Source organism: Acidovorax sp. CF316, from assembly GCF_000276605.1.
Lineage (GTDB): Bacteria > Pseudomonadota > Gammaproteobacteria > Burkholderiales > Burkholderiaceae_C > Acidovorax.
Map to the genome: position 1 here is coordinate 1 of NZ_AKJX01000026.1, position 54,469 is coordinate 54,469.

At 69.1% G+C, this 54,469-nt stretch carries 57 protein-coding genes (1 of these 57 cut by a window edge); 31 read left to right on the forward strand and 26 right to left on the reverse strand.

Going from position 1 to position 54,469, the window contains the following annotated elements:
* Positions 1–674, forward strand: a 674-nt coding sequence (locus PMI14_RS03590; RefSeq protein WP_007849754.1) for a hypothetical protein, incomplete at its 5' end; no start/stop codon positions are given.
* 6 nt (positions 675–680) lie between these two features.
* Here PMI14_RS03590 and PMI14_RS03595 read toward each other — a convergent pair.
* Entirely contained in the window at positions 681–1,760 is a 1,080-nt protein-coding gene (locus PMI14_RS03595) for a PepSY domain-containing protein (protein WP_007849757.1), read from the reverse strand.
* Between the two features lie 27 nt (positions 1,761–1,787).
* Positions 1,788–3,908, reverse strand: coding sequence for a TonB-dependent siderophore receptor (locus PMI14_RS03600; RefSeq protein WP_007849760.1), 2,121 nt, complete (start codon positions 3,906–3,908; stop codon positions 1,788–1,790).
* Between the two features lie 379 nt (positions 3,909–4,287).
* Between PMI14_RS03600 and PMI14_RS03605 the strand changes: the two genes are divergently transcribed.
* The 7 genes from PMI14_RS03605 (at position 4,288) to PMI14_RS03635 (ending at position 9,010) form a co-directional block, all read left to right on the forward strand.
* A complete protein-coding gene (locus PMI14_RS03605) occupies positions 4,288–5,040 on the forward strand; it encodes a tyrosine-protein phosphatase (RefSeq protein ID WP_035202234.1) in 753 nt (250 codons plus the stop codon).
* A 145-nt stretch (positions 5,041–5,185) separates the two neighbouring features.
* Positions 5,186–5,761 (forward strand): hypothetical protein, encoded by a 576-nt coding sequence (locus PMI14_RS03610; RefSeq protein ID WP_007849767.1) that lies wholly within the window; start codon positions 5,186–5,188, stop codon positions 5,759–5,761.
* A gap of 81 nt (positions 5,762–5,842) precedes the next feature.
* Positions 5,843–6,478, forward strand: a complete 636-nt coding sequence (locus PMI14_RS03615; protein WP_007849770.1) for a trans-aconitate 2-methyltransferase — start codon at positions 5,843–5,845, stop codon at positions 6,476–6,478.
* A 26-nt stretch (positions 6,479–6,504) separates the two neighbouring features.
* Entirely contained in the window at positions 6,505–7,224 is a 720-nt protein-coding gene (locus PMI14_RS03620) for a tRNA-uridine aminocarboxypropyltransferase (RefSeq protein WP_052024321.1), read from the forward strand.
* A 27-nt stretch (positions 7,225–7,251) separates the two neighbouring features.
* On the forward strand, positions 7,252–8,130 hold the full coding sequence (locus tag PMI14_RS03625) for a PA4780 family RIO1-like protein kinase (protein ID WP_007849775.1): 879 nt from the start codon (positions 7,252–7,254) through the stop codon (positions 8,128–8,130).
* 54 nt (positions 8,131–8,184) lie between these two features.
* Positions 8,185–8,691 (forward strand): GNAT family N-acetyltransferase, encoded by a 507-nt coding sequence (locus tag PMI14_RS03630; protein WP_007849791.1) that lies wholly within the window; start codon positions 8,185–8,187, stop codon positions 8,689–8,691.
* A gap of 67 nt (positions 8,692–8,758) precedes the next feature.
* Positions 8,759–9,010: a hypothetical protein gene (locus PMI14_RS03635; RefSeq protein WP_007849794.1), complete on the forward strand. Its 252-nt coding sequence runs from the start codon at positions 8,759–8,761 to the stop codon at positions 9,008–9,010.
* Positions 9,011–9,020: 10 nt separating this feature from the next.
* On the opposite strand, the gene PMI14_RS03640 is transcribed toward PMI14_RS03635, so the two are convergent.
* Together PMI14_RS03640 and PMI14_RS03645 are read right to left on the reverse strand one after the other, a co-directional pair.
* Positions 9,021–9,923 (reverse strand): DMT family transporter, encoded by a 903-nt coding sequence (locus PMI14_RS03640; RefSeq protein WP_035202237.1) that lies wholly within the window; start codon positions 9,921–9,923, stop codon positions 9,021–9,023.
* 76 nt (positions 9,924–9,999) lie between these two features.
* Positions 10,000–10,884, reverse strand: a complete 885-nt coding sequence (locus tag PMI14_RS03645; RefSeq protein ID WP_007849801.1) for an AraC family transcriptional regulator — start codon at positions 10,882–10,884, stop codon at positions 10,000–10,002.
* Between the two features lie 47 nt (positions 10,885–10,931).
* On the opposite strand from PMI14_RS03645, the gene PMI14_RS03650 reads away from it, so the two are divergent.
* Positions 10,932–11,504, forward strand: coding sequence for a hypothetical protein (locus tag PMI14_RS03650; protein ID WP_007849805.1), 573 nt, complete (start codon positions 10,932–10,934; stop codon positions 11,502–11,504).
* Between the two features lie 55 nt (positions 11,505–11,559).
* On the opposite strand, the gene PMI14_RS03655 is transcribed toward PMI14_RS03650, so the two are convergent.
* The gene (locus tag PMI14_RS03655; RefSeq protein WP_007849808.1) at positions 11,560–12,483 is read right to left on the reverse strand and encodes a LysR family transcriptional regulator; all 924 of its coding nucleotides are present in this window, start codon (positions 12,481–12,483) and stop codon (positions 11,560–11,562) included.
* Between the two features lie 124 nt (positions 12,484–12,607).
* On the opposite strand from PMI14_RS03655, the gene PMI14_RS03660 reads away from it, so the two are divergent.
* The gene (locus tag PMI14_RS03660) at positions 12,608–13,399 is read left to right on the forward strand and encodes an SDR family oxidoreductase (RefSeq protein ID WP_007849811.1); all 792 of its coding nucleotides are present in this window, start codon (positions 12,608–12,610) and stop codon (positions 13,397–13,399) included.
* Positions 13,400–13,546: 147 nt separating this feature from the next.
* On the opposite strand, the gene PMI14_RS03665 is transcribed toward PMI14_RS03660, so the two are convergent.
* Complete coding sequence (locus PMI14_RS03665) at positions 13,547–14,248, reverse strand: glutathione S-transferase family protein (protein WP_007849813.1); 702 nt, start codon at positions 14,246–14,248, stop codon at positions 13,547–13,549.
* Between the two features lie 134 nt (positions 14,249–14,382).
* Here PMI14_RS03665 and PMI14_RS03670 point away from each other — a divergent pair, with 134 nt between their 5' ends.
* Together PMI14_RS03670 and PMI14_RS03675 are read left to right on the forward strand one after the other, a co-directional pair.
* Entirely contained in the window at positions 14,383–15,309 is a 927-nt protein-coding gene (locus tag PMI14_RS03670) for a LysR substrate-binding domain-containing protein (RefSeq protein WP_007849820.1), read from the forward strand.
* 29 nt (positions 15,310–15,338) lie between these two features.
* The gene (locus tag PMI14_RS03675; RefSeq protein ID WP_007849822.1) at positions 15,339–16,211 is read left to right on the forward strand and encodes a hypothetical protein; all 873 of its coding nucleotides are present in this window, start codon (positions 15,339–15,341) and stop codon (positions 16,209–16,211) included.
* Between the two features lie 148 nt (positions 16,212–16,359).
* Here the strand turns inward: PMI14_RS03675 and PMI14_RS03680 are convergent, their stop codons facing one another.
* Positions 16,360–16,869 (reverse strand): SRPBCC family protein, encoded by a 510-nt coding sequence (locus PMI14_RS03680; RefSeq protein ID WP_007849825.1) that lies wholly within the window; start codon positions 16,867–16,869, stop codon positions 16,360–16,362.
* Between the two features lie 151 nt (positions 16,870–17,020).
* Positions 17,021–17,995 (reverse strand): LysR family transcriptional regulator, encoded by a 975-nt coding sequence (locus tag PMI14_RS03685; RefSeq protein ID WP_007849828.1) that lies wholly within the window; start codon positions 17,993–17,995, stop codon positions 17,021–17,023.
* A gap of 153 nt (positions 17,996–18,148) precedes the next feature.
* Between PMI14_RS03685 and PMI14_RS03690 the strand changes: the two genes are divergently transcribed.
* The gene (locus tag PMI14_RS03690; RefSeq protein WP_007849831.1) at positions 18,149–19,021 is read left to right on the forward strand and encodes an oxidoreductase; all 873 of its coding nucleotides are present in this window, start codon (positions 18,149–18,151) and stop codon (positions 19,019–19,021) included.
* A gap of 18 nt (positions 19,022–19,039) precedes the next feature.
* Here PMI14_RS03690 and PMI14_RS03695 read toward each other — a convergent pair whose 3' ends face one another.
* A complete protein-coding gene (locus PMI14_RS03695; RefSeq protein ID WP_007849835.1) occupies positions 19,040–19,798 on the reverse strand; it encodes an SDR family oxidoreductase in 759 nt (252 codons plus the stop codon).
* A 115-nt stretch (positions 19,799–19,913) separates the two neighbouring features.
* Between PMI14_RS03695 and PMI14_RS03700 the strand changes: the two genes are divergently transcribed.
* Complete coding sequence (locus PMI14_RS03700; protein WP_007849838.1) at positions 19,914–20,810, forward strand: LysR family transcriptional regulator; 897 nt, start codon at positions 19,914–19,916, stop codon at positions 20,808–20,810.
* Here the strand turns inward: PMI14_RS03700 and PMI14_RS03705 are convergent.
* Positions 20,807–21,328, reverse strand: coding sequence for a hypothetical protein (locus PMI14_RS03705; protein WP_007849841.1), 522 nt, complete (start codon positions 21,326–21,328; stop codon positions 20,807–20,809). The genes PMI14_RS03700 and PMI14_RS03705 overlap by 4 nt on opposite strands.
* Positions 21,329–21,353: 25 nt before the next feature.
* Positions 21,354–22,091, reverse strand: a complete 738-nt coding sequence (locus PMI14_RS03710) for an NIPSNAP family protein (RefSeq protein ID WP_007849844.1) — start codon at positions 22,089–22,091, stop codon at positions 21,354–21,356.
* A 121-nt stretch (positions 22,092–22,212) separates the two neighbouring features.
* Between PMI14_RS03710 and PMI14_RS03715 the strand changes: the two genes are divergently transcribed.
* On the forward strand, positions 22,213–23,199 hold the full coding sequence (locus PMI14_RS03715) for a YafY family protein (RefSeq protein WP_007849847.1): 987 nt from the start codon (positions 22,213–22,215) through the stop codon (positions 23,197–23,199).
* Here PMI14_RS03715 and PMI14_RS03720 read toward each other — a convergent pair.
* A complete protein-coding gene (locus tag PMI14_RS03720; RefSeq protein WP_035202251.1) occupies positions 23,196–23,858 on the reverse strand; it encodes a TetR/AcrR family transcriptional regulator in 663 nt (220 codons plus the stop codon). The genes PMI14_RS03715 and PMI14_RS03720 overlap by 4 nt on opposite strands.
* Before the next feature lie 108 nt (positions 23,859–23,966).
* Between PMI14_RS03720 and PMI14_RS03725 the strand changes: the two genes are divergently transcribed.
* From PMI14_RS03725 to PMI14_RS03745, 5 genes are all read left to right on the forward strand, one after another.
* Complete coding sequence (locus PMI14_RS03725) at positions 23,967–24,401, forward strand: VOC family protein (protein ID WP_007849851.1); 435 nt, start codon at positions 23,967–23,969, stop codon at positions 24,399–24,401.
* Positions 24,402–24,430: 29 nt separating this feature from the next.
* Positions 24,431–24,778: a GFA family protein gene (locus PMI14_RS03730; protein ID WP_035202253.1), complete on the forward strand. Its 348-nt coding sequence runs from the start codon at positions 24,431–24,433 to the stop codon at positions 24,776–24,778.
* A gap of 27 nt (positions 24,779–24,805) precedes the next feature.
* Positions 24,806–25,294, forward strand: coding sequence for a DUF1579 domain-containing protein (locus PMI14_RS03735; RefSeq protein WP_007849855.1), 489 nt, complete (start codon positions 24,806–24,808; stop codon positions 25,292–25,294).
* Positions 25,295–25,506: 212 nt separating this feature from the next.
* Positions 25,507–26,553, forward strand: coding sequence for a pirin family protein (locus PMI14_RS03740; protein WP_007849857.1), 1,047 nt, complete (start codon positions 25,507–25,509; stop codon positions 26,551–26,553).
* A 118-nt stretch (positions 26,554–26,671) separates the two neighbouring features.
* On the forward strand, positions 26,672–27,142 hold the full coding sequence (locus PMI14_RS03745) for a peptidylprolyl isomerase (RefSeq protein ID WP_035202240.1): 471 nt from the start codon (positions 26,672–26,674) through the stop codon (positions 27,140–27,142).
* 17 nt (positions 27,143–27,159) lie between these two features.
* Here the strand turns inward: PMI14_RS03745 and PMI14_RS03750 are convergent, their stop codons facing one another.
* Positions 27,160–27,657 (reverse strand): GNAT family N-acetyltransferase, encoded by a 498-nt coding sequence (locus tag PMI14_RS03750; protein ID WP_007849861.1) that lies wholly within the window; start codon positions 27,655–27,657, stop codon positions 27,160–27,162.
* On the reverse strand, positions 27,650–28,066 hold the full coding sequence (locus PMI14_RS03755) for a rhodanese-like domain-containing protein (protein ID WP_007849862.1): 417 nt from the start codon (positions 28,064–28,066) through the stop codon (positions 27,650–27,652). Before PMI14_RS03755 ends, PMI14_RS03750 begins: the two co-directional genes overlap by 8 nt.
* Positions 28,067–28,167: 101 nt before the next feature.
* Between PMI14_RS03755 and ftrA the strand changes: the two genes are divergently transcribed.
* The gene (ftrA, locus tag PMI14_RS03760) at positions 28,168–29,157 is read left to right on the forward strand and encodes a transcriptional regulator FtrA (protein WP_007849863.1); all 990 of its coding nucleotides are present in this window, start codon (positions 28,168–28,170) and stop codon (positions 29,155–29,157) included.
* On the opposite strand, the gene PMI14_RS03765 is transcribed toward ftrA, so the two are convergent.
* On the reverse strand, positions 29,110–30,027 hold the full coding sequence (locus tag PMI14_RS03765; protein WP_007849870.1) for a LysR substrate-binding domain-containing protein: 918 nt from the start codon (positions 30,025–30,027) through the stop codon (positions 29,110–29,112). The two genes, ftrA and PMI14_RS03765, sit on opposite strands and share 48 nt — an antisense overlap.
* A gap of 111 nt (positions 30,028–30,138) precedes the next feature.
* Here PMI14_RS03765 and PMI14_RS03770 point away from each other — a divergent pair, with 111 nt between their 5' ends.
* Both PMI14_RS03770 and PMI14_RS03775 read left to right on the forward strand, forming a co-directional pair.
* Positions 30,139–30,783, forward strand: coding sequence for a glutathione S-transferase family protein (locus tag PMI14_RS03770; protein ID WP_007849873.1), 645 nt, complete (start codon positions 30,139–30,141; stop codon positions 30,781–30,783).
* Positions 30,780–31,751 (forward strand): pyridoxamine 5'-phosphate oxidase family protein, encoded by a 972-nt coding sequence (locus tag PMI14_RS03775; protein WP_007849875.1) that lies wholly within the window; start codon positions 30,780–30,782, stop codon positions 31,749–31,751. Before PMI14_RS03770 ends, PMI14_RS03775 begins: the two co-directional genes overlap by 4 nt.
* Here the strand turns inward: PMI14_RS03775 and PMI14_RS03780 are convergent.
* The 9 genes from PMI14_RS03780 to PMI14_RS03820 form a co-directional block, all read right to left on the reverse strand.
* On the reverse strand, positions 31,720–32,589 hold the full coding sequence (locus PMI14_RS03780; RefSeq protein ID WP_007849877.1) for a TIGR03915 family putative DNA repair protein: 870 nt from the start codon (positions 32,587–32,589) through the stop codon (positions 31,720–31,722). The two genes, PMI14_RS03775 and PMI14_RS03780, sit on opposite strands and share 32 nt — an antisense overlap.
* Before the next feature lie 11 nt (positions 32,590–32,600).
* On the reverse strand, positions 32,601–33,878 hold the full coding sequence (locus tag PMI14_RS03785; RefSeq protein ID WP_007849879.1) for a putative DNA modification/repair radical SAM protein: 1,278 nt from the start codon (positions 33,876–33,878) through the stop codon (positions 32,601–32,603).
* Positions 33,879–33,955: 77 nt separating this feature from the next.
* Positions 33,956–34,927, reverse strand: coding sequence for a spore coat U domain-containing protein (locus tag PMI14_RS03790; RefSeq protein ID WP_007849881.1), 972 nt, complete (start codon positions 34,925–34,927; stop codon positions 33,956–33,958).
* Positions 34,924–37,293, reverse strand: a complete 2,370-nt coding sequence (locus PMI14_RS03795) for a fimbria/pilus outer membrane usher protein (protein WP_007849884.1) — start codon at positions 37,291–37,293, stop codon at positions 34,924–34,926. Before PMI14_RS03795 ends, PMI14_RS03790 begins: the two co-directional genes overlap by 4 nt.
* Positions 37,280–38,107: a molecular chaperone gene (locus PMI14_RS03800; RefSeq protein ID WP_007849886.1), complete on the reverse strand. Its 828-nt coding sequence runs from the start codon at positions 38,105–38,107 to the stop codon at positions 37,280–37,282. The genes PMI14_RS03795 and PMI14_RS03800 overlap by 14 nt, the downstream gene beginning before the upstream one ends.
* Positions 38,101–38,670 carry a spore coat protein U domain-containing protein gene (locus tag PMI14_RS03805; protein WP_157405878.1) on the reverse strand — a complete coding sequence of 190 codons (570 nt, stop codon included), beginning with the start codon at positions 38,668–38,670 and terminating at the stop codon, positions 38,101–38,103. The genes PMI14_RS03800 and PMI14_RS03805 overlap by 7 nt, the downstream gene beginning before the upstream one ends.
* Before the next feature lie 135 nt (positions 38,671–38,805).
* Complete coding sequence (locus tag PMI14_RS03810; RefSeq protein ID WP_193353608.1) at positions 38,806–39,333, reverse strand: spore coat U domain-containing protein; 528 nt, start codon at positions 39,331–39,333, stop codon at positions 38,806–38,808.
* 404 nt (positions 39,334–39,737) lie between these two features.
* Positions 39,738–40,265, reverse strand: coding sequence for a PleD family two-component system response regulator (locus PMI14_RS03815; protein WP_052024319.1), 528 nt, complete (start codon positions 40,263–40,265; stop codon positions 39,738–39,740).
* 243 nt (positions 40,266–40,508) lie between these two features.
* Positions 40,509–41,393, reverse strand: a complete 885-nt coding sequence (locus PMI14_RS03820; protein WP_007849894.1) for a gamma-glutamyl-gamma-aminobutyrate hydrolase family protein — start codon at positions 41,391–41,393, stop codon at positions 40,509–40,511.
* Between the two features lie 272 nt (positions 41,394–41,665).
* On the opposite strand from PMI14_RS03820, the gene PMI14_RS03825 reads away from it, so the two are divergent.
* The 3 genes from PMI14_RS03825 to PMI14_RS03835 all read left to right on the forward strand — a co-directional run bounded on the left by PMI14_RS03825 (position 41,666) and on the right by PMI14_RS03835 (position 47,732).
* Positions 41,666–45,280: a TonB-dependent receptor domain-containing protein gene (locus PMI14_RS03825; RefSeq protein WP_007849895.1), complete on the forward strand. Its 3,615-nt coding sequence runs from the start codon at positions 41,666–41,668 to the stop codon at positions 45,278–45,280.
* Positions 45,281–45,287: 7 nt separating this feature from the next.
* Complete coding sequence (locus tag PMI14_RS03830) at positions 45,288–47,240, forward strand: adenylate/guanylate cyclase domain-containing protein (RefSeq protein ID WP_007849897.1); 1,953 nt, start codon at positions 45,288–45,290, stop codon at positions 47,238–47,240.
* 141 nt (positions 47,241–47,381) lie between these two features.
* Positions 47,382–47,732 carry an HPF/RaiA family ribosome-associated protein gene (locus tag PMI14_RS03835; protein WP_007849898.1) on the forward strand — a complete coding sequence of 117 codons (351 nt, stop codon included), beginning with the start codon at positions 47,382–47,384 and terminating at the stop codon, positions 47,730–47,732.
* 5 nt (positions 47,733–47,737) lie between these two features.
* Here the strand turns inward: PMI14_RS03835 and PMI14_RS03840 are convergent, their stop codons facing one another.
* Positions 47,738–48,715, reverse strand: a complete 978-nt coding sequence (locus PMI14_RS03840; RefSeq protein ID WP_007849901.1) for a PDR/VanB family oxidoreductase — start codon at positions 48,713–48,715, stop codon at positions 47,738–47,740.
* Positions 48,712–49,743 (reverse strand): aromatic ring-hydroxylating dioxygenase subunit alpha, encoded by a 1,032-nt coding sequence (locus PMI14_RS03845; RefSeq protein WP_007849903.1) that lies wholly within the window; start codon positions 49,741–49,743, stop codon positions 48,712–48,714. Before PMI14_RS03845 ends, PMI14_RS03840 begins: the two co-directional genes overlap by 4 nt.
* Positions 49,744–50,005: 262 nt before the next feature.
* On the opposite strand from PMI14_RS03845, the gene PMI14_RS03850 reads away from it, so the two are divergent.
* The 5 genes from PMI14_RS03850 to PMI14_RS03870 all read left to right on the forward strand — a co-directional run.
* Positions 50,006–50,782 carry a GntR family transcriptional regulator gene (locus tag PMI14_RS03850; protein ID WP_007849906.1) on the forward strand — a complete coding sequence of 259 codons (777 nt, stop codon included), beginning with the start codon at positions 50,006–50,008 and terminating at the stop codon, positions 50,780–50,782.
* Between the two features lie 136 nt (positions 50,783–50,918).
* Complete coding sequence (locus tag PMI14_RS03855; protein ID WP_007849907.1) at positions 50,919–52,097, forward strand: ABC transporter substrate-binding protein; 1,179 nt, start codon at positions 50,919–50,921, stop codon at positions 52,095–52,097.
* 210 nt (positions 52,098–52,307) lie between these two features.
* Positions 52,308–53,180 carry a branched-chain amino acid ABC transporter permease gene (locus tag PMI14_RS03860; RefSeq protein WP_007849923.1) on the forward strand — a complete coding sequence of 291 codons (873 nt, stop codon included), beginning with the start codon at positions 52,308–52,310 and terminating at the stop codon, positions 53,178–53,180.
* Positions 53,180–54,148: a branched-chain amino acid ABC transporter permease gene (locus tag PMI14_RS03865; RefSeq protein WP_007849926.1), complete on the forward strand. Its 969-nt coding sequence runs from the start codon at positions 53,180–53,182 to the stop codon at positions 54,146–54,148. The genes PMI14_RS03860 and PMI14_RS03865 overlap by 1 nt, the downstream gene beginning before the upstream one ends.
* Positions 54,145–54,469 carry the beginning of an ABC transporter ATP-binding protein gene (locus PMI14_RS03870; protein ID WP_007849929.1) on the forward strand. It continues 461 nt past the right edge of the window, so the window shows 325 of its 786 coding nt (coding positions 1–325); its start codon is at positions 54,145–54,147; its stop codon lies off the right edge, out of view. The genes PMI14_RS03865 and PMI14_RS03870 overlap by 4 nt, the downstream gene beginning before the upstream one ends.

Here is a 54,469-nt window from a genome sequence, read left to right on the forward strand (position 1 = left end):
CCCGCCAGTGGCTCGACGAGCGCATGGACGCGGGCGACACCAGCGAGCGCCGCCGTGCCGCGGCCCTGCGGCCCTTCGTGGCCCAGGCGGACTGGCTGCTGGACATCCACTCCATGCACGAGCCCTCGGCGCCACTGCTGCTCACCGGCATCCAGCCGCGCAACCTGCAGCTGGCGCGTGCCATGCGCTCGCCCGAGCACATCGTGGTCGACGCCGGCCACAAGGATGGCGTGCGCATGCGCGATTACGGGCGCTTCGGTCTGGGCGATGCACAGGGGGAGGACACCCGCTCCCTGCTCATCGAGTGCGGCTTCCATGGCGACCCGGCGAGCCGCGCCGTGGCGCAGGACCAGTGCGTGCGCTTCCTCGAACAAGCGGGCGTGCTCGGTGCCCACGCACTCGCGCAGCAACTGCCCGGCTGGCGCCTGCCCGACGCGCCGCGCCAGTGGGCGCTCGAAGTCACCGGGCCGGTGGTGGCCACCAGCAGCGCCTTCCGCTTCGTGGAGCCGTACACCGGCCTCGAAGTGATCGAGAAGGCCGGCACCGTGATCGGCGACAACGACGGGGTGCCCGTCACCACGCCGTACGACGACTGTGTGCTCGTCATGCCCTCGGTGCGCCAGGCGCGCGCGGGCGTGACGGTGGTGCGCTACGCCACGCGCAGGCCCCTGTAGCCGGGGTCAGCGCGGACGCCGGCGCTTCCACCAGAGCCAGACCCCGGTGATGCCCATGCCTGCCAGCACCAGGCCGCCCACGGCGATGAGCGCTTCCAGCAGCACACCGCCGAGCACGCCGGTGTGCAGGGGGTAGATGACTGCCGTTGCGCGCGCCCCGGGGTCCAGTTCGTTCCAGCGGTGGGTGGCCAGCACCTCGCCGGTAGCGGGGTGCAGCCACACCGAGCTCAGCCCATTCGGGTGCGGGTCGTCCGCGAGCCGAAGGCGCACGCGCAGCGGCCGGTCGGCCTGTGCCGGCACCTGCACATAGCCGATGGGCGCACCTGGAAACTGCGCCTGCGCCCGGGCCACCAGGCTGTCGAGCGGCAGCGCGCGGGCCGATGCGGAGCCCTTGGGCAGCGTCGGCGCCTTGGTCGGCTCGGCGCCGCTGAGCGTGGTGACGAATCCGCCGAGGGGCCGCCAGGCCATCCAGGCCCCGCTGGCCACCGACACCGCGATGAGCAGCCCCAGGGCCGCACCGCCCACCCGGTGCAGGTCGAAGAAGGCGCGCAGCAGGCCCTTGTCCAGCACGATGCGCCAGGACGGCGGCCAGCGCCGAGGCCACCAGAGGACCAGGCCGGTGACGAGCAGGAACAGATAGCCGAGCGCCACCCAGGCCAGGATGGCCTTGCCCGTGTCCTGCCACCACAGCGAGCTGTGCAGCTTGAACAGGGCGTTGACGAAGCCCTCGGTCTCACCCCGGCGGCCCTGCTCCAGGCCGGTGGCCGGGTCGAAATAGACCGTGCCGCGCCAGGGGCCGTTGACCAGCACCCACAGGCTCTCTCCCGACTCGCGTGCGGGCCGCATTGTGAAGCTGCCCTTGGGCCACTCGGCTTGGAGCTTTTGCAGCACATCCTGCAGGGCGGCATCGGGCGAGCCGACGCCAGCCTGCGCTCCGGCACGGAACAGTTCAGGGTGCAGCCAACGGTCGAGCGGCTGCGCCACCACGAGCACGGCCCCGGTCAGCCCCGACAGGATCAGCACCCAGCCCAGACTGAGCGCGGTCCAGCGGTGTACCCGCAGCCAGAGTTGGCGCAGCCGCTGCATGTCAGCGCGCGCCCTTGGTCACCGGCATCAGAATGCGAGGCGACCTTGCACGTACAGCATGCGCGGCGCGCCGACCATGCGGCCGGGGTTGCCGTCCACATTGCGCGTGTAGTAGCGCTTGTCGGCCAGGTTGTTCATGCCCACGGCAATGCTGCTGCCCTTGTAGCCGGGCACCTTCCAGTCGGCCTGGATGTTCCACAGGCGAAAGCCCGGGATGCGGCCCAGGCGGGCGTCGGCGGGTTCGGCGAAGGTGTTGGCCGCATCGGCGTACTGCGCGCTCTGGTGCGTGCTGGCCAGGTTGAAGGCCCAGTCGCCGAGCTGGTAGCGTGCGCCCAGCGTGTCGGTGTTGCGCGAGTAGAAGGGCACGTCCAGGCCGGCCGTGGTGCCCGACTTCTGGATCGCCTTGGTGTAGCTGTAGTTGGCGTACACGTTCAGGCCCGCCAGTGCGCTGGCCTTGTCGAAGCTGTAGTCGATGGCGGCCTCGATGCCCTCATGGCTGGTGGCGCCGATGTTCTGGAAGGTGGCTGGCGTGATGCCGGGCACCTGCAGGATCTGGTTGTCGAAGCGGATCTTGAAGGCCGTGAGTTCGGCGCGGATCTGCGGGGTCTGCCAGCGCGCACCCACTTCGGCGGTCTTGGCCAACTCGGGCTTGAGCGGGTTGGTGGCCGTCTGCGAATTGAGCTGGATGTTCTGCACCGGGCCGAACGAGGTGCCGTAGTTGGCGAACAGCGTGAGCGCCGGGTTCACCAGGTAGGCCACGTTGAGCGAAGGCAGCGCCTTGTTGTTGGTGGTGTCGAAGCGCTGGGTGGAGGCACGGTCCTCGCGGTTCGTCTCGATGTGCTCGAAGCGCACGCCCGGCGTCACGCGCCAGGCACCGAAGGCGATGCGGTCATCGATGTAGACGGCGTGCGCGTCGGTGGCATTGTCGAAGCGGGTGGTGACGCTGTTCGCGCCCGTGGCGATGGTCTGGTTGTAGGCCCGGTCGTTGCCGCGCTCGCGCAGGAAGCGGTAGCCGGCCGTCACGTCGTGCGTGGTGGCGCCCAGTTGCACGCGCTGGGTGTAGCGCGGCTCGATGCCCAGCACCTCGTAGTCGCGTGGCTGGTGCGCCAGCTGTGTGCTGGTGGCGTTGATCAGCGTGCTCTTGCGCGTGCTGTCGTTGTAGTAGGCGCGCACCTCGAACTCCTGGTTGTCGGAGATCGTGTTGATGTAGCCCAGGTCGAGGCCCTTGCGCTCGCCATTCCAGTAGTCGGTGGGGCGCGTGTTCTGGAAGGGGTTGGCGTTGAACTGCGCCACCGTCAGGCCGCCGGGCGTGCGCGAGTTGACGTCGTAGTAGGAGACCTTGCCGTAGACCTCGGAGCTGCCGGTCAGTTCGTAGCGGAACTTGAAGGCCAGGTCGTTGACCTTCTCGTCGCTGCCCTGGCGCCAGCTGCTGCCGGTCATGCCCGAATACAGAAGTGCCAGGCCCAGGCCGTTGTCCAGCTGCGAGCCCAGGAAGGTGCTGTACTGTGTGTTGTCCTGGCCGCCTTCGCTGTAGTGGTTGTGGCGCACGGTCACGTCACCCGTGAGGCCGGGCTTGGAGGGGATGGCGCGGCTCGTGAAGTTGATGATGCCACCCACGTTCTGCGGGCCATAGCGCACGGCACCACCACCGCGCACCACGTCGATGGACTCGATGTTGTTCAGGCTCACCGGCGCGAACGAGAGCTGGGGTTGGCCGTAGGGCGCCACCGCCAGCGGCACGCCGTCGAGCAGGATGGTGGAGCGCGGGCTGTAGCGCCCGGTCAGGCCGCGCACGCCGATGTTCAGCGAGATCGCGCTGCCCGCGGTGCCCGAGTTCTCGGTGGCCTGCACGCCAGGGATGCGGCGCAGGACTTCGCCGATGTTGGCCGCGCCCGTGCCGTCGATCTTTTCCTTGTCCACCACGGTGCGGGCGCCCGCGAAATTCTTCACGCTGTTCTGCAGGCCTGTGCCGAGCCAGCTGCCCGTGATCTGGATGGTTTCCAGCGCCGGCGAGGCGCTGTCGCCCGCAGGCGACGCATCTTGCGCATGCAGTGCCAGCGGCGCGCCCAGCCAGGCCAGTGCGACGGCTGCGGCGCAGCGGGTGAGCTTCGGTGTCAAAGCGGGTGCCTTGGTGTGTCGTGTCGTCATGTGAATTTCCCCGGTGCGGTGTGGTTCTGTGCCGGTCACGGGCGGGTGCTTTGCATGCACCGCGCGAGACCGGCTGGAAACCTGTTCTTACAATGTCAATGATAGTAATTATCATTCATGCATCCAAAATATGCGCCCCGCCCAGGGCGCTCGCTGCGCTGCAGGGCGGGATCGGCCAGGGCTTGCGTGCTGACTGTTGCGTGTGCGCATCAGGTCCGCGCGGCCCGGCTGGGTGCGGCATGCGCAAGCGGCCGCTCTGTTCGCCCCGCTCGCCGCGGGGCCACCGCGTGGGCGACAGGTGGTGGACACCGGGCTCGGCTAAGCTGGGTGCTCTGCTGAACCAATCACCCGGTCCCTCCTGGGGGATCGCCGCTTCTCCATGCACCAAGATCCCACCCGTTCCCTGCCCATGGCCGGCGCCACCAATTTCCGCGACCTGGGCGGCTACGTCGGGCAGGACGGCCGGGCCGTGAAATGGCGCCGCATCTTCCGCTCCGACCACCTGGCCGGGCTGACCCCGGCCGACCAGGCCCTGCTCGCCGAGCTGGGCGTCAGCCGCGCCATCGACTTTCGCGGCAAGGCCGAGGGCGCGGCATATGCCTATGCCATCCCCGGTGTGGCCTACCACCCGCTGGTCATCGAGCCCACGGTGGTGCAGCGCGCGCTGGAGCTGCAGGCCACCGGCCGTGCGCTCACCGCGCAGGACGCCGTGGGCCTGATGCAGGACACCTACCGTGGCTTCGTGCACGAGAACGCACCGCGCTTTGCCGAACTGTTCCGCCTGCTGCTGGCCAGCGATGCCCCCACGGTGTTCCACTGCACCGCCGGAAAGGACCGCACCGGCTTTGCCGCCGCGCTGATCCTGATGGCCCTGGGCGTGCCGCGCGCGACTGTGATGCAGGACTACCTGCTCACCAACAACCTCTACCGCCGCCCTGTCGGCATGGGCAGCCACGCGCCCGAAGAGGTGCTGGCCGTGCTGTGGCGCGTGCAGGAGGAATTCCTCGACGCTGCGCTGCACATGGTCGACCAGGACTACGGCGGCGTGCCGACCTACCTGGTGGACGTGCTCGGGGTGGATGCGGCGGCCCAGCGGCAACTGGCGGCGCAGTATCTGCAGCCGCAGCGCTGATGTGCTCGGGCGCCGGGGGCCGGTGCGAAGTGGCATACGGTGCCAGTCCGTTTACACGCTGATACCTGGCGTTTACATGCAGGCGTTGCAGCGGTGGCATAGTCCACGGCTTCCCTGTGCCGACCGCTTTCCAAGAGAGTTTCGAATGAATTTCCGCAAGCAATGCCTGCGCGCGAGCCTGGTGCTCGCGCTGTCCTTCTCCGCACTGTCGCCAGCGGCCATGGCGGCTCAGACCGAGGCGGAGCGCCAGGCTGTGATCATGTCCATGTTCAAGGACGACGCCGTACTGACCGAAGATGTGCACCGCGAGTTCTGGTCCGGCCTCCAGGATCCCGAGGCCGCCGTGAGTCGCGGTGCTCTGGAGCGCGTGGCCTTCGCGCTCAAGAACAACCTCGAGATGGAGCGTGCGACGGTGGTCAGCTACAAGGCCAGCATCAAGCAGCGCAAGCCGGTGGTGGACAAGAGCTACGAGTCGGCCCTCAAGACCCGTCTGGAGATGATGCAGATGCGCAAGCTCCCGACCGATGCCGTGCTGGCCAAGGACAAGGCGTTCCGCGAATCCCTGGCGCTGGTTGCCAAGGGCAAGCCCGTGGAAGCCAACGGCACCAAGATCACCATGACCAACGCGCTCATCGACCAGGCCCTGGTGCGGCTCGAAGCCTCCTATGCCCGGCTGGAGCGCCTGCTCAATCCCGTGTGGACCCCCGCGCCAGCGAAGTGAGACAGGCAGGGCCGCGGCGCCGATGAGCGCCGGTTCGTGGGCGATACTTCCGGGTTCGGCGATCCATCCGAGCCACAAGGAATGGCAGTGACTTCTGCAAACCGTACCGGCCAGAGCGCCAGTGCCGATGGCTTTGACGCGGCCTACTACGAGCGTTTCTATTTCGACAAGAAGACCAGCGTGGTCGACCCGGCGCACACCGATCGGCTCGGTGCCTTCGTCTGCAGCTACCTGCAGTACCTGCGCGTGCCGGTGCGGCGCGTGCTGGACGTGGGCTGCGGCATCGGGCTGTGGCGCGACATCGTGGCCCGGCATTTTCCCAAGGCCACGTTCCACGGTGTCGAGTACAGCCAGTACCTGTGCGGCCGCTTCGGCTGGGAGCAGGGCTCGGTGGTCGACTACCAGGCACGCACGCCTTACGACCTGGTGATCTGCCAGGGCGTGCTGCCCTACCTGAACGAGGCCGACGTGCAAAAGGCCATGCGCAACCTGGCGGGGCTCAGCCGCGGCGCCCTGTACGTGGAAGCGGTCACGCGCGAGGACTGGGAGCAGGACATCGTGGACGAGACCCTGACCGACCCGCGCATGTTCCGCCACCCCGCGCAGCTGTACCGGCGCACGCTGGGCGAGGGCTTCACCGAGCTGGGCGGCGGTGTGTGGCTGAGCCCCAAGACCGAGCTGCCCCTGTTCGCACTCGAACACGCGGGCGGCCAGTGACGGCTGCCGCTGCACCGGTGCCGGCCCTGCCCCACGCCGTCTCGCGCCTGCGCACAGCGCGGCTGGCACGCAGCGCCAAGCCCTTCCTGGCCCGGGGCGGGCCGCGCGGCGAGCGCTGCCCCGGCTGCCGCCTGGTGCCCAGCCACTGCCTGTGCGCTTTGCGCCCGCTGCTGAGTCCGCAGGCCGGCGTGTGTCTCCTCATGGCCGACATCGAGCCGCTCAAGCCCAGCAACACCGGCTGGCTGATTGCCGATGTGGTGGCCGACACCTGGGCCTTCGGCTGGGCGCGCACCGAGGTCGCCCCTGGGTTGCTCACCCTGCTCGCCGACCCGCAGTGGCAGCCGTATGTGGTGTTCCCTGGCGAATTCGTGGCGCCCGAGCGCGTGGTGACGGCGGTGGAGCCGGTGCAGGGTGGCAAACGCCCGCTGTTCATCCTGCTCGATGCCACCTGGCCCGAGGCACGCAAGATGTTCCGCAAGAGCCCGTACATCGATGCGTTTCCGGTGCTCAGCCTCGCGCCCGAGCAGCTGTCGCGCTACCGGCTGCGCCGCTCCACGCGCGAGGACCATTTCTGTACCTCCGAAGTGGCGGCGTTGTGCATGGAGCTGTCGGGCGAAGGCCATGCGGCCCAGACGCTCGAGGCCTACCTCGATGTGTTCACCAACCACTACCTGCAGTCCAAGCACCAGTTGCCGGTGGACCATGGCGATGAGGTGCACCTGAGGTTGCAGGCACTGCGCGCCTGACGTGCATCGAAGGTGCACAATGCGCCCATGAAAGCTCCACCCCGCCTGCAGTCCCTCATCGAGGAAGGCCTGATCGACACCGTGGTCCGGCAGCTCATGAGTGGCAAGGAGGCCATGGTCTTCGTGGTGCGCAGTGGCGAGGAAACGCGCTGCGCCAAGATCTACAAGGAAGCCACCCACCGCAGCTTCCGCCAGGCCGTGGACTACACCGAGAACCGCAAGGTCAAGAACTCGCGTTCGGCCCGCGCCATGGCCAAGGGCAGCAAGTTCGGCCGCCAGGAGCAGGAGGCCGCCTGGCAGAGCGCCGAGGTGGATGCCCTGTACCGCCTGGCCGCGGCCGGGGTGCGCGTGCCCCAGCCCTACAACTTCCACGAAGGCGTGCTGCTCATGGAGCTGGTGACCGATGCCCATGGCGATGCGGCACCGCGCCTGAACGACGTGTCCTTCACGCCTGAACAGGCCCGCACCCACCACGCCACGCTGATCGCCGAGGTCGTGCGCATGCTTTGCGCGGGCGTGGTGCATGGCGACCTCTCGGAGTTCAACATCCTGCTGGCGCACCTGCCCGGGGTCGAGGGTGAAGAGGGCGTGGACGGCCCGGTCATCATCGACCTGCCGCAGGCCGTGGATGCCGCCGGCAACAACCATGCGCCGCGCATGCTGATGCGCGATGTGGCCAACCTGCGCGACTTCTTCGGCCAGTTCGCGCCCGAGCTGCTCGCCACCCAGTACGGCCCCGAGATCTGGAGCCTGTACCAGGGCGGGCTGCTGACCAACGAGACGCCGCTCACCGGCATCTACGCGCCAGAGCACACCGACGTGGACATGCAGGGCGTGCTGCGCGAGATCGAGGACGCCCGCGCCGAAAAAGCCGCGCGCCGCCTGCGCATGGCCACCGCGGCATAGTTGCAGCGGCCTCGGGCACAATCGGCGCCCCTTGCCATTGCCCGCCCCGCCGCCATGACCCCCGTGATCCGCAACTTCCGCCCGGGCGACGCGCCCGCATTGCGTGCGCTGTTCCACGCCGCCGTGCATTGCCTGACCGCCGCGCAGTACAGCCTGGCGCAGCGCAATGCCTGGGCGCCGCTGGTGCACGACGCCGTGCAGTGGAACGCCCGTCTGGAGGCCAACCAGCCCTTTGTCGCTGAGGTACCGGCAGGGACGGTGGTGCACATCGCCGGCTTCTCGGATCTGCAGGCCAGCGGCTATATCGACCATTTCTTCGTCGCGCCCGCCCATGCCGGTCAGGGCGTGGCCCGGGCGCTGATGGCATACATCCATGCCCAGGCCGCGCTGCGCAGCACCGAGCGCCTGTGGGCCGATGTGAGCCTCACGGCCGAGCCCTTCTTCGCCAAAAGCGGCTTTGTGGTCGAAGCCCGCCAGCAGGTGGAGCGCCACGGCGTGGTTCTCGCCAATGCCCGCATGGCCAAGGTGCTTCTGCCCGGCGGCGCAGGGGTGGGACAATAGCGGGGTGGCCCTGCACAGGCGCACCTTCGACACGACCCCACCATCCCAGAACGGCAAGGCCTTTCCCATGACCAAACAACACGAACGGCAGACCGAACTCAAACCCATGGAGCTGTGCGAGTCCTGCAAGGGCATCCAGCGCAACTGGCGCCGCGCCCCAGGCCATGCCGAGCTGGTGCAGCGCAGCAACCGCAAGGAAGACCGCGAGCACGGCCAGGTGACCTTCACCCGCTACCAGTGCGACCGCTGCGGCACCGCCTGGGAGTACGAGAACGACAAGACCAACCTGCATGCAGGCTGGTCCGTCGTAGGGCGCTGAGCGCGCTTCGTCAATCCCCGGGCACCTGCGCAGGGGGCAGCGAAGCCAGCAGCAGGGCCGCCACCACGCAGCCCAGGCCCAGCCACTGCCAGCTGCGGATGGATTCCCCCAGGAACACCACCGACAGCAGCAGGGCTGACACCGGCAGCCATACTGTGGCCAGGGATGCGCGCACACCGCTGGTGCGGGCACTGCCCGCGTACCAGAGCAGAAAGCCGCCCACCGTGGGCACCCAGGCGTAGTACAGCACCCCGGCCAGAGCCGCTGCTGTGAAGGAGGAGGGCGATGCCTGCGCCACCAGCCACGCCGGCAGGACCGACAGCAGGAGTCCGCCCCCCGACATCAGTGTGGACAACGCCAGGGCCGGGATGGGCTGCGACAAGCGCTTGTTGGCCAGAATGAACACCGCCTCGCAGGCCACGGCGGCCAGCACCAGGGCAATGCCCGCCAGCCGGGTGCTGGCGCCTCCCTGCGCTGCGCCATCGGGCGCCATGGCCACGGCCATCACCCCGGCGGTGGCCAGCGCAATGGACAGCACCAGCCTGTGGCCCGGCCGCTCGCCCAGCAGCAGCGCCGAGAACAGCGCGGCGGCCGCTGGCAGCGTGCCGGCCACGATGCCGGCATCCGCGGCGCTGGCGAGCGCCACACCCAGGATCAGCAGCACCGAGTAGCCCACGCTGCCCGCCGCCGCCTGCACGGTGAGCAGCAGCGCGTCGCGCCGCCCCACGCGCGGCAACTGCTGGCCACTCCAGCGCATGAGCACAAGGAACACCGGCAGGGCCAGGGCATGGCGCAGCACGGTGGCCGCAAAAGGCTCGATGTCCTGCGCGATGGGCTTGCTGACCACCACCGTGCTGCCCACGAGCACCATGGCCAGGCTGCACAGCAGCGGGCCCTTCCATGATTCCGACATCCCCATCGCGTACCGCCTTGCCTGTGTATGAACATGGCAGGCAGTGTGGATTCCTGGGCGCGATGGGTCTTGAACGTTATTGCGGCAGTGGCCGGCGCTGCCAGCCTGCGGCGGCCTTCTGCCAGGCACCGGGTGTAAAGCCGAACTGCCGCGCGAAGATGCGCGTCATGTGGCTCTGGTCAGCAAAGCCGCAGTCTGCCGCCGCCTCAGCCAGGCTGGTGCCGCGCTGCACCAGGCTGCGGGCGCGCTCGGCACGCTGCTGCAGCAGCCAGGCGTGGGGTGGCAGGCCGTAGGCCTGGGTGAAGCGGCGCAGCAACTGGTACTTGCCCAGGCCGGCCATCGCGGCCAACTGCGTGAGCGTGGGGGGCGCCAGTGGCGCATCGGCCAGCTGGTCGCGCACCTGGCGCACCTCGGCCGAGGCATCCGCGCCCAGCCCATGTGCGCGCGGCGCATTGGCATGGCGGCCCAGCAGCAGGGCGCAGGTCTGTACCAGCGCTTCTTCACAGGCAAGCGCGGTCAGGCTGGCCGCGGCCTGTGGTGTCGCGCTCCAGTGCGCGAGCCGCTGTAGCAACTGGTGCAGGGCCTCGCGGAGCGCCGCGTCGCCCTGGATCACCGGGCGGGCCAGGGCCACACCGTGGGGCGATGCCGTGGCCAGGTCGCCCGCCATGGCATGCACCACCGAGGGTTCCAGGTACACCATGCGCCAGCGGCGCGAAGGGCCGCCCAGCGGCTGGCCGTCGTGCACTTCGCCGGGGTTGGTGGTGATCAGGTCGCCCGCATAGGCATCCACCGGGCCGCGCCCGCTGGCCGAACTCTGCGCGCCATCGTCGAGAAGCCCCAGGCCATAGACTGCATGCCAATGCCTGCCATAGTGGCGGGAACTTTCGATGTGCGTAGCGTACACCCCTTCCCAGGGCGAGCCGAAGACCTGGCATTGGTGGGTGGGCGCTGCGGGCTTCATCCGGACATTATTGCCAATGGCCACCCGCCACACCAAGGAGCCACTGAATGCATCGCCGAATCTTCCTTGCTGCCGGGGGGCGCCGTCTGGCCTTGGGCGGCCTCGTGCTGGCGGCCATCCGCAACGCCCGGGCCCAGCCGGCCTACACCGTCTCCGCGGAGCAACTGCAGGAGGCCGTGGCGCTGCGCTTTCCGCTGCGCTATCCCATGGCGGGCCTGGTGGATGTGGACGTGCAGGCCCCGGGCCTGTCGCTGCTGCCCGAAAGCAACCGCCTGGCTGCGGCCTTCGCGCTGAGCGCCGCCGGCCCTGCGCTCAGGCGCCGCCACAGCGGCACGCTGGAGGTGGAATTCGCCCTGCGCTACGAGCCCGGCGACCGCAGCCTGCGCGCCCACCAATTGCGTGTGGGGCGGCTGGATTTCCCGAGCCTGCGGCCCGAGGTGGTGGCGCTGCTCAATGGTTACGGCCCCGCCCTGGCCGAGCAATCGCTGCGCGAGGTGGTGCTGCACCGGCTGCGGCCGCAGGATCTCGCCGTGCTCGACGGCCTGGGCATGCAGCCCGGGGCCATCACCGTGACCGCCAAGGGCCTGTCCATTGCCTTCGTGAACAAACCGGCTCCGTGAAGCAAGTCGATGGCTCCCAGCGCTCAATGGCCTTGTTCGGTGGGTTGCGCGGACATCAATCCCCGCGCACCCGCTGCGCAAAGCCACGCTGGCCGAACTGCTCGATGATGAAGTCCACGAAGACCCGCGTGCGCGCGGGAAGCAGCTTCTTGTCCGGGTAGTACAGCGAGGTCGGTCCCGCGTCCGACCACCAGCCCGGCAGCAGCCGCACCAGGTCGCCGCTGGCCAGCCAGGGCTGGGCGAACGGCATGGGCAGCAAGGCCACGCCCAGGCCCATCAGGGCGGCCTGGCACATGGCCTCGGGGTCGTCGAAGACGATGCGCGGGCGCAGCTCGGCGGCTGCCGCATCACCGGCCTTGTTGCGCAGCGTGGTGACGTGGATGCGGCCCGTCTGGATCGAGCGGCGCGCAATGCCGTCCCATTGCGCCAGGTCCGACGGGTGGCGCGGCGGCTTGCGGCCCTGCAGTTGGGCGCGCGATGCCACGGCCACGATGTGGATCGTGCCCAGCGTGCGTGCCACCATGCCGGGGTTGAGGTTCAGCCCGCCGCCGATGCCTGCGTCGAAGCCCTCGCCGACCAGGTCCACCTGCCGGTTCTCGAAGCGCCAGTCGGGCTGGATGGCCGGGTAGCGCGCGAGGAACTCGCCCAGCAGCGGCACCAGGTAGGCACGGCCGAAGGCCTGGCCCATGCTGACCTTGAGCGTGCCTGCAGGCTGGCGATCGGCCTCGGCCGCATGCTGCACGGCGTCGGCCAGCGTGGCCAGCGGCGTGCTGATCTGCTGCAGCAGGCGCTGGCCGCCCTCGGTCAGCACCAGGCGCCGCGTGCTGCGCTGGAACAGGCGCACGGAGAGGCTCTGCTCCAGCCGCGCCACGTTCTTGCTCACGGCGGCAGGCGTCAGTCCCATGAGCCGGGCGGCGGCCGAGAAGCTGCCTGATTCGGCGGACTTCACGAAGGATTCGAGATGGCTGAGGGGCTGCATGCCTGCTATTTTCAACTGGAAGTTGAAACAGGTACATCCCATTCATGGCTACCGGCAATGCAATCGTTTGCCGACACTGCAGGTGTTGCCAGTGCATTCACTGGTCCACCTACCGGAGTCCACCATGTCTGTCGCTTCCTCTGCTTCTTCCTCCCCTGTTGCCACCACCGCCGTCCTGGCCGGCAAGGCCGCCTTTGTCACCGGCGGCTCGCGCGGCATCGGTGCTGCCATCGTGCGCCGCCTGGCGCGCGATGGCGCTGCCGTGGCCTTCACCTACACCAGCAACGACGCACCGGCCAAGGCGCTGGCCGCCGAGATCGAGGCCGCCGGCGGCCGCGCGCTGGCGCTGCGCGCCGACAGCGCCGATGCCCAGGCCATCACGGCCGCCATCGACGGTGCTGCGCGCGATCTGGGCCGCTTGGATATCCTGGTCAACAACGCCGGCGTCGCCATCATGGGCGAGGTCGGCAGCGTTCCGCTCGAAGACCTGGACCGCACGCTGGCGATCAACGTGCGCGGTGTGTTCGTCGCCACCCAGGCCGCCGTGCGCCACATGGGCCAGGGCGGTGCCTACGGTCGCGTGATCACCATCGGCAGCACCAATTCCGAGCGCCTGCCCTGGGCCGGCTTCAGCGTCTACGGCATGAGCAAGGCCGCCATCGTGGGGCTCACCAAGGGCCTGGCACGCGACCTGGGTCCGCGTGGCATCACGGTCAACAACGTGCAGCCCGGCCCGGTGAACACCGACATGAACCCTGCCGACGGGCCCATGGCCAAGGACATGCACGGCCTGATGGCGCTGGACCGCCACGCCGACCCGGCCGAGATCGCCGGCATGGTGGCCTACCTGGCCGGGCCCGAGTCGGGCATGGTCACGGGTGCCAGTCTGCTGATTGACGGCGGGTTCGCCGCGTAGGCGAAGCACCCCCTGAGTCGCTTCGCGCCTTCACCCCTCTCTCGCGTTGCTGCGCAACGCGGGAGGGGGACGCTCCCAGCGCGGCGGGGCGGCCCTTGCGCGGGAGCGCTGGCCTGGGCCGCGCCAGTCTCTTCGGCCGCGCGGAGATCAGACCGGTAGCTTTGCCACCACGTCATCCAGCGCCACATGCCCCTGGAATCCGCCGCTGCTGGTGGCGGGTTGCTGCCGCTCGATGGCATCGGCGAACACCACGGCGGGGTCGGCGCGCAGCTTGGCGAGGTGGGCCGCCAGGTGCGGGTAGGCTGCGACCTGCAGCACACCGTGGTACTCGGCCCAGCGTGCTACGGCCACCAGGTAGGCGTCGGCCACGGTCTTCTTGCTCCCGCCGTCGATCCACTCGCGCCCGGCGAGCAGATGGTCCAGGTGGGCGCAGCCCTTGGCCACCTGGGGGCGGCCGAGATCCCGCAGCACGTCCTGGCGCGGCGGGTCGGTGGCCATTTCGTAGGCGGCCCACAGTGGCGCGAAGGCCGCGAAGAAATCCGTGGCCAGGTAGGCCAGCGCCTGGTTGAGCCGGTCGTACTCCGGGCTGCCCTGCGGGTAGCCGAGTTGGTGGCCGTTGCGCGCCGCCAGGTGCTGCAGGATGGCCACGCTCTCGGTGAGCGTGCCGCCCTCGGCCGTCACATAGGCGGGCGTCAGGTTCTGCGGGTTGATGTGCGCGAAAGCCGCGGGCCAGGGGTGTTCGAGCATCTCGACGCGCGAGAGCGCGTACGGCGCTCCCAGCCATTCGAGCGCGATGATGCTGGCCAGCGAGCAGCCCTGGGGTACGCCATAGAAAAGGGTCGGTGTCATTTGCAGATCCTTGGGTTGTGGGAACAAGCACCAAAGATACGGATGTGGCCTTTGCTTGAGTAGTCTGTCAAAAGTAGACTCATCGTCTCCTTTTGTGAACGATGAACGCCCCCTTGGGCTGCGAGGATGCCTGCATGCTCAATCTCAATGACCTGCAATGGTTTGTGCGCGTGGTGGACCATGGCGGGTTTGCTGCTGCCGCGCGGGCGCTGGAGGTGCCCAAGTCCACGCTGAGCAAGCGCGTGGCGCAGCTCGAGGCCACGCTGGGCGTGCGCCTGATACAGCGCAGTTCGCGGGTGTTCGTGGTGAGCGACACCGGCCAGGCCTTCTACCGCCATGCCGCCGCGATGCTGGTCGAGGCCGAGGCGGCCGAGAGCGTGGTGCGTGGCCTGCAGGCCGAGCCGGCGGGCATCGTGCGCCTCACGGCCTCGGTCACCACGGCCCAGCTGGTGCTGGCCGAGCTGCTGCCCGCGCTGGCGGCGCGGCATCCCCGGCTGCAGGTGATGCTGCACGCCACCGATCGCTTCGTGGACCTGGTGCAGGAGGGCTTCGACATCGGGGTGCGCGACCACTCCGTCCCGCTGCCCGATTCGGACCTGGTGCAGCGGCGCGTGGGCCACGAGCCGTTCTACGCCGTGGCCTCGCCGGGCTACCTGGCGGCGCACGGTGGTGCACCGGTGCACCCGCGTGATCTGGCTGCGCACGACGCCCTGCTGCTGTCGCCCGCGCCATCGGCCCAGGTGTGGACTTTTCTGCGCGATGGCGAGGCCATCGGCGTGCGGCCCGTGCCGCGCTTCTTTGCCGACGAGCCCTGGACCTTGCTGCGGGCGGCCCTGGCGGGCGTGGGCATCGGCTGCCTGCCGCGCGGCCTGTGCCAGCCCGATATCGAGGCCGGCCGCCTGGTGCGGCTGCTGGCAGATTTCCGCTATGGCGCGAGCATGACCACCACCTTGCTGATCTCGCACCGGCGCGGGCAACTGCCCTCGGTGCGCGCGGCCGTGGACTTCCTGGTCGAGGGCCTGGCGCGCTACCGCGGGTTCGAGGAGCCCAGGGCCTTATAGTGGCCCACCATTCCACCCGGGACCCTGCCGTGCACCACACCCCCCACTTCCTGCGCAATGCCCGCACCACTGCGGTGGCCTTGGCCACCCTGTGGGCCGCCTTCACCGCCGGTGCCGTCACCCCGGCCGAGTCCGGCTATGTGGGCGAGTACCGCGGGGGCTCGGTGGACACCGTGGCCCAGCTCGCGCTGCTGGACGACAACACCTATTGCTTCGCCTTCACCGGCGGTGCGCTGGACATGGTGGCCGCAGGCCGCTGGAAGGCCGAGGGCACGGGTATCCGGCTGCAGCAGGTGCGGCAGGCGCAGACGCTGTTTCCCGCATTTGCCCGCAAGGTGGAAGCACTGGGGACCATGGTGGAGTTCGACTTCCATGGCCATACGTTGTCCAATGCCCGTGCACCGGCATTCGCCGTGTCGGCAGACGACACTGCACCGACCACCCTGCGCCCGCTGTTCAGCGAAGGCAACAACAACTGGTCGGAAAGCTACAAACTGCCCGCCCTGCCTGCAGCGTCGGTGCGCTACTTTTACCTGGGCGAAGTGGTGGAAGAGAGCCCCGGCAAGCCATCGGCCGTGAAGGTTGTGCAGTACCGATTGGAAGGCGGCAACTCCGTGCACGTGGGCTTCGATGAACTGCAGGCCATGCCTCTCATGGACCAGCGGGCCGAACTCAAGGGCCAAGTGCTGTTCCTGTCCGGCAGCCGCCTGGGCCAGCGCCGCCCCCTGAACCCCGAGGTCCTCAAGGCGGTGCGCAATGGCTGCATCAATCCTGCGCTCAAGCCCGGCGTCTCGCGTCCCTTGCCGGAAGGCGAAATCAAACCCATGGCGCCCGTGAAGACCTTCACCGTCAGCCCCTCGGCCATCCAGGGCAAGCCCTTCTTCGAGGCCACGCGCAATTAGGGCCTGTTCGCACCCATTTCGGGGTCGCGAAGGCCCTTGCCGGCGTGCCAATCCAGGCGCGCGACCCTGCTAGTGCCCTTGCACACGCAAGGAGTGCAACGACGGGCAACGCGATCCCCGAAATGGGTGCGAACAGGCCCTAGGCAGTTCAGGCCGACAGCGCTCCTGCGGGGGCGCGCGGCGCCATTTCGATCTGTGCCTTGGCCAGGCGCAGCGCCTTGCGCATGTAGCCGCGCCACAGCACGCTGGCCAGCAGCCAGAGCACCGGCGCCGCCCACTTCGAGCGCGCATGGAAGGCATGGCGCCAGCGCACCGTGGTCTGCGTGCCATTGGCCTCTGGGTCGAACCACCAGGCGCCGTCGGCCCCCGTGGCCAGCCAGCGCAGCACGCCGGTGAAGCCGCTCACGGTGTAGGCGAAGTACTGGGCCGGGCGGTAGTGCTTGAGCCCCTCCTGCACGCTGCTGCCATCGGACATGGCCACCGTGCGCGTTTGCCCCGGGGCGTCCCAGGGGCCCGTCTGGTCGCTGGTGCCGGTCACCGCCGGCAGGGGGCCGTAGCCGGTGAACAGCGTGGTCGGGTCGACGGGCGCGATGAACTGGAACGCCTGGGCGGGCGAGGCCTTGATATGCGTCTGGACCGTGGCGGCAAAGGTGGGCATGGTGGTGGCGTCCGGTTCGTGCGGGAGGGGGAGTGGATCGAATGTATTGTGGAAGGCGGAAACGATAAATACTGTTTTCTCAAACGGACTGTTGGCCAAACCGTGAACAATTGCCCCTTCCCGCAGCGAAAGAACGGTGTACAAACCGGCTTCAAGCGGGGGTTTGCCGGCGCCTGCGGGGCTTGGGCGCCGCGCCCGCCAGTTCCTGGGCGCCCAGGCTGAACAACGGGTTGTCCGCCAGCATCTCCACGGCCAGGTCGATGAAGGCGCGCACGCGCGCCGGCTGGGCCGCGCGGCTGCCGTAGTACACGTACAGGCCCAGGTGCCGGGGGACAAAGCCGGTCAGCACCGGCACCAGCTGACCGCTGCGCACCAGGGGCGCGGCCGTCACGCCCACGAGCTGGCCGATGGCATGGCCGCCCAGCACGGCGCGCGCCTCAAGCTCGATGTCGTTGGTGCAGAAGGCCGGCGGAATGGCGTGGGCCACGATGTCCTCGCCCACCTGGAATTCCCAGGGCATGGGCTTGCCCGTGGTCGGGTGGCGAAAGCCGCTGCAGCGGTGCTGCGCCAGGTCTTCGATGCGCGTGGGCGTGCCGTGGCGCGCCAGGTAGTCCGGCGTGGCGCACACCACCAGCTGCAGCCACAGCAGCCGGCGCGCGATGACCCCGCCTTCGGGCGGATAGCCCGAGCGGAAGCCCACGTCCACCCGGTCTTCGACCCAGTTGCCGATGCGGTCCTCGAGCTGCACGTCGGGCTCCACCTGTGGGTAGCGGCGCACGAATTCGTCGACCACGGGCCAGATCACCTCCAGCATCATGGCGCGCGGCGCGGTGATGCGCAGCTGCCCGGCGATCTCCTCGCGCCCGCGCCGCGCCCCGTGTACGGCGCGCTGCAGCGTGGCCAGACCGGGCTGCGCGGCGTCGAGGAACTGGCGGCCCTCCTCGGTCAGGCTCAGGCTGCGCGTGGTGCGGTGGAACAGCCGCACGCCCAGGTGCGATTCGAGCTGCCCCAGCGCCAGGCTGGCGGCCTGCGGGGTGATGCCCTGGGCCGAAGCCGCCTGGCGCAGGCTGCCCAGCTCGGCCGCCTTGGCAAAGGTGGAAATCGCGCGCAATTCGTTCATGGCCATGACAAAGCTCCGGAGATTGGCAAGAATTTATTGCCAATGAAGTCAGCGATTATGGGCTAGTGCGATGGCAATGGTGTGCCTAAAGTTCACCCCCATGGCAACGCACCGCGTCTGCCAGAACCCCGAAATTCAACCCTTCCAAGGACTTCTGCCATGACTGCCCATGCTTCTTCCCCTTCCTTCCCCCGCATCTGGTTGATCACCGGCGCCTCGCGCGGCATCGGTGCCCGCATTGCCGAGGCCGCGCTGGCCCAGGGCGATGCCGTGGTCGCCACCTCGCGCAATGCCGAATCGATCACGCGCCGCCTGGGCGCCAGCGATGCGCTGCTGCCTCTGGCGCTGGACGTGACCGACGAGGCCCAGGCCCGCCATGCCGTGGGTGCAGCGCTCGATCGCTTCGGCCGCATCGACGTGCTGGTCAACAACGCCGGCTACGGCCTGCTGGGTGCGGTGGAGGAGGCCACCGCCGACGAGGTGCGCAGCCTCTACGAGACCAATGTGTTCGGCCTGCTGAACGTGACGCGCGCCGTGCTGCCTTCCATGCGCGCGCGCCGCGCCGGCCATGTCATCAACATCTCGTCGCTGGGCGGGGTGCGTTCTGCCGCGGGCTTTGGCGTGTACTGCTCGACCAAGTTCGCGGTGGAAGGCATCACCGAGGCGCTGCACGCCGAACTGGCGCCGCTGGGCATCCACGCCACGGTGGTGGAGCCGGGGTACTTTCGCACGGAGTTCCTCGACACGGCCTCGCTCGCGGTCTCCCCGCTGGTGCTGGAGGACTACGCCCCCAGCGCCGGCGTGATCCGCGAAGCCGCCCGCCGCATCAACCTGAACCAGCCCGGCGACCCCGTGCGCCTGGCCCAGGCCATGATGCAGCTGGTAGCCAGCCCCACGCCGCCGCTGCGCCTGCCGCTGGGCACCGACACGCTGCAGGCCATTGCCGAGAAGCACGCCTTTGTGGAAAAGGAAACGGCCGCCTGGCGCGAGCTGGCAGCCTCCACGGACTTCCCACAGCAGGCTGCGGCGTGAGCCTGCGCCAGCGGTGGGTCAGACCATGCCGCCGTTGGCGCGCAGGGTTTGCCCGTTGATCCACGCGCCATCGGGCCCGACCAGGAAGGACACGGTGCCCGCGATGTCGTCCGGCGTGCCCAGGCGGCCCAGCGGGTTCATCTGCGCCAGGCGCTCGACGAGCTCGGGCGTCTTGCCGTCCAGGAACAGGGCCGTGGCCGTGGGGCCGGGGGCCACGGCGTTCACGGTGATGTTCTTGCCACGCAGTTCCTTGGCCAGGATCAGCGTCATGGTTTCCACCGCGCTCTTGGTGGCGGCGTACACCGCATAGCCGGGCATCGCGGTGCCGACCACGCTGGTGGAGAAGTTCACGACGCGCCCGCCCGGCTCGAGCCGGCGCGCGGCCTCGCGCAGGGTGTTGAAGCTGCCCCTGAGGTTGATGGCGATCAGCCGGTCGAAGGTGGCATCGTCGGTATCGGCCAGGTGCGGCGTGTGCGAGGGCATCACCCCGGCGTTGTTCACCAGCACGTCCACGCGGCCGAAGGCCTCGGTGGCCTGGTCGAACAGGCGAGCCACGGCGGTGGCATCGGCCACGTCGGCCTGCACGGCGATGGCCTGCCCGCCGGCCTCAGTGATGGACTGCGCCACCACTTCGGCCTCGGCCGCACTGCCGGCGTAGTTGACCACCACGCTGAAGCCATCGCGCCCCAGGCGCTGGGCAATCGCGGCGCCGATGCCGCGCGAGGACCCGGTGACGATGGCGACGGGGCGGTGGGTGGATGGATCGTTGGCGGCCATGAAAAACTCCTGAACGGTGGTGATGGGTGTATTGTTCTGTTGGCGCTGGGTTTGATAAAGGCCCATGAATTGCCATGACTGTTCAAACACCACCAACAATCACACCCTGCTCCCCATGGACCGATTCGACGCCATGCGCCTGTTCACCCGCATCGTGGAGCTGGGCAGCTTCACGCAGGCTGCGGAAGACCTGCAACTGCCCCGCGCCACGGTGACGCTGGCCGTGCAACAGCTGGAAAAGCGCCTGGGTGCGCGCCTGCTGCACCGTACCACGCGCCATGTGGCGCCGACGCAGGACGGAGAGGCCTACTACGGGCGCTGCCAGCAGCTGCTGGCCGACCTCGACGAGACCGAGGCGGCCTTCGCCACCGCCGGTCAGCAGCCTAAGGGCAAGCTGCGCGTGGATCTGCAGGGTACCCTGGCACGGTATTTCGTGCTGCCGCGCATCGGCGAGTTCTTTGCGCGCTACCCCGGCGTGGAGCTGGAACTGGGCGTGGGCGACCGCCTGGTGGACCTGGTGCGCGAGCGCGTGGACTGCGCCATGCGTGGTGGCGAGCCTGCCGACTCCAGCATGGTCGGCCGGCGCGTGGCGCAGCTCGCGCAGGTGACCTGTGCCAGCCGCGAATACCTGGCACGCCATGGCGTGCCCCGCAGCGTGGACGACTTGCGGGGCCACCGCGCGGTGAACTACCTGTCGTCACGCACGGGCAAGCCCATGCCCCTGGACTTCGTGGTCGACGGCGTGCCGCGCAGCGTGCAGCTCAAGGGCGCGGTGTCGGTCACCGATGCGTTTGCCTATGTGGCTTGCTGCACGGCGGGGCTGGGGATCATCCAAGTGCCGCGCTACCACCTGGAGCCGCAGCTGGCCGACGGCAGCCTGGTCGAGGTGCTGGCCGATTGCCGCCCCGCGCCCCTGCCGGTGACCGTGCTCTATCCGCACAGCCGCCAGCTTTCGCCGCGCGTGCGCGTGTTCGTGGACTGGCTGGCCGAGGTGATGGCGAACGCGCGTTAGTCGGCCTGTAGCGGACGGGAGAACTCCATGACCCAGTTGGTCTCCCAGGTCTGCCCGCCATCGTCCGAGAAGGCCTGCTCCCAGCGCGGCATGCCGGTGGCGAGGTTCCTGGCCCACTCGAACCGCACCTGGACGGGCCGGCCCTCGAACACTTCCTGGCCGAAGAAGACGCCTTGGTCCGTGCCCGCGAAACCGCCGCTCATCGGTGGCAGCAGCTGGCCCGTGGCCGTGTCCAGCCCGCCCGTCACATTGTCCAGCCAGTAGATGCTCCAGCGCTGCGCCTGGGGGTTGAACAGGCGCAGCGCCATGCCCACGTAGCCTGTATTCCAGGCCTCGGGGATGAAGTCATCGCAGTTGCCGATGCCGCCGGACAGCGGCCGCGCCGTGCCGGTGGCGTCGAAGGTTTCCCAGTCGGTGCAGCCCGCAAGCCGTTGCACGAGGCGGGTGTTGCGGATGCGCCAGGGGCCCATCAGAAAGTCGAAGTCGTGGGCATCGCCAGTGGGTGGGGTGATCGGCATGGGGTGTCTCCGGGATGGGCGTGCGTCATGCGTGCAGGGCCGAGCGCGCCGTGGGCTGCAGCCGGTGGGCCTCGGGCGCACGCGCCAGCCAGGGGGCCAGGCCGGGCGCCACGTCACGCTGCCAGATGCCGCCCTGCGCGAAGGCATCGAACGCCGCCACATCGCGGAACAGCGCCAGGCCCAGCAGCACATGCTCGCCTTCGCGCACCGGCAGGCGGGGAAAGCTGTTGGGGCTCGTCTCGCTGGCGTACCAGGCGGTATGGCGTGCGCCACCCGCGCGCAGCGCGGGGTCCATGCGCTCGCGGCAGTACGCCAACAGGTCGGGCGTTGCAGGCTCCTGGAGGTAGAACACCGTGGCATCGAGCAGGCCCGGGGCCATGCTGCCGGCACCCGCAGCGGTGCGGTCCGCGGGCAGGCCATCGGCTGCTCCGGGCCAGGCCGGGTGCAGCAGCAGCACGTTGTCCGAATCGACCATGGTGGCATTGGCCGCATCGCGGTGCGCAGCCCACACCGGGCCGCCATAGAAGGCTTCGAGTGCCTGCTGGCGCGCTGCCATGTCGGCAAAGCCGCGCAGCCAGACGAACAGGTCCGGCTGGCCGAGGTCGCGGAACTGGCCGATCACGCGCATGCCTTCGCGCTCCTGGGTTTCGAGGAACTCACGGTCGAACAGGTCGATGAGCACATCGCGCTGGCCGGGGTGCAGGGTGTACTGGCGCAGCTCGACGATGGAGCAGTCGGCAATCGATGGGGTGGTGGTAGGCATGCGGGGCTTCCTTGGTGGATTCAGGCGAAAAGAGAAGACTGCAGTCTGCGGCCCAATACCTGCCAAGGCATGGCAGGTATTCGCGGCATACTGCGTGCCGGTCCCTTTTCTTCCGAGTCCCATGCGCGCCAGCCGCCTGTTGTCCATCCAGATGCTGCTCGAAACCCGCGGGCGCATGAGTGCGCAGGCGCTTGCCGAGGCGCTGGAGATCTCGGTGCGCACGCTGTACCGCGATGTGGACCAACTCACGGCGGCGGGTGTGCCGGTCTATGCCGAACGCGGTCGCAACGGCGGCTTTGCCCTGCTGCCGGGGTGGAAGACCACGCTCACCGGCCTCACCCCGTCCGAGGCGCAGGCCGTGTTCCTGAGCGGGCTGCCCGGCCCGGCCGGTGACCTGGGCCTGGGCGGTGACGTGGAGGGCGCGCGCCTGAAGCTGCTGGCCGCGCTGCCGGCCCCGTGGCGCGAGGATGCCCGGCGCGTGAGCGACCGCCTGCACCTCGACCCGGTGGACTGGTACCGCGAGAGCGCGCCCACGCCCCACCTGGCCACCGTGGCCGCCGCCGTCTGGAGCGGCGAACAGCTGGCCCTGCGCTACGAAAGCTGGGCCGACACGGTGGAGCGTGCCGTGGCCCCACTGGGGCTGGTGCTCAAGGCGGGCGTCTGGTACCTGGTGGCGCAGCCGGTGGACAAGGTGCCCGCCGACAGCGGCCCGCGCACCTACCGCGTCGCCAACATCCGCGCGGCCACGGCACTGGGCACTCCCGTGCGGCGCCCGGCGCGCTTCGATCTGCCCCGGTACTGGGGCGAGTCCATCCGCCGCTTCGAATCCAGTCTCTACACCGGCGAGGCAGACCTGCTGGCCACACCGGCGGGGCTCAAGGGCCTCGCTGCACTGAGCAGCGCCGTGGCGCGGGCAGTGGCAGCGGCCCCGCGTTCGCGCCGCAAGGACGGCCGGGTGGCGCTCACCATCCCCATCGAGTCGGTCGCGCACGCCTGCGGCCAGTTGATGCGCCAGTCGCCCGAAGTGGAGGTGCTGCGCCCGGCGGCGTTGCGGCGGGCGCTGGTAGAGCGCGTCCAGGCGACAGCCCGGCTCTACAAGCTGGGCTAAAGCCCCCGCTCGACCATGTCCAGCAGCCGCTGGCCCAGCAGTTGTTGCATGTCGCCCGGCGTGCCGCGCAGCGGCCCGTCGATGCTCAGCAAGGCCATGCCGTGCACGGTGGACCAGGCCAGGTACTCGGCGCCCGGGCGGCGCTCGGCCGGCAGTGCGCCGGCTTTCACCAGGTCGTCGAGCGCAGCCGACAGGTGCTCGAACGGGTTCAGGCCGGTGAGGCCGCCCATGGCGGGGTCGGGGTCCTGCTCCACGCTGAACTGCCCGCCGAACGCAGTGCGGAACAGCCCCGTCTCGGCGTGCGCGAAGCGCATGTAGCCGGCACCCACGGCGCGCACCCGGGCGTGGGCCTGCTCGGTGGGCGTGCCGCCGGTGGGCACGCCGGCCATCTCGGCCTCCATGGCCTGGGCCACGGCGGCCACGGCGGCGGCGCGCACCGCCGCCAGCAGGTCCTGCCGGTTGGCGAAATGGCGGTAGGCCGCATTGGGCGCCACGCCCGCGCGGCGCGTGGCCTCGCGCAGCACCACGGCATCGGGCCCACCCTGGCGCGCCAGTTCGATGCCGGCGTCGAGCAGGGCGCGGCGCAGGTCGCCATGGCGGTAGGTGCTGCGGGCGGCCGGGGGGGCTGTGGGGACGCTGTTGCGGGTGGTTACGGACATCTGGAGTGCAATGTGGACACTGTCCATTATCTCTGCTATTGTTTGTGAACGGTGTCCACAATGCATGGGCATCCGCCCTTGACCCCTTTCCATCCAAGGAGATCCCCCATGAAAGTCGAACCCTACCTGTTCTTCGAAGGCCGCTGCGAAGAGGCGCTTGAGTTCTACCGCACGGCCCTGGGCGCCGAGGTGACCATGCTCATGCGCTACAAGGACAACCCCGAGCCCGCCGCCGGTGCGGGTTGCTCCGTCGATGGCAGCAGCGGCCCCGGACCCCAGCCCGAGATGGTCATGCACGCCTCGTTCAATGTGGGCGACACCCAGGTCATGGCGTCCGACGGCATGGGCTCGGGCAAGCCCAGCTTCCAGGGCATCTCGCTGTCGCTGGCGCCCGAGACCGAAACCGAGGCCAAGCGCCTGTTCGACGCGCTGGCCACGGGCGGCCAGGTGCAGATGCCCTTGGGCAAGACTTTCTTCTCGCCCGCCTTCGGCATGGTGGCAGACCGCTTCGGCGTGTCGTGGATGGTGGTGGTGCCCCAATGACCGCGGCAGCCTCGCCAGGAGCCCAGCCCCTGCGCTACACAGGCAGCTGCCACTGCGGCAAGGTGGCGTTCGAAGTGGAGGGCACCATCGACAGCGCCCTGGCCTGCAACTGCACCATGTGCCGCCGGCGCGGCTCGCTGCTGTGGTTCGTGCCGCACGGCCAGTTGCGGCTGACCACGCCCACGGCGGACCTGGGCAGCTACACCTTCCACAAGCACGTCATCACGCACCGCTTCTGTCCGGCCTGCGGTATCCACACCTTCGGCGAAGGCACGCACCCGGCGGGCCACAAGATGGCCGCCGTGAACCTGCGCACGCTCGACGGTGTGGACCTCGGCGCCATTCCCGTGCACCACCACGACGGACTGGCGATGTAGACCACCTGCCCTTCAAGGAGACCCACCATGATGAACCCCGAACCCCAGGCGCAGCACCTCTGGCTGCAGCAACTGCTCGGCGACTGGACCTGCGAATCCACCTGCGACGCAGGGCCCGGCGAGCCACCCATGACCACCACCGGCACCGAGCATGTGCGCCAGCTCGGCGAGCTGTGGGTGCTGGGCGAAGGCACGGGCACCATGCCCGGCGGCGGCGATGCGCGCATGCTCATCACGCTGGGCTACGACCCCGAGAAAAAGGCCTTCATCGGCACCTGGATCGGCTCGATGATGACCCACATGTGGGTCTACCGCGGCACGCTCGACGCCAGCGAAAAGGTGCTTCCGCTCGAGACCGAGGGCCCGAGTTTCGCCGGCGACGGCAGCACCGCGAAATACCGCGACACCATCACCCTCCTCGGCCCCAATGAGCGCACGCTGACCTCCGCCACCCAGCAGCCCGATGGCAGCTGGAAGGAGTTCATGACAGCAAGGTATCGCCGCAAGACCTCCTGAAACCGCACCGCCGACCAGGACGCTTCGCACCGGAGGCCGCCACGCTGGCCCGCCTGGGCGCGCAGCCGGCCCACGCATGGGACGCGGGGATTGTCCTGCGGCATGCACCGCACCGTCCCATGGATGGGGCTTTCGCTGGCGCATCCTGGCCCCATCTGCAGGTGCAGGCCGTTCACAATCCGGACGGCGCACAACAGAAGGAGCCATTGCCCATGTCGAACAACCATCCCACGCCCATCCTGCAAAGCCAGCCGCTCGGCCCGCTGTGGCCCACGCTCGACCCGTTCCTGTTCTGCGCGCACCACGACGACGCCTACCCTGCCGGCAACGCCGCTTTTGGCCCGGCCGTGCCGGTGGATGATCGCCAGATCGGCAGCGACTTCAGCCGCAAGGATGGCTGGAGCATGTACCACGGCGAGACCGTGCCCGGCTTTCCCGGCCATCCGCACCGCGGCTTCGAGACCGTGACCCTGGTGCGCAAGGGGCTGATCGACCATTCCGACTCGCTCGGTGCTGCCGCGCGCTTCGGCGGGGGCGATGTGCAGTGGGTCACGGCCGGCAAGGGCATCGTGCACTCCGAGATGTTCCCGCTGCTCAGCGCCACCGAGCCCAACCCGCTGGAGCTGTTCCAGATCTGGCTGAACCTGCCCGCCCGCCACAAGATGGTGGATCCGCACTTCACCATGCTCTGGAACGAGCACATCCCGCGCCTGGTGCACCACGACGAGGCCGGCCGCACGACCACCGCCACGGTGGTGGCCGGCGCCCTGCCCGCCGCACCCGCGCCGCTGGCACCGCCACCCGAGTCCTGGGCCTCGCAGCCGGGTTCGGACGTGGCGATCTGGACGCTGCGCCTGGAGCCGGGCGCCCAGTGGCCCATGCCCGCCGCACAGGGCGAGGGCACGCGCCGCATGCTCTACTTCTTCGTGGGCGATGGCCTGCGCGTGGGCCCGCAAGACGTGCGTGAGCACGCCGCGCTGGAGATCGATGCCCGCCAGGAATGGCTGCTGACCAACACCGGTGCCACCGTGGCGGAATGCCTGGTGCTGCAGGGCCGCCCCATCGGCGAACCCGTTGCGCAGTACGGCCCCTTCGTGATGAACACGCAGCAGGAAATCATGCAGGCCATGCAGGACTACCGCCGCACCCAGTTCGGCGGCTGGCCCTGGCCCGACAGCGACCCGGTGCACGGCACCGAGGCCCGGCGCTTTGCGCGCTACCCGGGCCAGGCCGAGGACGAGGTGCCCGCGGCCGCCTGAAGGCCGCCACCCTTGCTTGGGCAGGGGTGGCCCGGGTCGTGGACAATCCTGCATTCCGATCCGCAGGGTGGCGGCCATGCCGCCCTCCTGCTTTTCCTTGCATGAAAGCGCGTCCTCCATGAACATCGCCAAAGACTCCGCCGTCACCATCGCCTACAAGGTCACCACCCTCGAGGGCAAGCCCCTGGATGCGGGCAACCTGTCCTACCTGCATGGCGGCTACGAGAACATCTTCCCCAAGGTCGAGGCCGCCCTCGAAGGCCAGACCGCCGGTTTCAGCACCACGCTGGACCTGGCCGTGGAAGACGCCTTCGGCGCACGCGACGAAGGCCTGGTGCGCACCATTCCCAAGGCCGAGTTTCCCCCGGGCGTGAAGGTCGGCGGCCAGTTGCAGGGCGTGGGCAGCGATGGCCAGCCCGCCGTTTTCAACGTGGTCAAGATCAAGGGCCCCGAAGTGCACCTGGACGGCAACCACCCGCTGGCCGGCCAGGCCCTGCGCTTCTCTTGCAAGGTGGCGAGCGTGCGCGCTGCCAGTGCCGAGGAAATCGCCCACCGCCACGTGCACGGCGACCACGGCCACCACCATTGATCTGAGCCGTTGCCGGCTCAGCCTGCCGGCCGCCGCAGCGCCTCGGGCGGCAGCTCCCAGTGCTCCCAGCGTGTGTCGCGGCGCCCGCCGCAGCGGGCATACATGCGCTGGGCCGCGGCATTGCCCGGCAGCACCAGCCAATGCAGTCGCGCGGCGCCGATGGCTGCGGCCTGTGTGCGCACCGCATCGAACAACTGCTCGCCCAGGCCCCTGCGCCGGTGGGCTGGCTGTACCCACAGCTCCTTGAGCACCAGCGTGGGCTTCAGGTCGAAGGTGAAACGGGTCTGCACCCACACCGCATAGCCGGCGAGCGGCGCATCCGCCCCGGCCTGCGCGACCAGGCAGCCGAACTCGCGGTCCGCCGCGTTGCGGGCCAGGCCGCGTTCCAACAGGTCCAGTTCTGTCACCTCGAACGCCTCGGCATAGCCCTCGAACACCGCCAGCGCACGCATCATCGCCAGCAGCTGCGGCGCGTCGTGCGGGCCGGCCTCGCGGAGGGTGGCGGGCTCAAGCACCCTGGGCGCCCTTGTCCAGGCCAAAGCCCTCGTCGATCCAGCCCGTCACGCCGCCGATCATCAACTTCACCGGCCGGCCCAGCCGCGCCAGCCGCACGGCGCCACGGTGCGCGCCGTTGCAGTGCGGGCCCGCGCAGTAGACGACGAACAGCGTGCCGGGCGCGTAGGCGGCCATCTTCGATTCGATGATCTTGGCGTGCGGCAGGCTCACCGCGCCGGGCACGTGGCCGGCCTCGTACAGTGCGTGGCTGCGCACGTCGAGCAGCACGAAGTCCTGTACGCCGCGGTCCATGGCGTCGTGCACGTCCCAGCAATCGGTCTCGAAGGCGAAGGAGGACTCGAAGTGCGCGAGCGCTTCGGTGCTGGGGGCGGCGGGGATGGCGCCCACGGCGCTGGGGGTAGAGGTCATGGCAACTGGCTCCTTGGATGGGGTTTCAGATGCCTCCAGTGTCGCCATGGGGTGCTTCTCCGGCCAGTGGCCGCCACGACAATCTTCGGTAACATTGCGCCATGCCCCATCTTGTCGCGATCCTGGCCTACGACCGCCTGTGCACCTTCGAATTCGGCTGCGCGGTCGAGCTCTTCGCGCTGGAGCGGCCCGAGCTGCAGGTGGACTGGTACCGCCACGCGGTGTGCGCGGTGGAGCCTGGCCCGCTGCGCGCCATGGGTGGTGTGCAGGTGCAGGCGCCGCATGGCCTGGCCATGCTGGCACGGGCCGACACCATCGTGGTGCCCGGTTGGCGCGATGCGGCCGAGCGTCCGCCCGAGGCGCTGCTGCGCGCCTTGCAGCGCGCCTGGCGGCGCGGTGCGCGCATCTGCTCCATCTGCTCGGGCGTGTTCGTGCTGGCGCATGCGGGGCTGCTCGCAGGCCGGCGAGCCACCACGCACTGGCGCTATGCCGAGCGCCTGGCCCACGAGTTCCCCGACATCACGGTGGACGTCTCGGCCCTGTATGTGGACGAAGGCCAGGCCATCACCTCGGCCGGCTCCGCCGCGGGGCTCGACATGCTGCTGCACCTGGTGCGACGCGACCATGGCGCGCGCGTGGCGAACACGGTCGCCCAGCGGCTCGTGATGTCGCCGCACCGCGATGGCGGGCAGGCGCAGTTCGTGCCGCGGCCCATGCCGTCTGCCGAGGTGAGCACCATCGCGCGCCTGCTCGACTGGCTGCGCGAGAACGCGCGCCAGGCCCACACGGTGGACTCCATGGCGGCGGTTGCGCAGATGAGCCGGCGCACGCTGCAGCGCCGCTTCAAGGAGAGCACGGGCCTGTCGTCGCAGGACTGGCTGGTGCGCGAGCGCGTGGCCATCGCCAAGGAGTTGCTCGAGACCCACCCGGCCATGCCCATCGATGCGGTGGCGGACCTCGCAGGCCTGGGTTCGCCCGAGTCGCTGCGCCGGCATTTCCGCCTGCACCGGCTGCCGGCGCCCTCGCGCTACCGGCAGAACTTTTCAGGCCTTGCGGGTGAGGCCACGGCCCTGCAGCACGGGCTCGGCTGACAACCGCTCGCGCGCGAACTCCACGAAGGCGCGCACCTTGGCCGGCGCACGCCGCCCTGCGGGGTAGACGATGTGCACGGGCACCGGCGGCGGCTCGTGCGCGGCCAGCACCACGCGCAACCGGCCCGCGCGCACTCCCTGCGCCGCCTGGTAGGCCAGGCAGCGCGTGAGGCCCAGGCCCGACTCGGCCGCGGCGATGTCCACCTCGTTGCTGTTGCTGACCCAGCTGAAATGCGGTTGGCCGACCACGCCGTCCTTGAACTTCCACGGCGAGACGCTGTTGTTGTCGAACGAGAAGCCGATGGCGCGGTGCGCCACCAGGTCAGCGGGGTGGCGGGGTTCGCCATGCTGCGCCAGGTAGGCGGGCGAGGCCACCACCAGCCGGCGCAATGTGCCCACCTGCACGGCGGTGAGGCCCGAGTCCGGCAGGTGGGCGATGCGCACCGCCACGTCCATGCCCTCTTCGAGCAGGTGCACCAGCCGGTTCACGAACAGGGTGCGCACCTGCACGCGCGGCTGGGCGTGCAGGAAGTCCTGCACGATGGGCGCCACATGCCGCATGCCGAACATGTGCGGCGCGGTGATGGCCAGCAGGCCCTGGGGATCGGCCTGTGCGCCGCGGGCGGCCTGCTCGGCCTCCTGCAGGTCGGTGAGGAGGGGCCGGCAATCGGCCAGGAAGCGCTCGCCCGCCTCGGTCAGGCGCACGGTGCGCGTGCTGCGCTGGAACAGCAGCACCGACAGGCGTGCCTCCAGCGCCGCAATGGCGCGCGTGACGGCGGTGGCCGACACGCCCAGGCGCCGCGCCGCCGCCGCAAAGCCCCCGGCATCGGCCACGGCGATGAAGCAGCGCAGGGTCTCCAAATGGTCCATTGTTGCGAAATCCGCAATTTTGATTGCCGTACTATGGCTATTCACGGCAGATTTGGCAATGGATATCGTGGAGACCTCTGTGAACTTCCCCTCCGACAAGGACCTCCGACCATGGCACCCTCCGCACCCCTCACGCTCTACCGCATGCCCATCTCGGGCCACAGCCATCGGGTCGAGCTCATGCTGTCCATGCTCGGCCTGCCGCACCAACTGGTCCATGTGGACGTGATCGCCGGCGAGCACCGGCAGGCCGCCCACCTGGCACGCAACCCGCTGGGCCAGATCCCGGTGCTGGTCGACGGCGAGCTGGTGCTGTCCGACAGCAACGGCATCCTGGTCTACCTGGTGCAGCGCTATGCGCCTGGCAGCCACTGGATGCCGCAGGACCCGGTGGGCCAGGCCGGCTTGCAGCGCTGGTTCAGCCTGGCCGCCGGCATGCTCGCGCCCGGGGCATCGAGCGCACGCTTCGCTGCCATCATCGGCCGCGAACCGACCGAGGCGGCGCTCGCCATCGGCCGCCGGCTGTTCGACTTCATGGAGCCCGCGCTCGAAGGGCGTGACTGGCTGCTGGGCGGTGCCCGCCCCACGCTGGCCGACATCGCCATGGTGAGCTACACCTCGCAGGCGCCGATCGGCGGGCTCTCGCTGGACAGCTACCCGCGCATCGCCGCCTGGGTCGCACGGGTCGAGGCCCTGCCGGGCTATGTGCCGCTGGCCGACCGCCTGCCAGCCTCTGACGCCGTGGTGCCGGCATGAGCGCCGGGGCCGCCGCAGCCTTCCACGTGGGCGAGCAGGCGCTGCAGGAGCGCGTGGGCGTGCGCGAGCGCATGGCCGCGGTCGGCCCCGTGGTGCTGCGCGACCACATGCCCGACCAGCACCGCGAACTGTTCGAAAAACTGCCCACGCTGCTGCTGGGCGCGCTCGACGACCAGGGCCAGCCATGGGCGACCATGGTGGCCGGGCCGCCGGGCTTCGTGCAGACGCCCGACGCCGGGTCCATGCACCTGGCCGTGGCGCCCGGTGCCACCGACCCGGTGCTGGCCCGGCTGGCACCCGGTGCGCCGGTGGGCGTGCTCGGCCTGGAGCCGCACACGCGCCGGCGCAACCGCATGAACGGGCGCGTGGCGGCGTTCGCTGCCCACGGGCTGGAAGTGGGCGTGGTGCAGAGCTTCGGCAACTGCCCCAAGTACATCCAGGCGCGTGCGCCCGGTTTGCGCGCGGTGGTCACGCCACCTGCGCCGACCCAGGTGCTGGGCCCGGGGCTCGATACTGCCGCGCTGGGACTGATCGCACGCAGCGACACGATGTTCATCGCCAGCGCCTCGGCGGCGCGCCCGGGAGCACGGCGCAATGAAGGCGTGGACGTATCGCACCGCGGTGGCGAGGCGGGTTTCGTGCATGCCGAGTACACGGCCGAGGGCCTGGTGCTCAGCCTGCCCGACTACCCCGGCAACCTGTTCTTCAACACCCTGGGCAACCTCGCGTTGCACCCGCAGGCCGGGCTGCTGTGGGTGGACTATGAGGACGGCGGCCTGCTGCATGTGGCCGCCCGCGCCGAGCTGCTCTGGGACGAGGCTTCGCGTGCGCGCTGGCCCGGCGCGCAGCGCGTGCTGCGGCTGCAGGTGCTGGGCGGCATCTGGCGCGCGAATGCCCTGCCCTGGCGCTGGACGGCGGCCGAGCCCGCGCCGCAGTTCAGCGCGATGCGTGCGCGTGCGACGGGATGAGCGGCGCGATGGCCTTGCGCGGCGTGGTGGCCTCGGCCTCCACCATGCGCGCGCTGCGCTCGTGGGCGCCCCGGGTCAGCTCGGTGATCAGGGTGGCTTCAGGCAGGTTGTGCCAGTAGCGCTGCGGCATCTCCTTGCGCATCATGTTCGTCTTCAGGCGGGCGGGGTTGAAGATGTGGCGGTAGTAGGTGAGCCACAGGGCCTCGCCCGCATCGGCCGGCGGCGCATCGCTGCGCTGGCCGCCGGGGCCGACCTGCAGCGCCTTGCCGTCCCAGCGCACGCTGGCATCGGGTGTGAGGATGGCCCAGTGCATCTGCGTGAAGCGCCGCACGAAGAAGCCGGCATTGGCCTCGGTGATGAAGTGGTCGGGCTCGAACCAGGCCACCTGCACGGTCCGGCCCTCGCCGTCGGTCACCGGGCGAAAGCGCACGAAGGCGTGCATCTTGTGCATGTCGCGCGCCACGGCGCGCACCATGTGGTGGGCCTGCAGGCGGTCCGCGTCGAGCGGGTCGTGGCGCAGCCCGCGCTCGCGCGCCAGGCGCCACAGCAGCCGGTACATGAGTGCAAAGCGCGCCGGGTTGCGGTGCAGCACCAGGCGTTCGCACAGGCGCAGAAAATCCTCGGGGACGCGCGGTGCCGGGCCGCTTGCCGGGCGTGGCAGCGGATCCAGAGGCAGGCCTGGTGCCGCGGGGGCGGAGAACAGATCCTGCGCGGCGTCTTGCGCAGTGGACCACTCCACCTCTTGCGGCAGCGCACCCGCCTGCACCAAAGTGCGTGCGGCCTGGCGAAAGCCTGCCCAGTCGGTGGCATGCGCGAGCGTGACGGTGTGCCGGACCATGGGGCTGCTTCTCAGTCGAACAGCCCGCGCTGCGCGGGAGGCGGGGCCATGCGGGCCGCCAGGTCGGCTGCATCCAGCGTGCGGCCCGGCCGGTAGTCGGCCGCCTCCACGAAGGGCAGCACCTTCTTGAGCGGCACGCGCAGCCGCGCCAGGTCGGCATGCCGCAGGCGGCGCACACGGCGCGCGGCCAGCAGGCGGTCCACGGTCTGCACGCCGAAGCCGGGCACGCGCAGCATCAGCTCGCGCGGGGCGGTGTTCAGGTTCACGGGGAAGCGCTCGCGGTGCGCAATCGCCCAGGCGAGCTTGGGGTCCATGTCCAGCGCCAGCATGCCGTCCTGGCCGGCGGGCACGATCTCGCCGTGTGCGAAACCGTAAAAGCGCATCAACCAGTCGGCCTGGTACAGGCGGTGCTCGCGCACGGTGGGCGGCGCGATCAGCGGCAGCGCGCGCGCCGCATCGGGGATGGGGCTGAAGGCCGAGTAGTACACGCGCCGCAACCGGTGCACGCCGTAGAGCCCGGCGCTGGTGGCCAGGATGGTGCGGTCGTCGGTGGCGTCGGCGCCCACGATCATCTGCGTGCTCTGGCCGCCCGGCGCGAAGTGTGGCGCCGGGGCCCGGCGGGCGCGCGCCGAGGCGGGCATGGACACCACCTTGGCGGCCGCCTGCTCCTTGCGCGCCTGCCGCGCGTCCTCGATGTGCACCGCCATGCGCGCCATCGAGCGTGCGATGGCTGCACCGTCCTTCTGCGGCGCCAGGGCCGTGAGCCCTTCGGGCGTGGGCAGCTCCACGTTGATGCTCAGCCGGTCCGCATGGCGGCCCGCGCGCTCCATGAGCTCGGGCGAGGCATCGGGGATGGTCTTCAAATGGATGTAGCCACGGAAGTCGTGCTCCTCGCGCAGCACGCGCGCCACCTCCACCACCTGCTCCATGGTGTAGTCGGGGCTCTGGATGATGCCGCTGGACAGAAACAGCCCCTCGATGCAGTTGCGCCGGTAGAAATCGAGCGTGAGGTCCACCACCTCCTGCACCGTGAAACGGGCGCGCGGCACGTTGCTGCTGACCCGATTCACGCAGTACAGGCAGTCGTACTGGCAGAAATTGGTGAGCAGGATCTTGAGCAGCGAGATGCATCGCCCATCGGGTGCATAGCTGTGGCAGATGCCCATGCCCTCGGTCGAGCCCATGCCGCGTCCGCCCACGGAGTCGCGTGGCGCGGCACCGCTCGACGCGCAGGAGGCGTCGTACTTGGCGGCGTCGGCCAGGATGGCCAGTTTGGATTGCAAAATCACTGTATGAATTTACAGTGATTTTGGGGTTTTGGCCAGTGCAGGGTTATTCGCTGCGTTACCCGCAGGGCGGCTCAGAACTAGAACTCTACGTCCACCTTCACGCTGTCGGTGTAGGTGCCCACGGGCACGTTCGGCTGGTCTGCGTAGATGCTCGCGGTGTAGGGCATCACCTGCAGGGTCTGGCCATCGGCCACGCCCAGGCCGGCGGCGCGCGCTGTGCCGACGCTGCCCCACACACTGGCGTCGGGCTTGAAGATGTTGTATTGCAGCCGGCTGGTGCCGCTGGCCATTTGCCGTCGGACGCCGCTGAGGTTGTTGCCCGGGCTCAGCCCCACCGAGTAGGTCATGCCCTTGGTGCACAGCAGCGAGATGCTTTGCGCGACGGGGGTGAAGCCGCTGGGCAGGGGCGCCGATCCGAACTGGATGTCCGGCGCCGTGATGGTGCAGTCGTTGATGACCACCAGCGTCACGGTCAGGGTGCGGTCCACGTTGCCGTTGCGCACGTCGCCTACGCAGGCGGTGCCCACGGCAATGCCTTCGCAGATGTTGGCATAGGTCCAGTTCACGGTGATGTTGTCGGTGTAGGTACCTGCCGGCACGTTGGCGCCGGCGAGCGTACTGATCTTGATGCCGATGGTGGCGCTGTTGTTGCTCAGCAGCGAGACCGCGTTGATGCCGTTGAGGTCGATGATCAGCAGCCCCGAATTGAAGGTGCCACCGCCCACCGGGCTGATCTCGTAGGGAACGGTGATGGTGCTGTTCAGGGTGTTCTTCAGGGTCAGGCCCGAAGTGGCGGAGGTGATCTTCGCCTTGAGTGTGGGGGTCGCGAACAGCGCCAGCACCACCACTCCGCAGCCGAGCTTGAAATCCGCGCTGGTGGTGATGGGCGAGCCGCTGCGCACCCGTTGCGAGGGGTGGGTACCCAGTGCGCCGCTGGTCTCGGTGGTGGCGCAAATGGCAAGCACCTGCATCGGGCAGCAGGCCAGCACCAGGCAGGCCCACAGGCGGCTCCAGCGCCGCAGGAAGGGATGAAGAAAACGGGTCGTCATCGCTCGGCTCCTTCCTGGGGGCGGGGCGCGGCAGGCAGACACCGGACGATCAGGTCGCGGGCCGATGCATACGCTGTTTCGGAAAAATCGGCCTGGCATGTCGCGCCCTCGGGCGTGCGCACCTGAAGGGAGTTCTGCGGCCGCAGCACGGTGAGGTAGACCACTCCGTCCCAGCCCACCACGGTCTGCATGTTCCCGGGCGCGTGCAGCACGGCGCTGCCGGCCTTCACGGGCGTGCCCTGGCCATCGACCAGCGTGATGGTGGCGGTGCGCAGCTTGAGCACCGGCAGCTCCACCAGCATGCCGGCATTGCGCGAGACGGACATGCGCCGCTCCAGAGCCGGGATGTCCACGTCGGCCGGCAGGGTGAGCGGGTCCACCGCATAGCGCCCCGGGTAGTAGGCGGGCACACTGGGCACCAGCAGGTAGCCCTGGGCGTTGGTGTGCCCGGCCAGCTGGTTCTCATACAGGATGGGCACGCCGGGCATGCCCTGGGTGGACACGAGCGCGAAGCCATCGTACACACGGTTGGCCGCGAACAGATGGCCGTCGATGCTGCCCAGCGAGCCCGACAGCGTGCCCCACTGCAGCGTCTGGCCGGGGCTGGTGCTCACGCCCCCCTCCACGCTCAGCGTGCTGTTGCGGTACTGCAGCGCGGCCTGGCTGTAGCGTTGCGGGCCGCCCGACAGCGTCTGCGCCACGTTCCAGCCATAGCCGCCTTCGGTGGGCATGGTGCGCTGGTAGCTGGCGTAGGTCTGGGTGGACTCGCGGTTCTTCGATGCGGACAGCTGGGCCGTCGAGCGGTCGCCGAGGAAGTAGGTGAGCTGCAGCCGCAACTGGTTTTCCCCGGTTTCCACGGTGCGCCCCGCAGTGACCGACAGGAAGGCGTTGGTCGCGACCGGCATGTTGTAGCTTGCGAAAGCCAGGCGGCTGCGCTCGTTCCTGGCATTGCGCAGGTCCAGCCAGCCGCCCGTGACCGAGCCCGTGCCCAGGTTCCAGCTCACGCTCAGCTGGCGCGATCGCCGCGACAGCTGGTAGCCGTCGTCGGCATAGGTGCTGGCATCGCCGAAGCGCGCGTCACGCCCGGTCTGCTGGAATGAGAAGCCGGCGCGCGGCGTGTTGTACTGCCATCCTGCGGTGTACTGCCAGCCGCTGCCGGAGCGCGCCGTGGTGCCGCGCGTGAGCGATGCGTTGGCAATGCCCAGCATGCCCAGGCCGGCCATGCCACCGACGCCCGCCACGCCCAGCCCCTTGCCCAGTTGGGCCTGGGCCTCGATGGTGAAGCGGTCCGAAAGGCCTTGCCGGTACACGCCTGTGGCGATGGGCCGGCCGTACGCAAAGCTGCGCAGCCCGTAGGCCCGCCGCAAGGCGCCGAGCGAAACCGAATAGTCGGTCCAGCCGGGGCGCAGCAGCTCCCGGTTCACATAGAACGGAATGGTGGTATAGACCTGCCTGCCCAAGGCATCCGTGGTCACCATGGATGCCGTGCCGGCACCGCTGACGACGGGAAGCTCGCCCAGCGTGAACGGGCCTGACGCCACACGGTGGCTGGCGGCCTTGAAGCCATTGACGAACAGATCCACGGCCGAGGGCAGGGCCGCCTGGCCCGCAAACTCGGGCAGCGGGTAGGTGATGAGGTCGGGGCGCACGCCGAAGTTGCGCGCCCATTGCACGCCCGCCATGCGCACGGACGTGGTCCAGGGCAGCGAGTCGCTCACCAGGTCTCCGTAAGTTGTTTCCGTGGCATTGGCCGTATCGGCGCTGGTCCAGCGCGTGTCATGGCGTATGTAGCCCCGGTTACCACCGGTGGACTGCAGGCGCAGGATGCCGGTGTTGGAGATCACGCCGCGGGGACTGAAGTAGCGCTGCTCGGACCACAGCGAGGTGATCGATTGCACGCGCGAGTGGCTGGCGTACAGGTCGTAGTTGAGCAGCATGCCGCTGCCCGCAGCACTGGTGGGCGTCTCTTCGGGCGTCTCGTCGGCCAGGCGCTGCATGGGCAGCCACTGCGCGGGCACCGACAGGCGCAGCCGCTGGCCCAGGGCGTCGTAGTCGGCCGTGACGCCGGGGAGCGCATCGACCGCGACCCGTGCGCCTGCGGGCTGGCCGTTTTGCACATGCATCTGCCGCAGGGTCTGCGCCTCGATTTCGAAATGGGGGCCGCGCTGCAGCACTTCCACCAGTGCCCCCGACGCCTGGCCGTTGACCTCGATGTCGAGGTACAGCACCGTGGGCTCCGAGGCCGCATCGGACGCCGAAGGCGGTGGCGGCAGGGAGCCTGCAGACAGCTGTGCGGGCAGGAAGGCAAGGAGCACCAGTGCATGGCCTGCGCGGTTCCAGAAGCCAGGGCGTTCATCGCGGCGCACGGGGGAGCAGGGTGTCAACCCCGTTGATCGTGGCCTTGAGCTCCGGGTTGGCCGGCGGTGGCGCCTCCAGCTCCCACCGCATCTGGCTGCCTGGCAGCACATAACCCATGAGGCCTTCGTTGATCGCGATGGTGCCCCGGCTACCGGTATTCCATTGCACGGAGGTCAGGCGGGCGTGGCCCGCCCCCTGGTTGCGCACCACGAGCTGGTGCCGGTTGCCCTGCCTGGTGGCGTGCCAGGTGAGGGACGGCGGCAAGGGCTTGCCCTTGCCACCAGCGAGCAGGGGCTTGGTCGGCCGAAACGGCTGCGCCCCCTCACCATAGACGAACAGCGGGATGGCATAGCGCACGTTCAGGCGGATGCCCATGCCGGTCTCGGCGCCGGTGGGCTTTTGCGCCGAATCGTCGGGGGCGGGCAGCTCGTCGATCACCACCCGGTAGGCTTCCTCCAGGCCCATGGGCGGGCGCCGGGCGGCGATCAGGCGCACCATCTGCCGCTTGCCAGCCGGCACCACGCTGATGGGCGGGCTGGCCACCACGTCCTTTTGCGCGGAGAAAAACTCCTCGCCATCGGTCTGGCTCCAGTCCAGCACCCGGACCTGCAGGGAGACCGAGGCAGTGCCGCGGTTTTCCAGCCAGACGGCCACGGCCTGCTGTTCCTCGGTGATCACAGGATCGACCGGCCAGATCATCAACGGCGTCGCGGCCTGTGCCCAATTGGCGCAGGCCGCGAGCGTGACCACCACGCGGCATGCAGTGCGAAGCAGCCAGGCAGCTGCAGAGGGGAAAGTCGGAAAGTGGTGTGCTTTCACCATGTCACGGTCACCTGCACCGTGTCCACGTAGGTTCCGGCCATGGCGGCGGCACCGGGCAGGACCAGGCTGCCCCGGATGGGCAGGGCCGTCGGTGTCGTACCCATCGTGATACCGACCGCCACGTTGGGCGTGAGGGCGGTCACCGTGCCGGCCACCAGTGACAGGGTGTATGCAATGAACTGGCCGGCCCCATTGGACAGGCGGCGCTGTGCGCCCTGCAGGTTCAGGCCCCCGTTCACGCTGACCTGCGCCGCCGTGCCGGCGGTGCATACCAGCTTGGCCTGCGTGCCCATGTCGTTGCTGGCCATCGCAGTCACCGAGCCGGTGCTGACCGCGGAGTGCGTGCCGAAGTTGACGGAACCGAAGGGCACGCCCGCCACCTGCGACGAATTGCCGAACACGATGCAGCCATTTACGATGGTGGCACTCACCGCAAAGGAGGGGCTGGTGGGCACCGTCGCGGCCATCGCCGCCAGTGACGCGCACAGCAACGACAGCGCGACGGCCGCCTGCGGGCCGGCCCGGCCTGCGGCGCGCAAGCACCTACCTGCACGTGCATGCATTTCTTGAACCATTGATGATGCTCCCTCGGCCGCCCGCCACGGCCTGTGGTGTGAACGCTCCCGCGCTCTTCGCACACCCCTTCCCTGCTGTCTCTGTCTCCTGGTAGTTGAGGCCGGTGGTCCGGCGCCCGGAGATCAGTAGGTCAGCGTGATCTGCAGCGTATCCGTGTACATGCCCGCTGGCAGCGCCGAGGGGTCTGACTTGTTGATCTGGCCATAGATCGGCAGCGCAAAGGCCACGCCGTTGGCCGGCACCGTGATGCCTGTGACCGCCGCTCCCGTCGGGTAGGCCTGGCTGTGCCCCGCGTCGCGGAACACGTCATACGGAATGTAGGCTGCCGTGCTGCCGTTGCGCATGGCGCGGCTGCCGGCGCCGATGGTGTTTCCCTGGCCGGCATACGAGCCCGGACCCACCTGGATGCTGATGCCCAGCACGTCGGGCGAGCACACGATCTGCGTGGGGCCCGAGACGCCTTCTCCGCCGGAGGCCGTGGCGTTGACGATGCCCGTGAAGGTGCTGGGTTTGGTGCCGAAATCCAGCAGACCGAAGTTCACACCGGCAGCGTTGCCCGAGCTCCCCGCAATCACGCAACCCGCCGTGAGCTGGATCTGCGATTGCAGGGTACCGGTGAGCGTGCCTGCCACCGTCGGCCATGCCAGCATGCCGGCCGCCAGGACCAGTGCCGCTGCGTACCGTTTTCGATGGGGTGCTGACCCGCAGGCATGGGATGGGTTCAGGCCCTCCACCGGGTGTGGCGTCTGTCGCTTTCGCACGGTTGCTCGCATGCTGTCCTCCTCTCAAAGCCGGAAGAAAGGCAGAGGGGGCCCTGTTGGAAGGCCTCCTTTGCCACACAACTACGAGGTCACCTTGCACCGTTGTTGGGCAAACGTCCAGCTTTTTTTTACCCGCGATGGGCGCGAAGGCACTTTGGACGCGCTGGCGCTGCTGTTACTCGCAGGGCGACGAACGTGATGCGAGGGCGTTGATCCGCCTGGGGTTATGGGTCGGCTGCGGCGACCGCCAGAATGGCCAGCGTAAAGCGGGGCCGCTCAGGTCCGCCGCGGGATCAGAAAGGGCCGGGTGGCACGTCTGTGGCGGTGCCGCCCGGAGCGGCACCGCTGCGCCGGGGAATGAGCTGCCCGTCGAGCAAGGCTTCGATGCGGGCGAAAATCTCATGGCGCGAGAACGGCTTCTTCATGAAATCGTCAGCGCCGATCCGATTGGCATAGAACTGCTCGGTGGCGTGCTCGTTGCCGCTGATCATGATCACCGGGATGTGCTGCGAGGCGGGCAGCCTGCGAATGGTGCGCAGCGCATTGAACCCGTTCATACCCGGGAGGATGATGTCCAGAAAGACCAGGTCGGGTGGTTCCTCGGCGATCAGGGCCAGGCCCTGCTCGGCATCCAGCGCCTCGCGGGTTTCATAGCCTGCCGAGACCAGCGTCTTGCGCAGGACGGCGATAACGGTCGGCGAATCGTCGATGATCAGCACCTTCGTGCCTTTGCGCGCATTGACGCGCCTGTGCTTGCGCCGCTCCAGGGGGGCTGCGGCACGTGCGGGGGGGGCGTCTGGACGGTCCGTCGTCTTGCGCATGCCGCCTAGAAGGCGGTCTAGGATACTCATGGTACGGGCTCGCTTCTCGCTGGATAAAGGCCCAGCAAGCACCCAGTATCCAGGATGTTGGGCGGGTGGCCGAAGATGTTGGCGTTTCGCGAGCCCCTCCCAGTGAGAAAAATTAAGCACTTTCGCTACTTTTGCGTGGCGATTGATTGGACGGTGTTGCCGTCCGGCCACCGGTACTACCCCACTACGCGGGCAAGGCACAGCCTCCCGGCGCTACTCCCCGGCCTTCTGCCGGTCCCTGCGCAACGCCCGCCGTAGCAGGCGGGTGGCGCGGTCACGCAAGGGCGAAGCATGGTGCTCCAATGGGGCCAGCGCCTTGGCCTTGGCGCATGCGGCGAGAAAATCCTCGAGGATGGCGGTGTCGTCCAGCGTGTCGGAGCCCACCTTGTGGAACTCGGGGTGCCATTGCGTGGCGGCGATGTAGCCGCGCCCTGGGGCAGGCTTGAGACGAATAGCTTCAGGCACGCCATCTGGCTCGCTCAGAGCCTCCACCTCGAAGTCCGGCGCCACCCGCTTGATGCCCTGGTGGTGGATGCTGTTGACCCGTGCACGGGGGGTGTCGGGGTACAACTGGGCAAGGCGCGAGCCGGCCACGATCTCGATGTCATGAAAATGCTGGTCGTAGGTTGTGGCGTTGCGGTGCTGCTGGGCGCCGGGGTGCTGGAACTCGATGTCCTGGTAGAGAGCACCGCCGAAGGCCACGTTGATCAGCTGCAGGCCCCGGCAGACGCCGAAGATGGGCTTGCGCACCTCGGCGAAGGCCTTGACCACGGCCAGGTCGTACAGGTCGCGCACGCGGTCGCCTACCCATTCCTCGCGCAGGGGCTCCTCGCCGTAGTTGCCCGGCCAGACGTCCGCGCCCCCGTGCATCACCACGCCATCGAGCCAGTCGGCATAGTGGGCCAGCGTGACGTCGCCGCGCGCGGTTTCACCCGTGGGGCAGGGCACCATCACCACCATGGCACCGGCGGACATGAGCCAGTGCGCGATGGACTGCTCGACGTACTGCAGGGTCTTGCCGGTGAACAGGGCACGGGCGGGATCGGCGTGCTGGAAACAGGCGGACAGGCCGATCTTGAGGCGGGGGGCTGCGGGCATGGATGGGGGCTCCGTAAGCATTTGCACCAGGCGCTGCACATGCAAGGCAATAGGTATTTACGTTGTAGCACCCGCTCTCGGCGCCGTCTGTAGGAAAGGGCCGTGCACGCCCCTGCCTGCGCCACGCGGTGCTATGAAATGTGGCTTTCTTCATGAAATGGCGATTTGCCGGCTGCGCGCTTTGCGCTGCGACCAGCCCCGTTTCCGATAATTTGGTAACCGGGTGTGACCCGCGCCTGCGCCGCTCGTCCACCACAAACAACAAGGCACCCATGCGCCATCCCACGATGCACCTTTCCGCGTTGGCCGCGCTCCTGGCCCTGGCCTGGCCACCCAGCCATGCCGCCGTGCCCCCGGGCGCGGCGGCCGAGATCGTGGGCCTGCAGGGCCCGGGCGAGCAGCGCGCCGCGGCCACGCCGGACTGGAAGCCGGCGCGCCAGGCCCAGGCGCTGGCGGCCGGTGACTTCGTGCGCACGCGCGAAGCGGCGCGCATGGCCCTGCTGTTTGCCGACGACACCCAGTTGCGCCTGCACCAGAACACCGTGCTGCAGGTCAAGGCCGTGGCCACGACCGCGCAGCCGATGACCACGCTGATGCTCAGCGCCGGCCGGGCCTGGACGCAGACGCGCCGCGCCGACGGCAGCCGCCTCACGCTGGAGACGCCCGCCGCCACGGCCGCGATCCGCGGCACGGACTGGGACATCGAGGTCGCTGGCGATGGGCGCACGCTGATCACCGTGCTCTCGGGCACGGTGGAGTTCGGCAATGCGCAGGGGCAGGTGTCGGTGGCGGCCAACGAGGCCGCCTACGCCGATGTGGGCCAGGCACCGGTGAAGATGGTGCTGGGCCAGCCGCGTGACCGCATCCAGTGGGTGAATGCGCTGCGCGCCGACGCGTTGCCCTCGCTGGCTGCGCAGGGTTCGACCGATGGGGGCATTCCCGCCGCGCTGGAGCCGGTGCGCAAGGCATTGGCCCGGCGCGATGCCGCCGCAGCCTCCGGGGCGCTGGCGCAGGTCCGCAGCCAGGTGCCGGCAGGCTGGGCCGCCGCGATGGAATCCGCCGTGGCACTGCAGGCGGGCGACCTGCAGGCTGCGCGCAGCCAGCTGGCGCGCCAGGTCGATGGTGCGGGCCAGGCGCCTGTGCTCGTCGCCTGGCTCATGCAATCGGACCTGCAACTGCTTGACGGCGATGGACCCGCCGCCGTGAGCACCCTGCGCACGGCGCTGGCTCGGCACTGGCCCGCGCATCCCGCCCTGGTGGCCCAACTGGCGCGCGTGCAACTGCTCACCGACCGGGTGGACGAAGCCCAGGCCACGCTGGCGGGCGCCGGCACGGGCGATGCCAGCCTGGCGCTGGTGCGCGCCGAACTGGCCCGGCGCCAGGGCGATGGGCCGGCGGCCATTGCGGCCTACACCGAGGCCACGGTACACATGCCAGGCGACGCACGGACCTGGCAAGGGTTGGGCAGCGCGCATGTGGAACGCGAGGAGACCGACCCCGCGCGCAAGGCGCTGGGCCAGGCGCTGGCACTGGATGCGCAGGCGCCGGGGGCGCAGGGTGAACGGGGCACGCTGGCGACCTTCGTCAACCAGTTCACCGAGGCGGGCCTGGCGTTCGGGACCGCGCTGCGCGACAACCCGGCCGACTATGTCGCGCTGACCGGCCAGGGGCTGATGCACCTCAAGCGCGGCCAGACGCAGGCCGCGCTCGATGACTTCCTGCGTGCCGGCGTGATGGAGCCGCGCTATGCGCGCGCCAAGGTCTGGACGGCGGTGGCCTACTACCAGCTCGGGCGTACGCCCGATGCGCTGGCCACGCTGCGCCAGGCCAGTGCCCTCGACGACAAGGATCCCTTGCCCTACCTGCTGCTGGCGCAGATCCAGACCGACCTGTTCCAGCCCGGCGATGCCGTCGAGTCCGCCCGCGCGGCCGTGCAGCGCATGCCCTACCTCAAGTCGCTCAACCAGGTCGCCAACGACCAGAAGGGCAGCGCCAACCTCGGCGCCTCGCTGGCCTTCTTCGGCATGGAGGACTGGGCGCTGGAGCTGGCGCAACAGAGCTTTTCGCCCTACTGGGGCGGCAGCCACCTGTTCCTGGCCGACCGCTACCGCGGCGAATTCGCCAAGAACTCGGCCCTGTTCCAGGGCTTTCTGACCGACCCCATGGCCTTCGGTGCCAGCCAGCTGCATTCCTCGCTGCTGCAGCGCCCGGGCAGCCATGGCGCGCTGGGCCTGCTGCTGGACCGCGACTTCTACCGCATGAGCGCGCCCTCGCTCACGCTCAACGGCATGGACAACAGCCACTTGCCGGTGTCCTGGTTCCTCAAGGCGCAGAGCGCGCGCGCCAGGCGTTCACCGATCGACGTCGGGGTGTTCAATGTGCCGGCATTCCACGATCCCTCGGGAACGGCGAACATCGGTGCCGACGTGCTCACCGTCGGCCTGGGGCTGCAGCCCAGCGAACGCCTGAACCTGTTCGCCTACGCCAACCAGTACGACGTGGCGCTTCAGGGCCGCAACCGGCTCGACCTGTGGGGCGATGGCTCCGAGGTGCGGCAGACCACGGCGGACAACCGGGCGCGCCTGGGCGTGGCCGGGCTGTCGTACCGCTGGAGCCCGGTGGAGCAAACCTGGCTCAAGCTCGGGCGCAGCAGGGAGCGCAACCGCGCCGACAACTTTCCCACCCTGTTCCTCTTCCCGCCGCTGGCGGCCCTGGGCGGGCTGAAGGCCTCTCCCGAGAAAGCCCTCACCTATCTGCAGCTGCGCCACAGCGTGGACCCGCAACCCGGGCAGCGCTGGAGCGTGGCCCTCGAGCATGTGGCCGAAAAGCAGTCCAGCGAGGTGATCGGCTACGGCCCCCTGGTCCGCCAGGACAGCGCCGCCGTACCCGACATCCTGGTGTTTGCCGGGGTCAACGAGATCGACCGGCGCTATACCGGCCTGACCCTGGCGGGCAGCCAGCAGTTCACGCCCGACCTGTTGCTCGACGGCGCCCTGGGGCTGCAGCAGATCCGCCATCGGGTGCGCGGCGGCAATGCGGTGGGCCTGCTGATCCGGGACGTCAGTGAATCGAGCCAGGCCCGGCGCAGCGACACGGAAAGGGTGGCGACACCGCGCGTGGGCTTGGTGTTCAGCCCCGCTGCGGGGACCACGTTGCGCATGGCCTACCAGGACTGGCTGCGCCCGCTGAGTGCGTCCACCCTCACCAGCGTGGAGACGGCCGGCATCCCTGTCGAGGACCGCATGGTGGAGGCCGGCGGTCGCCATCGCCGAACGGTGGCCCAACTGGGCATGGAGATCGATGGGCGCACCTTCCTGAGCCTGCGCGCCGACCACCTGCGCGTGCGCAACCCCGGTGTGATCGGGGTGGACCTGCGCACACCGAGCATGCCTTTCCTGGAGGAGATGCGCAATGCGCAGCTCATCAACCTCTCGACCACCGACGTCCTCGAAGGCACGCCGGGCTTCGAGGAAGGCACGCTGCAGGCCCTGGGGGCCGGCGTCAACCGCATGTTCAGCCGCCAGTGGTCGGGCTATGCCAAGTACCTGTACCAGCACAGCAGCAGCCAGTACCTGGACAGCACCAGCAACAGCATGGTGCGCGACCTGCGCATCCCCTACATCCCGCGCCACACGGCCGTGATCGGGGCCACCTGGGCCAGCGCGCAGCGCGTGTACCTGAGTGCCCGGGCGGTCTACCGGTCCGAGCGCTTCGAGGACAAGCAGAACCTCACGCGCCGCCCGCCGGGCTGGAACCTGGACCTCGTGGGCTACTGGGAGACACAGGACAAGCACTGGGTGGTGGGCGCCGGGGTGCTGAACCTCTTCGGAGACCGGACGCCACGCCAGACCGTCCGGTACGTGATCGATGCGCGCTACCGCTTCTAGGGGCGTCTTGCGCGAAACGGCGCTGGCGCTGGCGGCCAGCGCGCTGGTGCTGCTGCTGGTCTGGGCTGCCACGTTCACGCGGCCCTGGCATGCACTGGAGTTCAAGACCTTCGACGTGCTCACGGCATGGGCTGCGCCACAGCGCGCTGCTTTCCCGGCCGTGATCCTCGCGATCGACGAGCCGACCTTCCAGGAGCTGCAGCAGCACTGGCCTTTTCCGCGCAGCCTGCATGCGCGCCTGATCGAGCGCGTGCATGCCGATGGTGCAGTGGCGATCGGGATGGACGTGGTGTTCGCCGACCCGAGCAGCGAGGAGGACGATGCAGCGCTGGAACGCGCGGTGGCCATGGCCGCGCCGGTCATGCTGGCCTCGGCGCGCGAAAAGATCGACAGCGGCAACGCCACGCTGTGGACCGATGTGCCGCCGCTGCAGCGCCTGCTGGCCGCAGGCGGGCAGGCCGGCAGTTCGCTGGTGCAGCCCGACGACGATTTCGTGGTGCGCCGTGCCTTCGGCGACGGGGACAGCCTGGCCATGCTCCTGGCGCGGCGCGTGGCCGGCGCGCGCTCAGAAGGGCTGCAGCCCGCCGAGTGGCTGGCCTACCGGGGCCCGCGCGGCAGCTTCGACACGCGCTCGTACTACCAGGCGCTGGAGCCGGGCCTGCTGCCGCCCGGCTTCTTCAAGGGCAAGATCGTGCTGGTGGGGCGCTCTGCGCTGAGCGCCTCGGACCTGGAGAGCCGGCGTGCCGACATGTTCAATTCGCCCTTCGGCACTGCCGCAGGGGACCGCCTCTTTCCCGGCGTGGAACTGCAGGCCACGCAGGTGGACAACCTGCTCGCAGGCGACGGCCTGCGCAGCGCGCCAGGGCACTGGACTCCCGTGCTGCTCCTTCTCATGGTGCCGCTGGTGATCCTGGCCGGCCGGCGCCTGCACACGGGCTGGGCGATCGTGCTGATGGCGGCCCTGGTGCTGGCGATGGCGCTCGCCTCGTGGCTGCTGTTCGCCCATGCACGGCTGTGGTGGCCGCCGCTGATGCCGATGGCCGCGGCCCTGGGGCTGACGGGCGCCACCGCCCTGGTGATCTACGCGACGGTGCGCCAACGGGCGCAGCAGACCCGGGCCATGTTCGCCCAGTATGTGCCGCCCGAGGTGGTGGCGCGCCTGGTGGCCGAGCCCGAACTGATGCGCCTGGGCGGCGAGGTGCGCGAGGTGACCATCATGTTCACCGACCTGGCCAACTTCACCACCCTGTCGGAGCAGCTCAGTGCGGAGCAGACGGTGGAATTGCTCACGGGCTACTTCGACGCCATGACGCCCATCATCCATGCCAGCGGCGGCACGGTGGACAAGTTCATCGGCGATGCGGTGATGGCCTTCTGGGGCGCGCCGCTCGATGATGCGCAGCACGCCGAGCATGCGGTGCATGCGGCCCTGGACATGCAGCAGGCCATGGAAGCGCTGGTGGCCGATCTGCGCGCGCGCGGCCTGCCGCCGCTGCAGATGCGCATCGGCCTGCACACGGGGCGGGTGGTGGTGGGCAACGTGGGCTCGCAGCAGCGCTTTTCGTACACGGTGATCGGCGATGCGGTGAACCTCGCGGCGCGGCTGGAGGGCGCGAACAAGGCCTTCGGCACGGGCATCCTGCTGTCGGAAACCACGGCGCGGCAGTTGCCGGCCGTGCTGCCGGTGCGCGTGCTCGACGAGGTCATCGTCAAGGGCCGGGCCGAGCCGGTGCGCGTTTTCACACTCTGTGCCGACAGCGAGGCCTGCATGCTGTCCGCGGCGGCCCTGGACGCCTTCCAGGCCGGCGATGCGGCAACCGCCGCGGCCCACCTCGACCAGTTGCTGCAGCGTTGCCCCGGCGACCCGGCCGCGCTGCGCCTGCAGGCCCGGCTGGCCGAGGCGGCGGCGCTGCCTTCGGGCGTGCCCTGGCAGACCGCGGTGGCGCTGGAGAAGTTGTAAGAACCTGTGTCTCACAGGTTCTTACGTGCACGGCTCGCGTTGCGGCGGCTTTGGTGCCACCATGGGGCATGGCCGTGGTCCCGCGCCGCGTGCGGCGAGGGCCAGTGCCTTTTCTTCCGGACCCACCCAAGGAGCACCAGCATGCAAGTACAAGTCAACACCGACGACCATATCAACGGCAGCGATTCACTGGCCCAATGGGTGACGGACGAAGCGAAGACCCGGCTGTCCCGCTTCCAGGACCATGTGACGCGGCTGGAGGTGTTCCTGTCCGACGTCGATGCCGGCAAGTCGGGCGCCAAGGACAAGCGCTGCCGCATCGAGGCGCGCGTGACCGGCCGCCAGCCCGTGACCGTGACGGACGAGGCCGACAAGATGGCGAATGCCTTCATCGGCGCCACCGACAAGCTGGCGCGTGCGCTCGACACCGACCTGGGCCGCGCCAAGGACCGCCATGGCCGGGACACCATCCGCACGGCCGAAGCGGAATAGGGCGCTTAAAGGTCCAGCACCAGCAGCTTGCCCTTGGCCCGCGAGCAACAGGGCAGGCATTGCTCGTTCGTCGCCCGCTCCTCGTCGCTGAGGTACATGTCGCGGTGATCCACCTCGCCTTCGAGCACGCGCGTAAGGCAGGTACCGCAGACACCTTGCTCGCATGAGGTCATGATGTCCACACCGTGGGTGCGCAGCGCATCCACGATGGAGATGTCGGCCGGGATCGTGTAGGTGCTGCCCGTGCTGGCAATGCGCACCTCGAAGGCGCCGTCGCCCGAGGTGTCCTGTGCGGGCGCGCCGAAGTATTCGAGGTGGATGCGGTCGGCCGGCCAGCCCAGGTTCTTCGCGGTGTTCACCACATGGTCGATGAAGCCGGCAGGGCCGCAGACATACAGGCGTGCGTCTGGCGTGATGTCGGCCAGCACGGCCATGAGGTCGAGCTTCTGCTCGCGTCCACCCTCGTCGGTGTGGACCCGCACGTGCGGTGCCATGGCCGACGTTGCGATCTCCTGGGCAAATGCCGTGCGCGCCGCGGAGCGCGTGCAGTAGTGCAAGGTGAAGTCGGCGCCGGTGTGGGCCAGGCGTTCGGCCATGCACAGCAGCGGCGTGACGCCGATGCCGCCGGCCAGCAGCAGCGTGCGCCGCGCCGGGTGCAGTTCGAAATGGTTGCGCGGCGTGCTGATGGTGAGCATGTCACCCTCGTGCACGGCATCGTGCATGCCCACCGAGCCGCCGCGCGAGGCCGCGTCGCGCAGCACGGCGATGCGGTAGCGGTGTTGCTCGCTGGCGCTGTTGCACAGTGAGTACTGGCGCGTTATCTGGCTGGAGCCGCCGGGCACGTGCACATCGATGTGCGAGCCGGCGCTGAAGGCGGGCAGCGGCGCACCATCGGGTCGGGCCAGCTCGAAGCTGGCGATGCCCTCGGCCTCGACCTGCTTGCGCACCACGCGCACCTGCAGGGTTTCCTGGGCGGCCGTCATGCCGTCTGCTCCGCGGCCAGGGCGCGATCGATCACCTTGCGCGACTGCACGCCACCGGCGTCGATGTTGAGCATGAGCAGCTTGCGCTCGGGGTAGCGCAGCAGGTTCAGCTGCTGCAGCTCCAGCATCTCGCGGTCCTCGGAAAAGATCTTGCCCTGGCCTTCGCGGATCTGCGCGGTGAGGGCCGGGTCCTCGGGCTTGAAGTGGCGCGCCATGCCCCAGAAGTAGTGGATCGAGGTCTCGGTCTCGGGCGTGATGAAGTCGACCACGATGCTCGAGGCCTTCTTGTCCGCCGGGGCGTCGTAGCCGCCATGGCCGGCGAGCGCCACGCCGACCTCGATCAGCACGTGGCTCGGCGGTGTGAAGTGGCAGACCTGCCAGCGGTCCACGGGCTGGTCGTCAGGCAGGCCGTTCATGCGCAGCGCCATCTGCCAGAACGGGGGCGCCTGGATGTTCTCCATGAAGCGGCTGGTGATGACCTCGTCGCCTTCGACGCGCGTCTTGCAAGGCACCTCGTCGATTTCCTTCTGGCCGATGCTGTTGGAGTGCACATAGGTCTCGTGCGTCAGGTCCATCAGGTTGTCGACCATCAGCCGGTAGTCGCAGGCAATGTGGTAGAGCCCGCCGCCATAGGCCCACTCGGGGCTCTCGGCCCATGCGAGGTGGTGGATCTTGGCGGGGTCGGCCTGCGCGGCATCGCCGGGCCAGACCCAGATGAAGCCGTAGCGCTCCACCGCCGGAAAGTTGCGTGTGCGCGGAAAGCCCTGAACCCGCTGGCCCGGCATCGAGACGGCCTTGCCATCGCAGCCCACGCGCAGGCCGTGGTAGCCGCACATCAGCTGGCCATCGCAGACCTTGCCCAGCGACAGGGGGGCGCCGCGGTGGGGGCAGAAGTCGTCGAGCGCCGCGACCTGGTCGGGCGCCGGGCGGTAGAAGACCATCTTCTCGCCGCAGATGGTGCGGCCCAGGGGTTTGTCGGCAATCTCGTCGGGGGTGCAGGCGACGTACCAGGCGTTCTTGGGAAACATGATGCTTGTCTCTCTCCGTGGGGGAAGGATGTGTCGCGCCGCAGGCCTGTATACAGGCAGCCTGCGAATCGCTGTATTCGCAAGGGGATTGTGCGAAAAAGCCCGATTTCTGTATACATAAAAAAGCCATAAACCAGTTATCGCGCGTTGGCATATCCCGTAAGATGTTGTTTTATATGGGGAGGGGTTGCCAGGGGATGGAGGTCTGGCAGATTTCTGTATACATTCAGCCTTACGCCAGAACTCCCGCTCCGCACCGACCATGAACCATCCCGAACCCCAGGCCCTGGCCGCCCTTGGCGACGCGGCAGAAGCTGGCGCCTCGCAGTCGGTCAAGGCCCAGCTGCGGTTGCGCGAGATGATCCTGGCTGGCGAGCTTGCCGGTGGCGCGCGCATTGCCGAGCTGCCGCTGGTGGAGATGCTCGGGGTCTCGCGCACCCCCATCCGGGCCGCACTGATGCGGCTGGAGCAGGAAGGGCTGCTGCACCGCCTGCAAGGTGGCGGTTATGCCGTGCGCACCTTCTCGGAAACCGACGTGGCCGATGCCATCGAACTGCGCGGCACCATGGAGGGGCTGGCCGCGCGGCTGGCCGCCGAGCGCGGCGTGGCGGCGGACATGATGGCCGAAACCGAGCAATGCCTGGACGAGATCGACACCGTGCTGGCGCCGCGCTCGCTCGACGATGAGGGCTTTTCGGCCTACGTGGCGCTCAATGCGCGCTTTCACCACCTGCTCAGCCGCATGGTGGGCAGCGACGTCATCGTGCGCGAGCTCGACCGGGTCAAGGGCCTGCCCTTCGCTTCGCCCTCGGCCTTCGTGGTGGTGCAGACGCATTCACCCGCTGCGCGCGACATGCTGGTGGTGGCGCAGGACCAGCACCGGCAGGTGCTCGACGCCATCGGGCGGCGCGAGGGTGCGCGGGCCGAGGCCATCATGCGCGAGCACTCACGCATCACGCGGCGCAACCTGCTCGCTGCCGTGCAGGCGTCCCAGGGTCAGGGTTTGCCCGGGGTGCAACTCATCAGGGAAGGCGCCTGACCTATAACTGTGGCAAGTTATCACAATCGGCGATATCTAAAAGTTTGAAATCCCGCTTGTGTAAGCTGGCACCTCCCTACAGACTCCGCCCAGCCAACGCTGTATACAACGACATTTCCACAGGAGACAAAGCACCATGCACAAACGCCACCTTCTGCGCGCCTCGGCCGCTGCCGCCGCCGTGATGACTCTGGCCGCGCTGCCGGCCATGGCCCAGGACAATGTCTTCAAGATCGGCCTGATCCTGCCCTTGACCGGGCAGCAGGCGACCACGGGCCGCCAGATCGAGGCCGCCGCGCGCCTGTACATGGCGCAGAACGGCGACACGGTCGGTGGCAAGAAGGTGCAACTCATCGTCAAGGACGACACCAGCCTGCCCGACGTGACGCGCCGCCTGGCCCAGGAACTGGTGGTGAACGACAAGGTCAATGTGCTGGCCGGCATGGGCATCACGCCCTCGGCCATGGCCACGGCGCCGCTGGCCACGCAGGCCAAGACTCCGCTGGTGGTGATGGCGGCGGCCACGTCGAGCATCACCGAGGCATCGCCCTATGTGGTGCGCACCAGCTTCACCCTGCCCCAGGTGTCGGTGGCCCTGGCCGACTGGGCGCCCAAGAACGGCATCAAGAAGGTCGTCACCCTGGTGAGCGACTACGGCCCGGGCATCGACGCCGAGAAGTTCTTCAACCAGCGCCTGGCCTTCAACGGCGGCCAGGTGACCGAGGCGCTGCGCGTGCCGCTGCGCAACCCGGACTTCGCCCCCTTCCTGCAGAAGGTGCGCGACGCCAAGCCCGATGCGCTGTTCGTGTTCGTGCCCTCGGGCGCGGGCGCCGCAGTGATGAAGCAGTTCCTGGAGCGCGGCATGGACAAGGCCGGCATCAAGCTCATCGCCACTGGCGACGTGACCGATGACGACCAGCTCAACGACATGGGCGACGGCGCCCTGGGCGTGGTCACCTCGCACCACTACTCGGCCGCGCATCCCTCGCCGTTGAACAAGAAGTTCGTCGAGGCCTTCGAGAAGGCCAACAAGGGCCTGCGCCCCAACTTCATGGCCGTGGGCGGCTACGACGGCATGCGTGTGATCTACGAAGCGCTCAAGACCACCAAGGGCGCGGGCGGCGGCGACGCCCTGCTGGCGGCCATGAAGGGCCAGGTCTTCGAGAGCCCGCGCGGCCCCGTGTTCGTGGATGCGCAGACCCGCGACATCGTGCAGAACGTCTACCTGCGCAAGGTCGAGCGCGTCAATGGCCAGCTCTACAACGTGGAATTCGACGTCATCAAGGACGTCAAGGATCCCGGCAAGACGAAGTAACCCCGGGATAGGACGCCCCCCTGAGTCGCTTCGCGCCTTCCCCCCAGGGGGACGCCACCCGTGGCCTGGCAAAGCCAGTTCCACGGTGGCACTGGCTTGTGGCGCGCCAGTATTCAAAGCTGCAGGTATTTCCGCTGTTGGGGTGTGTACCAGTGCAAGCAAGTGGTGCGGGTGCACTGCGCATGTGCTGTTTTCTATTGAAATGATTGCATGCTGACCATTCTTTTCGACGGCGTTGCCTACGGCATGCTGCTGTTCATCCTGGCGGTGGGGCTGGCCGTGACCATGGGGTTGATGAACTTCATCAACCTCGCGCATGGGGCCTTTGCCATGGCGGGCGGGTACATCACGGTGCTGCTCATGCAGCGCCTGAACGTGCCCTTCCTGGTGTGCCTGCCACTGGCCTTCGTGGGCACGGCGCTGCTGGGGGCGGTGCTCGAGCGCACGCTGTACCGCCCGCTGTACCACAAGGCCCACCTGGACCAGGTGCTGTTCTCCATCGGCCTGGTGTTCATGGCCGTGGCCACGGTGGACTACTTCGTGGGCTCCACGGGCCAGATCATCCAGCTGCCGGCCTGGCTCAAGGGCCGCACCGAGATCGGCAGCGGCGCCTTCATGCTGGGCATGGGGCACTACCGGCTGTTCATCATCGCGGTGTGCGCGGCCCTCACCGTGGGCCTGCAGTACGTGCTCACGCGCACGCGCTTCGGCAGCCGGCTGCGTGCCTCGGTGGACGACCAGCGCGTGGCAGCCGGCATGGGCATCAACGTGAACATCGTGTTTCTCTCCACCTTCGCCTTCGGCTCGGGCCTGGCGGGCCTGGGTGGCGCGCTCGGGGCCGAGGTGCTGGGCCTGGACCCGAGCTTTCCGCTCAAGTTCATGATCTATTTCCTGATCGTGGTGGCCGTGGGTGGCACCTCGTCCATCACCGGGCCGCTGCTGGCCGCGCTGCTGCTGGGCATCGCCGACGTGGCGGGTAAGTACTACATCCCCAAGCTCGGGGCCTTCATCGTCTACAGCCTCATGATCCTGATCCTGATCTGGCGGCCCCAGGGCCTGTTCGTGCGCAAGGGGGGCAAGTGATGGACGCGTCCCGACCCAATGTGCTGCTCCAGGCCCGCCGCATGCGGCCCTGGGAGCCCCTGCTCTGGTTGCTGGCCTTTGCCGCGCCGGCGGCCCTGCCCAGCCATGCGCTGATCATCAACGAGATCGCCATCGTGGCGCTGTTCGCGATTTCGCTGGACCTGATCCTGGGTTACACCGGCATCGTCTCGCTCGGCCATGCGGCCTTCTTCGGCATGGGCGGCTATGCGGCAGCCCTGTTCGCCAAGCATGTGATGCCCGACCCGCTGGTGGGCCTGGCCGTGGGCATCGCCGCCGCCACGGTGCTGGGCGCGGTGGCCTCGTTCACCGTCATGCGCGGCACGGATCTCACGCGCCTCATGGTCACGCTGGGTGTCGGCCTGATCATGCTGGAGCTGGCCAACAAGCTCGACTGGCTGACCGGCGGTGCCGACGGGCTGCAGGGCGTGGTCATGGGCCCGGTGCTCGGCAGGTTCGAGTTCGACCTGTTCGGGCGCACGGCGGCCTGGTACTCGATGAGCGTGCTGCTGGTGCTGTTCCTGCTGGCACGGCGCGTCGTGCAGTCGCCCTTCGGCGCCACGCTCAAGGCCATCCGCGACAACCGGCTTCGTGCCATGGCCATCGGCATCCCGGTGACTGCCAAGCTGGCCCAGGTGTACACGCTGGCCGCAGCACTGGCAGGGGCCGCAGGCGCCCTGCTCACGCAGACCACGGGCTTTGCCTCGCTGGACCTGTTCGAGTTCCACCGCTCGGCCGACGTGATGCTGATCCTGGTGATCGGCGGCGTGGGCTGGCTCTACGGCGGCGTGGTCGGTGCCATCGGCTTCAAGCTGCTGCAGGACCTGATCTCGGCCGTGACGCCGCAGTACTGGACCTTCTGGATCGGCCTGTTCCTGGTGGTGCTGGTGCTGGTGGGCCGCGAGCGCCTGATCCGCCCATGGACCTGGTTCGGAGGGCGCAAGGCATGAGCACCACCGCAGTCCACAACGACGCTCCCGTCGTGCTGGCCGCGCACGGCCTGGTCAAGCGCTTCGGCGGCATCACCGCCACCAATAACGTCACGCTGAACCTGCGCCAGGGCGCGCGCCATGCGCTGATCGGCCCCAACGGGGCCGGCAAGACCACACTCATCAACCTGCTGACCGGCGTGCTGGAGCCTACCGAGGGCTCCATCGTGCTCGAGGGCCAAGACATCACGCGCCTGGCACCGCACCAGCGGGTGCAGCGCGGCATGGTGCGCACCTTCCAGATCAACCAGCTGTTCGATTCGCTCACGCCGCTGGAAACGC

Bases quoted from the DNA above. Each gene is read 5' to 3' on its own strand.
- PMI14_RS03710 (WP_007849844.1), bottom strand. From the start codon at position 22,091: ATGCCTACCACCACCCCATCGATTGCCGACTGCTCCATCGTCGAGCTG.
- PMI14_RS03820 (WP_007849894.1), bottom strand. From the start codon at position 41,393: ATGCCCGCAGCCCCCCGCCTCAAGATCGGCCTGTCCGCCTGTTTCCAG.
- PMI14_RS03635 (WP_007849794.1), top strand. From the start codon at position 8,759: ATGACCAAACAACACGAACGGCAGACCGAACTCAAACCCATGGAGCTG.
- PMI14_RS03680 (WP_007849825.1), bottom strand. From the start codon at position 16,869: ATGCCCACCTTTGCCGCCACGGTCCAGACGCATATCAAGGCCTCGCCC.
- PMI14_RS03755 (WP_007849862.1), bottom strand. From the start codon at position 28,066: ATGACCTCTACCCCCAGCGCCGTGGGCGCCATCCCCGCCGCCCCCAGC.
- PMI14_RS03625 (WP_007849775.1), top strand. From the start codon at position 7,252: ATGAAAGCTCCACCCCGCCTGCAGTCCCTCATCGAGGAAGGCCTGATC.
- PMI14_RS03850 (WP_007849906.1), top strand. From the start codon at position 50,006: ATGAACCATCCCGAACCCCAGGCCCTGGCCGCCCTTGGCGACGCGGCA.
- PMI14_RS03845 (WP_007849903.1), bottom strand. From the start codon at position 49,743: ATGTTTCCCAAGAACGCCTGGTACGTCGCCTGCACCCCCGACGAGATT.
- PMI14_RS03670 (WP_007849820.1), top strand. From the start codon at position 14,383: ATGCTCAATCTCAATGACCTGCAATGGTTTGTGCGCGTGGTGGACCAT.
- PMI14_RS03815 (WP_052024319.1), bottom strand. From the start codon at position 40,265: ATGCGCAAGACGACGGACCGTCCAGACGCCCCCCCCGCACGTGCCGCA.
- PMI14_RS03660 (WP_007849811.1), top strand. From the start codon at position 12,608: ATGTCTGTCGCTTCCTCTGCTTCTTCCTCCCCTGTTGCCACCACCGCC.
- PMI14_RS03715 (WP_007849847.1), top strand. From the start codon at position 22,213: ATGCGCGCCAGCCGCCTGTTGTCCATCCAGATGCTGCTCGAAACCCGC.
- PMI14_RS03855 (WP_007849907.1), top strand. From the start codon at position 50,919: ATGCACAAACGCCACCTTCTGCGCGCCTCGGCCGCTGCCGCCGCCGTG.
- PMI14_RS03725 (WP_007849851.1), top strand. From the start codon at position 23,967: ATGAAAGTCGAACCCTACCTGTTCTTCGAAGGCCGCTGCGAAGAGGCG.
- PMI14_RS03790 (WP_007849881.1), bottom strand. From the start codon at position 34,927: ATGACGACCCGTTTTCTTCATCCCTTCCTGCGGCGCTGGAGCCGCCTG.
- PMI14_RS03775 (WP_007849875.1), top strand. From the start codon at position 30,780: ATGAGCGCCGGGGCCGCCGCAGCCTTCCACGTGGGCGAGCAGGCGCTG.
- PMI14_RS03705 (WP_007849841.1), bottom strand. From the start codon at position 21,328: ATGCCGATCACCCCACCCACTGGCGATGCCCACGACTTCGACTTTCTG.
- PMI14_RS03835 (WP_007849898.1), top strand. From the start codon at position 47,382: ATGCAAGTACAAGTCAACACCGACGACCATATCAACGGCAGCGATTCA.
- PMI14_RS03650 (WP_007849805.1), top strand. From the start codon at position 10,932: ATGCATCGCCGAATCTTCCTTGCTGCCGGGGGGCGCCGTCTGGCCTTG.
- PMI14_RS03780 (WP_007849877.1), bottom strand. From the start codon at position 32,589: ATGGTCCGGCACACCGTCACGCTCGCGCATGCCACCGACTGGGCAGGC.
- PMI14_RS03630 (WP_007849791.1), top strand. From the start codon at position 8,185: ATGACCCCCGTGATCCGCAACTTCCGCCCGGGCGACGCGCCCGCATTG.
- PMI14_RS03695 (WP_007849835.1), bottom strand. From the start codon at position 19,798: ATGGCCGCCAACGATCCATCCACCCACCGCCCCGTCGCCATCGTCACC.
- PMI14_RS03765 (WP_007849870.1), bottom strand. From the start codon at position 30,027: ATGGACCATTTGGAGACCCTGCGCTGCTTCATCGCCGTGGCCGATGCC.
- PMI14_RS03615 (WP_007849770.1), top strand. From the start codon at position 5,843: ATGGCAGTGACTTCTGCAAACCGTACCGGCCAGAGCGCCAGTGCCGAT.
- ftrA (WP_007849863.1), top strand. From the start codon at position 28,168: ATGCCCCATCTTGTCGCGATCCTGGCCTACGACCGCCTGTGCACCTTC.
- PMI14_RS03595 (WP_007849757.1), bottom strand. From the start codon at position 1,760: ATGCAGCGGCTGCGCCAACTCTGGCTGCGGGTACACCGCTGGACCGCG.
- PMI14_RS03665 (WP_007849813.1), bottom strand. From the start codon at position 14,248: ATGACACCGACCCTTTTCTATGGCGTACCCCAGGGCTGCTCGCTGGCC.
- PMI14_RS03865 (WP_007849926.1), top strand. From the start codon at position 53,180: ATGGACGCGTCCCGACCCAATGTGCTGCTCCAGGCCCGCCGCATGCGG.
- PMI14_RS03805 (WP_157405878.1), bottom strand. From the start codon at position 38,670: ATGCATGCACGTGCAGGTAGGTGCTTGCGCGCCGCAGGCCGGGCCGGC.
- PMI14_RS03740 (WP_007849857.1), top strand. From the start codon at position 25,507: ATGTCGAACAACCATCCCACGCCCATCCTGCAAAGCCAGCCGCTCGGC.
- PMI14_RS03825 (WP_007849895.1), top strand. From the start codon at position 41,666: ATGCGCCATCCCACGATGCACCTTTCCGCGTTGGCCGCGCTCCTGGCC.
- PMI14_RS03745 (WP_035202240.1), top strand. From the start codon at position 26,672: ATGAACATCGCCAAAGACTCCGCCGTCACCATCGCCTACAAGGTCACC.
- PMI14_RS03600 (WP_007849760.1), bottom strand. From the start codon at position 3,908: ATGACGACACGACACACCAAGGCACCCGCTTTGACACCGAAGCTCACC.
- PMI14_RS03610 (WP_007849767.1), top strand. From the start codon at position 5,186: ATGAATTTCCGCAAGCAATGCCTGCGCGCGAGCCTGGTGCTCGCGCTG.
- PMI14_RS03700 (WP_007849838.1), top strand. From the start codon at position 19,914: ATGGACCGATTCGACGCCATGCGCCTGTTCACCCGCATCGTGGAGCTG.
- PMI14_RS03810 (WP_193353608.1), bottom strand. From the start codon at position 39,333: ATGCTGGCATGGCCGACGGTGGCAGGCACGCTCACCGGTACCCTGCAA.
- PMI14_RS03770 (WP_007849873.1), top strand. From the start codon at position 30,139: ATGGCACCCTCCGCACCCCTCACGCTCTACCGCATGCCCATCTCGGGC.
- PMI14_RS03655 (WP_007849808.1), bottom strand. From the start codon at position 12,483: ATGCAGCCCCTCAGCCATCTCGAATCCTTCGTGAAGTCCGCCGAATCA.
- PMI14_RS03735 (WP_007849855.1), top strand. From the start codon at position 24,806: ATGATGAACCCCGAACCCCAGGCGCAGCACCTCTGGCTGCAGCAACTG.
- PMI14_RS03840 (WP_007849901.1), bottom strand. From the start codon at position 48,715: ATGACGGCCGCCCAGGAAACCCTGCAGGTGCGCGTGGTGCGCAAGCAG.
- PMI14_RS03645 (WP_007849801.1), bottom strand. From the start codon at position 10,884: ATGAAGCCCGCAGCGCCCACCCACCAATGCCAGGTCTTCGGCTCGCCC.
- PMI14_RS03685 (WP_007849828.1), bottom strand. From the start codon at position 17,995: ATGGCCATGAACGAATTGCGCGCGATTTCCACCTTTGCCAAGGCGGCC.
- PMI14_RS03800 (WP_007849886.1), bottom strand. From the start codon at position 38,107: ATGGTGAAAGCACACCACTTTCCGACTTTCCCCTCTGCAGCTGCCTGG.
- PMI14_RS03720 (WP_035202251.1), bottom strand. From the start codon at position 23,858: ATGTCCGTAACCACCCGCAACAGCGTCCCCACAGCCCCCCCGGCCGCC.
- PMI14_RS03690 (WP_007849831.1), top strand. From the start codon at position 18,149: ATGACTGCCCATGCTTCTTCCCCTTCCTTCCCCCGCATCTGGTTGATC.
- PMI14_RS03605 (WP_035202234.1), top strand. From the start codon at position 4,288: ATGCACCAAGATCCCACCCGTTCCCTGCCCATGGCCGGCGCCACCAAT.
- PMI14_RS03640 (WP_035202237.1), bottom strand. From the start codon at position 9,923: ATGTCGGAATCATGGAAGGGCCCGCTGCTGTGCAGCCTGGCCATGGTG.
- PMI14_RS03860 (WP_007849923.1), top strand. From the start codon at position 52,308: ATGCTGACCATTCTTTTCGACGGCGTTGCCTACGGCATGCTGCTGTTC.